This is a genomic window from Oligoflexus sp. (assembly GCF_035712445.1).
Lineage (GTDB): Bacteria > Bdellovibrionota_B > Oligoflexia > Oligoflexales > Oligoflexaceae > Oligoflexus.
In genome coordinates, this window is record NZ_DASTAT010000143.1 from 1 (window position 1) to 57671 (window position 57671).

Below are 57671 nucleotides of genomic sequence, written 5' to 3' on the forward strand. Positions count from 1 at the left end.
TGCTTTGTCGGATCTTTACAAGCTGGTACGAACTGTGCAAATTGCAGGGGGTCTTCGGACGATCCTACAATTTTTCGAAAGGGTGATACTATGAAACGTTCCGTCAGCATCTCCACTGCACTGCTGCTTTCCGTAGCTGCATTCGCCTGCACCAAGAAAAATACAGGCATGGAGGGCAACAACAATCAGGCTGAGCCCCAAACTCAGAGCGCTCCTGACACAACAACTCCAAGCGCGACAACCACCACACCTTCCGCCACAGACACAACTGGAACGACTGGCACAACCACCGCTCCAGGCACAACAACCGACACAACCACTGGCACTTCTTTGAATCAGCCAGCACCAACCACCAACTGTCCAGATCCCAGCAGTCCTGGCTATGACGCCAGCAAAGTGGATCCTGCCTGTGCAACCGGCGCTGCTGGCACACCTGGCACCACAACACCTACGACTCCTTCGGACGCAACCCGTCCTACCACAACTCCGTAACTTTCGGATGGCTGCCCTGCCTTGAGCAGGGTGGCTCTCTCCACACTTTCCGCTATACTCACTGTTCTTCATCCTGGAGGACAGACCATGACCGAACGCATGATTTCAAGCGGCAACGCCACCATCTGTACGGAATCCTTTGGCCAGCCTGATCGTCCTGCTCTGCTTCTGATCATGGGCGCCTGCTCGTCCATGCTGTGGTGGCCTCGGGCTTTCTGCGAACGTCTGGCGGACTCGGGTTTCCACGTCATTCGCTATGACAATCGCGACACGGGTCGCTCCACCTGCTATGAGCCCGGCACCATCAACTATATGCTGGATGTGATGATGGAGGACGCAGCTGCGGTTTTGGACGCCTATGGTCTGAAATCGGCAGCGATCGTGGGGGCGTCGTTGGGCGGAATGATAGGCCAGCTGCTGGCGCTCAAACATCCCGAACGGGTCCGGCAGTTGACCCTTATGATTTCAGGTCCTGTGGCGGTGGAACCGGATGTGAACCTGCCGCCTATCGACCAGAAAGTTTTGAATCATCACGCCCATGGCGGCGCGATTGATTGGGGGCATGAGGCCTCGGCGCTCGACTACATGGTGGGCGGCTGGGGCGTGTCGGCGGGAACGCGGCATCCCTTTCCTGACGATCTTTTACGGTCGATCGCTCGGGAGGAATTTCATCGCTCCACCTGCCTTGTCTGCATGTATAATCACGCGCTGCTCAGCGGCGGAGAATGGGCCATGGGACAGTTGGATCAGATCAAGGCCCCGACCCTTATCCTTCACGGAACCGATGATCCGGTGCTGCCCTTTCCCCACGCGGAATACCTGGCCCGCAAGATTCCCAAGGCGAAGCTGGTCGCACTGAAAGGGGCCGGGCATGAGCTGCATCCGGGTGATTGGGACCTTATGATCGACGAAATGAAGGCGATGATACTTTAAACCTTCGCGTTTCCACTGCTTAGTATTCTTTCATCCGATTTTCACTATTTTGGCTGGGGTTTCATCCCCAGCGTATGATGATCGGAGCAGTTAAAAACATGAAGATAGTGGAAAGGCTAAGAACAATCATCGTGACGACATTTACTCTTGGTTCCAGTCTTGGAGCGACTCATGCTCAAGCCACAGATATGCGATCGACCTTCAAATCCCCTTTAATCGTAGGCGCCAGCGTCAGTGGCGGCTATGCCGCGCCGGGTCCCGGCACGCTTCTGAGCGCGCGTTATACAGAACCCAAAAATGTGCGGACCATCGCCTATAATGGAACGCCCGGACATGTGGTGCTGAAAAACCTTGGACAAGGCAGTCTGAAGGATCATTCGATCATTATCGGCGTCGACCTTTTTTTCTGGGATTCCATCTACCCGACAGGAGCGGCCAGCGTCGCGGCCTTGCAGAGGCTGGTGCATGAGGCGGAAAGCGCGAAGGTTCCGCTGATCCTCGGGGACATTCCGGAACTCATTCCGGGCCTGCAAAGTCAAAGGACGCTTTTGAATCAGAAACTGCAGGACGCCTGCGCCCGTTATAGCCAATGCTATCTGGTGCCGCTGAGCGAAGTCTTCCAGCGGATTCAAAGGGACCGTTTCCTGGTCTATCAGTCGCAGCGCTATACGTTTCGCGAACTGCTGCCGGATGGTCTGCACCTTGGACCTGTTGCCAGCGCTTACATTGCGGATATGATCGAAACCATGATGCAAAAACGCGGCTGAGAACGTTATTTTCTGTCAATGGGGCGAGCCCGGTTGCGACCGGGCTTCAGCCCATGCTAAGTCCTCCGGCAGGCTTTCGCTTCCTGTAACGCCCGAGGACTTATGATCAGCACCCGCCTTCTGACCAAAAAATACTCCGAAACTGCGGCCATTCAGAATCTGAACCTGGATGTTCAGCCTGGAGCCATCTACGGCTTTTTGGGCACCAACGGGGCGGGCAAGACCACCACGATTAAAATTCTGATGGGACTTCTGGTTCCAACCTCGGGTTCAGCCACGATTGCGGGGCTTGATACCCGGAAGGATCGCCTGGCGATCAAGCGCAAGGTCGGCTATCTGCCGGATACTCCCCTTTTTCCCAGCTTTTTGAAGGGCCGCGAGATACTCGAAATGGCCGGTGAACTGCACGGACTTTCGCGGGCCGAGGCCAAAGGTCGGGCCGCGGAGCTTTTGGAGTGGCTTGGGCTTCACGATGCAGCCGAGGAATACAGTGAGCAGTATTCGATCGGCATGAAAAAACGTTTGGGACTTGGCTGCGCGACAGTTCATGATCCCGAGGTTTATCTTTTGGACGAACCCACCAATGGCCTGGACCCTTATGCCACGCGCCTTGTCGGTGAGTGGATTCAAAAGCAGTCGCAGGCGGGGAAAACCATCCTGCTCTCGACCCATCGCCTGGATATGGCGGAGCGGGTGTGTTCGCACCTGGGGATCATTCACAAGGGTCGCTTGATCACGCAGGGCGAACTTGCGACCATTCGCGGCCGAATGCACGCGGACGACCTGGAAGACATTTTCTTTGCCGTGACTGAGGGCGAGGCCGTGCACCATGCGTGAGACTCTGGCAACCAGTTCTGTGCTTTTGCGCTATGGCTGGCGTTCCACTTTGGGGGCTTTTCTCTCGAAACAGCAAAGCCTCACCTTGCGCGCGCTGATGGTCTTCTCCTTCAGTTATATGCCCCTCATGTATTTTTATCAGAACTATAAAACCCTGAAGAGTCTGGGGGACAGTGAATCCCTGCAAATCCTGCTCGTCGATTGGAAGCTTCCTCCGGCGGCTTTTGTCGCAACCTCCCAGGTCTGGTCGGGTCTGCCGCAGATGGTATGGCTCGGCATCTCTGTTATCCTCCTGGCTATCTTTTTCGTGAGCATACTCGCGGTTCACCTTACAGCTTATCGTAAAGAAGGCGACCCGGACCTTGAATGGATGCAGACCTTTCCGATCACCACGCGCTCGATCCTTTGGGGGCGCCTCCTGCAATCCACCATGCTTCAGCCTTATTTCTTTCTGCTTGTTCTGCCTATTCTTCTCTGCTTTGCCATCGTCCGTGGAGAAAATCTGGCCTTCAGCATCGTGACCGCATCACTGATCGGCTGGATGGTAATGCTGGGGACTTCGAGCCTGGGAATGATCTTCAACTGCTTCGTCAGCTTGCGCCTGACTGCGGGGAGGCAGCGGGACATCCGTTTTCTTGCCACCTTCCTTTTGATCGCAGCCTTCTTTTCGGTCTATTTCCCTTACATTTCGCATGAAGGCGTGTTCTGGCGAACGATTTTCTGGATGTCCCCCTTTCTTCAGGACAGCCTTGCCATTCACTTCATGGAACGGCTTCTGCGCAGCGACGCTTCGAGCATCATCCCGCTGTTATCCCTGCTTGCCGGCGTCCTGGTCCTGGCCCATGGCAGCGTTGTTATCAGCGCGGGAATCGTGGCCCGGGGTTCGGAAGCTCAAGACGAGCCGATCAAAAAGGAATCGCGTTTCCTTGCGAGCCTTTTGAATCTTTTTAATCCCATCGTTCGCCGTGAGCTTCGTACTCTCATCCGCGACAGGTCGCAGTGGGCGACCCTCATGACCGGACCTCTTTTGGCCCTTGCCTTCGTCATCTATAACAGCTTCGGCATCGAGAGTCTCCCGCACGGGCGGAGCTTTCTGACGCTATGCCTTATGCTGTATATTTTGATGATCGGCCTTTCCTTGCAGATGATCTTTCAGCGGGAAAGGCCCGGTCTTTGGTTTTACGCGGCGACGCCGGTGCTTTTGAGCGACGTCCTGCGCGCGCAGAGTAAGGTTGCCTCCGTTCTTTTCGGACTGGTCTATGCAGTGGCCTTTGTGGTTTTCGTCCCGTCAGGCTTCTGGCAGGATACGGATTCCCTCGTGCGTCTGCCCTTGGGTCTTTACTTTGCTTTGACTGCGGAAAAGCACTTCCGAACTGTGGCGCTCCTTTCCTATGCGCCGGCTCGCGAAAACACTGTGGTCAAGCCCCTTCATTTTATGATCTGGCTTGCTCTGACACCGGCTTTGACCTTTCTCGTTCTCAAGGGCGAGGTCTGGAGCGTGGGCGCTTTCCTGATTCTCTTCACGGGCCTTGCGCATACTTTTGAAAAGAAAGTCCTGGCTCTTGAACATGACCTTATAGATCCGAGTTACCCCATTCCCTGCAAGGCGGATCTTGCGCAGGGCTTCCTCGCGGCCTTGATCTATGTCTGCGCGCTGATGACGACCCATGGCATCGCTTCATTTTTCAACTTGAATCTTTCCGTTCAGTTCCTGACCGCGGCCGTTACCCTCTGGGGTCTTCATTGCTATTACAGTGCCTGCACTGCCGAAGACGTCCCCGTCTATTTCGCGGCTGTGCGCTTTCTCGATCTTCTCTTTCTTGGAATGGGGTGCGCGTTCATCCTGCGGACGGCAGGCCTATGGGATAGGGTGACGAGCGGTTCGGCTTTTCTGGAGCATATTTATAGTCTGAGCCACTATCCTGCAGCCCCGGCGACGGCCGTGCTGCTCTTTATTGTGATCGCACGGTCGGTGACTGAGGAACTTATTTTCCGTGGTCTTATTCAACGCGGCCTTGCGTCGCGGATGGCAATGCCTCTCGCACTGATCATCAGCGCGGGCCTGACAACCCTTTGCCATAAGCCCCAGGACTTCGGCCCGATCTTTCTTACATCGCTCGGTTCCGGGTTTCTTTATCACCGCACCAAGATTCTTTGGCCTGGAATAGCTCTGGCGATTGCCGTTCAGAGCTTAAGACTCTTTGGTTTTTAAATAGCGGCGGGTAAACGCTCGCGCTCCAATTCGAAGATCTCCTGACTCTCCTTCATGCCCCGCACAGAACGGGAACCCAGGGTTCGAACGGCATGATGCGGGAGATAGCGTACCGCACTCTGGCTCAAAAGGATCTGCCCCGGATTGGCCATGTTTTCAATGCGGGACGCAAGGTTTACGGCGTCCCCGATCACAGTATAATCCGAGCGCTTTTCACTCCCGAAACTGCCGACGATCGCCTCGCCCTGATTGATGCCGACGCGCAGTTCAAAACTGACCCCAAATTCCCGGAGCCAGATCGCATTTTTTTCGTCCATGGCCCGCACCAGATTCTGTGCACAGGCCACTGCCCTTTTCACCTGAGCCTCGGGCGTCAGATCCAAAGGCGCTCCAAAGAGCACCATCACGCAATCGCCCATGAATTTATCTATGGTGCCGTTTTCTGCAAAAACCACGTCGGTGGCCATATGCATCCACTGATTCAAAAGCCGCGCGATCCGATCCGTGCCCAGCTGCTCGGCCTTCGCTGTGAAATCGACCAGATCAGCGAAGAGGATCGTGACCACGCGTTTTTGGGGCTCTTCATCCAGTCGTGAACGTCCGAGGCGGATTTCCTCGACCAGGGCCGGCGGCAGAAAGCGGGAGAGAATACGGGTCTGCAGATACTGCTGAAGCTTTTGCATGCGCTGCGCCTGGATCTGCCGGCGCCAAAGATCAAAGATGATGAGACCCAGAAGCACAAGGAGCGCCGCGCTTCCATAAAACGTCAATTCGGATTGCTTCTGCGCCAGATCCAGTTCCATCCGGCTGATTTTGTTTTCAAGCCGGTTGCGATCGGATTCGGCGCGAGCGCGAGCCAGCTCCAATCCATCGACCGACTGGGCCATCCGCAGTTTATTCTGGGGACTGATCTTCAACTGATAGAAGTTCTGAAACTGCTTTAAAATAGCCATTTCAAGCGCGGAGGTCAGCGGCAGCTGCAGGATCTCGGCGGTCATATGCTGAATCACATCACCCTGGGTGGCGTCGGGAAGCTGGGCGCAGCGCTGAAGATTGGCCGCATTCCCGAGCCTTTGCCTCACGATTTCGGTATAGCATGCAAGAAAGCTGATACGCATGGCACTTTCCGCATACTTGGAAAAATCCAGAAGGTCCAGCTTTTCACGGGCATCCTTGCCCTGCCCCAGATGAGAAAGGGCAAGAGCCGAGAAAACCAGCGCGTCCTGGGCATAGAGCGTGCCCTTGTCCACGCGACTGAAATGCTCCAGGGCTTTTTGGTAATCCTGAAAAGCAAAAAGCTGGGCGACGCCCTGATTATAGGCCATATCACTGGCCTCGGCGGTCAGACCGCGCGCCCGCATGCGACTTTCATTTTCAGCATAGATGGCAAGACCCTGGCGGACGATGGCGGGACTGTTGCCTGGATCCACATAGAGCCTTGCGATCGCGCTTAAAAGAAGGGAACGCAAAAGCCAGGATTTCTCGGGCAGTCCAGCAATAGCCTTATGAACGAGGTTACTGGCCCGACCAAAATCAAAATGATCGGTCATGAGCCCCAGAGCATCGTAAGCGACCCAGCCGGCGATTTCACTTTCGGGCTCGGTTTTCTGGGCGAGTTCGAAGAAATTCTCCAGACGGCTGACCTTCGGCAGATAGTCAAGGCTGGTGTCATGCATCGTGAAGGTGGTGAGCAGAAGATAATCGTCAGCACGCGGCTGGAACTGCTTTTTCACCCTTTGGAAGGCTTCATGATCACCATATTCCGCAAAAAAAAGGAACTGGCGACGGGCCGCATAGAGCTGCTCATCGGAAAGGTCCTGGCGTTCCAGGTATTCCGCAAGCGCCTTCAGTTCCTGAGACCGCTCGGCCGAGGCCGGCAGATTCAGCTGAGGGCGTATGAACTTCTTATAGGGAATCTCATAGCGGCCGAGATCGGCCCATGCAGGCTTTGCAAAAAAGCCCATGACGAGCCATAAGAGAAAAAATCTCATGGGAATCACCAGACCTCCAACCTATAGCGGGAAGTCCAGTTTATCATGGTTTTTACCTAGTCACACGTCCTGACTTCCCAGTTGAAAGTTTATTGGCTTTCTGTTGGACTTCGTTCAGCTCAGAAAGCACGCCCCGGCATTTGCCCTTCTCGTCGAGCCCGGTTTCGATCAGGGGCACCAGAGCCGCGATAGGATTGACAAGTGTCCCTAGGGCGACGGCCAGTCCCGAACGGGTTAGAAGCTCCTCGCGCTGCAGGCTGACCTTGATATCATTGAGGGGCCCCTTCACTTCGATGGGGGAACGCAGGCTGCCGATGCTGAAGTCATGAACGTGGGCCTTCAGCTCAAAATCCACCTTGTTGGCCACCAGGTTCACCTCGCCTTTGCCGATGATGCTGGTATCCTTGGTCGCAATTAAAAATGTCCTGGTTTTGATAGCGCCGTCCCCGGCTTCAAAAGCCGTGAGCGCGCATTGGATATCATAGAGCGGATGCTTGTTGAACCAGTTGCTCAGGGTCTGCGTGACGTCGATGCCAAAGGCCTCGATCACGGTGCCGGAAAGTTTGCCATCCTCGATGGCCAGTTCGATCGGTCCACGGACGGAACGGGCCATTTCCATCGGCGTTTTGCCCTTCATCTTCAGATCCAGCTGTCCGGTCAGAAGCCCCTGGGCCATGTCCGAAGGCTTCATATCCATCACGGGCACCTCTTTCGCCAGGGGCCCGAGCAAGGTATTCAGGTTGATCCGCTTCGCCCCCAGTTCGATCTGCACATCCAGGGGCAGTTGACGGCCATCCACCAGAAAGCGGCCCCCGATATGACCCGACGCCACCGCGAATGTCACGGGATCAATCTTCAGATCGCCGTTATTCATTTTGATCGTCGCGTCCCAGGCGTGAATCGCGCGGCCGCTTTTTTCCCCGACATAGCGGTTCACGAGAAAACGCAGATCCACATCGGCCAGCTTCATGATGGAATTATCAATGACCTTATCCGAAAAATACTGCCCAGGAGCCTTCGGTGGTTCATTGGCCGGTTTGTAGCGCTGATCGGTTTTGAAGAGCCCATTGAAGTCCGCCTGGGTCAGGACCGGTGACTCCACTTTGCCCGTGATCTTCGGACGGCGCGAACGCAGGTCGACTTGAAGGTTGCCGTTCACTTCGCTCTTGCCGAGTTTGATGTCGATTTTATGGAATTTGAAGTATTTGTCTTCCACCCGCGAATCAAAGGCGATCTGATAAGCTGGCAGACGCCCTATGTTCAAACGGAAGAGTTTTTTGATCTGCTCGATATCGGGTCCTTTGGCTTTGACAGTGAAATCCCCAGTGCCCTCGGCAAAAGCCAGCGCGCCTTTTACGCTCAGATCCTGCTGCCCGAGGTCAGCCTTGAGCTGAAAGGGAAAGGGTTTGTCCTCGTCCTGAAAGGCTTCCAACGTTCCGGTCTGTCCTTCGATTTTCCAAGGAAGCTCATCGAACTTTCCCTCGCCCAGGAGCCTCGGCGTCGGATCATCCTTGGGCGCTTCGATTTGAAAGCGTTCGATGCTGACCTTCAATGGTTCTTTTTTCTCAAGGCTCTCATAGCGAAACTGGGCATCGGTGATGGACGCCAGGTTGATAAAAATTTTAGGCAGCCTGTCCAGGATCTCGGCAGCGCTCGTGTCGTCCTCCTGCGGCTCTTCCTTGGCCTGCTCTTTGACTTCCTTCAGGTTGAGGCGCACTTGATCCAGAGTCAGGCTCTGCACCAGGAGCTGATCCTTGAAGAGCAAGGGCCATGTGGCAATGCGCACCTGCGCCGGACCGGTGCTGAAGCTTTCCAGCGCGGCATCCTTGTCGGCCATGTGCATCTTGAGGCGAGCCACCTCCACTTCCATGGAGCGCCACAATTGAAGGCGAATGCCGTCAAGCTCATCAATGCGAACGCTTGTGTAACGTTCCGCATTGCGAATCAAAAAATCCCTATGCTTGTTCCAATCCACAAGATTGATCACGAGGAAGAGCGAGAGAACCAGCGTGACAAAGACGGCCACGATTCCTGCAATAATTTTAAGAAAGGTGCGCATGGTGGAGATCCTCAGCCGGGGAAAATCCCGTGGGAACCATCCTACAACGCTTACCGGAGACAGAAAATGCTGGTAAATTACGTCATTTCTGTCTCATTTTTCCTGCACCGCGAGCGGGCATGACGCATGACAGCCGCGCACAAAGCAGGCATGACGGTCGCGCACAAAACGGGCAAGGCTGACGTGCGCGGCGCATGGAGCGCAGGATCTTGACTGAATTATGATTTTTTCCGCTGAATTACCGATCTTCGTGGAATTTGCCGGAACGTATGAGCATTCTGAGCCCGCGGGGCAGGAACCACGGAGGACGTCATGAATAGGGAGCGTCGTGAGCCAGAGACCGCGTATTTCCCTCCGAAATCCTATCGTTTGAATGCCGACGATCACTTTGTTTGGTTCTCGCCTGAATGGAATCTTGAATTCCGGGATACCCTAGGTGAATCCTATGACGCAGAGGACTACCTCGGCCGCTCTTTTTATGAACTCCTCGATGGGGTCGAGATTCAATTGATCTACCGTTCCGTCTTCCGCAGCGTGAGGCGGACCCATGGACAAAGACTCAGCCTGACCTTGCGCTGTGACAGATTTCCGCTGAAGATCTTCATGAGGCAGGATTTGAGTGGTTATGATGATGGTTCCATTGGCGTTCAACTTTCCTATACCAAGCTGGAGATTGTATCCATGCCACAGCCAGCCCTCTCTCTTGATCAGAATCAACCATTAAAAATGTGCAGCTGGTGCCAGTCCATTTTCGATTCTGTAAAAGTCACATGGCTGCCACTTGAGAAGGCTCTCGGTTACTTTCCTCTCTTGCATGACCATGAGCTTCCTGTTATCACGCACGGGTGCTGCCCCGTTTGCTATCAAACTCTGCGAGGCAAATTACATGAATATTCTGGTGGTCGACGATGATGCTGTGATGGTGGAACTCCTTCAGTATTTTCTGGAAGAGATTGGGATGTCGGTGATAACGGCTCACAGTCCACCTGAAGCTCTGCCCTACCTTCAAAAACAGAAACTGGATCTTGTGCTCTCCGATGCTGTCATGCCCGGCGGTGGCTACGAACGCCTCCTGAGCGACATTCAGAACACGCAGCCGGATCTGCCGGTGATTCTTATGTCCGGCTATGGTGCCTTTGATTTGAACCTGCCCCCTGACCAAACCCGAGGTTTCTGGCGCAAAGGCGAAGGCATCGATCATCTGCTCGATCTGGTCAAGGCCGTGAATTGATTCCGTCCTGAGCAAACGGCTCCCGCTCCGCAACGCGTTGGATCGCGTGCGGCCCCACCTCGATATGCCTATACAAATGACGCTGCATTTCCCATGAAAACCCATAAATTTGTGGCAAATGTCTAAAATCATGAATCAATCAAAGAAAACTGAAAAATAAAGCTCAACCATTGCGGATGAGTTCACTATACTCGCTCATCGAAGGACAATTTATTCAGAAGGAAAGCAATGCGAATGCGATTTGCCTGGCTACTCTTGTTTTTTTGGTTCGGTCGTCCGCTTCTGGCTGTCGATGGCAGTCCACCCACTCAAACCCTTTCAGCAGGCGGTTATCACACCTGTGCCCTGCGCAATAGCCAGGTCTATTGCTGGGGCTACGGGCTCCTGGGCCAGCTGGGTCAAGGGCAGCATGAAAACGAATCCCATGCTTCGCTCGTCACAGGACTTGGCAGTGACGTAACTCAAATCGCTACCGGCGAGCTGCACACCTGCGCTGTAAAAAAAACGGGTGAGGTGTACTGCTGGGGCTTCAGTTACACCGGAGCCGTTGGCAATGGCCAATCACGGATGAACACGGGCTTCGGCTCTTACATGATTCCATCAGCCACGCTGCAGCCAACCCGAGTCCAAGGCCTGGATGGGATTCGAATCACTCAACTGGCTGCAAGCAACAACTCCACCTGTGGTCTGAGCGCGACGGGTGATGTGTACTGCTGGGGAGCTGGCTCTGATTTTCAGCTCGGTGATCAAAAATCAGGAATCATGAATCACTCGGGAATCGCCCGCAAGGCCACGTCCCTGCCGTCCAAGGCCGTTTCCATTCACGGTGCCGAAAATGGGTTCTGTGCGATCACGACGAATCAACAGCTCATGTGCTGGGGTTTCGTGGTGGCAGCCACCCAGAAGTCCTATCCCATGACCAACATGACCCCCAACCTTCTAACAGTGAAAAGCCTCGCCCTCGGGGATACGCATTCCTGCTTTGTCGATGCGAATCAGAAGCTTTATTGCATCGGTGATAACTGGTATCAGCAGACGGGTCTGCCCGATACGGCGGATGCCTGGACGCCAGTCGGCACCGAACGCTGGAAGAGCGTCGACACTTATAAAAAAACCAGCTGCGGCATCACTGCAGCCGGCGAAGTGAAATGCTGGGGACTTTGTCTTTATGGCCTTTGCGGGGATACGAGCAAGAGCGTACTGCCGTCGCCTGAGCAGGGTCAGGATGTGTTCCGCTTCAGTTCTGATAAACCGATGACCATTCCGGGCGTCAGCAACGCCCTTGAAATCGCGGTCGGGGCTCGGCACGCCTGTGCGATGCTGAGTACGGGTGCGATCAAATGCTGGGGCAGTGGTTTTTTGGGACAGTTGGGCCAGGGATCCAGTGAACAGACCGCGAATCCTGTCACCGTGAATTTTTTAAACGGGACAGACTCCGCGGCCTGGTGGAAAGGTCTTAAAGTCACACCGGGCCAGCTTCAGGAAGCCCTGAACGATCTGGCTGTTTGGACCCAGCAGGAAAGCCGTAAGTCGATCTATTATTCCAAGTCGCTGGTCGCTCTGCCGCTGGACAGCGGACTGCGTGCGATCAATAAGAACAACTACAACAACATCTATGGCTTCGGCTATTACCACTGGATCCTGCGGAAGTCCGCTAAGTTTCTGCAGCTTCTGTTCCCGGATCGCGCCGTCACCGTACTGCGCGTGAATACGAACTATCCATACTCCAACCCGCAGTCGCAAGAGGATGCGCATGATCACGGACTGGATGCCGACCTTGGCTATATCCTGGAAAATCCAGATGATCCGCGGTCTCCGATTGATCTCGAAGCTCAGTTCTGGTTCACTTATATGATGTATAGCGAAGCCGCGCAGGTGACCGGACACCGCTATTCAGGTTTTTCCTATATTCACGAGCTGGAATCCTATCTTTACAAAGCCAAGGACGAGGCGCTGGTCGACAGCCGTTTCACCTTTACCAAGATGATGGATCCCTGGGAGTTCTATCACGTCTCTCATTTTCACTTTGGTATCAACCCTTGTGCGGCAAGCATACAGATGACGTCGGAGGGGCCGCGCTGCCGTTAAAGAGGCCGGACTCCGGGACCTGGGCCGCTGCCGTTAATCGAGCCCAACTCAAGGCCCATGTTGCCTTTCATAACAAATCCCGCTTCTTGAGGGTGGCCATCAGGTCACCCTCTTTTCTTTCAGGACTTCGCTTCCGGAATGATGGAAATGCCGCCGTGCGTTTCCAGAACGGCAAACTTGATCTGATCCATGCGTTCCAAGCCGTGATGCTCCCGAGCTGAAGCCAGGATATCATCCACTTCGATGCGGGCGGCCGCCATGCGCTCTTTTACAGGCTTGCCGTTCTCCACGATCAGGACCGGCCGGCTGTTCATCAGATGATTGAAGCGCGGCACCCGATAGCCCACGACCGAAAGCAGGATGTCGAGCCCCACCAGAGTGATAATGATCAAAAAGGAATTGGTCAGGGAATTATCATTCTGATTCAAAGCACTCTGGACCGTTTCACTGATGATAAGAAGCAGCACGAAATCAAAGGTCGTCGTTTCCGCCAGGCTGCGTTTGCCCGCAATCCTAAAAATAAGCCACACGAAAAAATAAGTCACCGTACCACGAATGATGCTGTCCATAGTCCTCTCGCCATCTCAGGGATAGACGAACTGGCGAAAGACATAACCGTCTTCGCCATTCACGAAAATTTTTCCTTCCAAGATCCCGATTTTCTGTGGCTCCAGGCGGAACTGCACCTTCACAGGCTCCCCGGTGCCGGTGGCGGTGAACCAAAAGAGAATCTGATCTCCATGCGCACTCGATTCAGGATCTGGCTGAATTCTTTCGAGGCGAAAATTGTGCATGTAACCGTTCGAAAAGGCGATGGCCACAACGCCGGATTCACCAGTCTGCGGCGGGATTTCAATCTCAAGGCTGGTCAGGTCGCCGAAATGGAGGAAGCGATCGTACTTCATCTGAAACTGCTCGCTTCTTAGAACGGTTTCGCTTAAATATCCGTTCCCGAACAGACCCAGCATGGCCGCCACGACCACGAGGGCCATGAACACCCAGCCGGCTCTTTCAAAGATCTTTTCCGTACGAAGGAAGGCCGGGTCGGCAAGAAAATCAAAACTCGTCTTGTTTTCCGACATAGTTCACCACCTGCTCGCGGATGATGCATTTTTCATGCTAGTCGCACGCACGCTGGTTTTGTAGGATAGGCCGGGTTTTTGCCCGCAGCCGCTCGCCGAGCATTCAGACTGGGTGAAGGTTGCCTGTAGGCTGGAATCTGCAGGGGAATGACCCAGAAAGGGGGAATGGATTTGCCACGCCGCTCAGCCGATCTTCATGGAAATGCACCCCATGAATCCAAACAGGCCCTTGTGATTATTGATGCCATCAATGATCTGGAGTGGGAAGGCGCGGAACCTTTAAGGCGAACAGCCGTGAAGGTGGCCAAGGCCATCGCCCATCTAAAAGCCAGAGCCACCGCGGCCCGCGTGCCTTGCATCTATGTGAATGATAACTTCGGAATGTGGCGCTCGGATTTCCATGCGCAGGTGGATCACTGCGCCGAAAGTCCTTATGGTGGACCCGTCGTTGCGCTCTTGCGGCCGAACCCGGAGGATTACTATATCCTGAAAGCGAAGCATTCCGGCTTCTACGCGAGTCCTTTGCATCTGCTGCTCGATCACATCAAAGCCGAGGAACTCATACTCACGGGTTTTACCACCGATAGCTGCGTGCTCTTCACAGCCACGGATGCCTATCTGCGCGATTATCGCGTGACCATACCCGAGGACTGCGTAGCCTCATGCCATGCCAGGGATCATAAAAGGTCTTTGGAGCTGTTGGAGAGTTCGATCAAGGCCCGGATCGTGGCCTCGCGCGCGATACGTTTCAAGCGGCCTCATGCGTGAGCTGACGCTTGATTTCCAGTTCCACGGTGCTGCCGTGGCCAGAGGTGGATTCCAGATGAATATGTCCACCCAGTTCGCGAATCGCTTGAATCACGCCTTCCAGCCCCACGCCGCGGCCGGCTTCCATGCTGACTGATTTTTGGGTGCTATGCCCCCCACGGCTCACGACTTCAATCAGATCGACCCAGCTTAGGCGACTGATCGCAGCCGCTGGCTTGCCTGTAAGCTCCTGGGCGCGTTCTTCCCAATAACTCCGATCGAAGCCTCGTCCATCGTCCCGGATGACCAGACGCAAAGCCTCCGGGCTTTCACTGAATTCGACATGGATATGGGCTTTCGGATTCTTGCCGAGACGCTCGCGATCTTCATCGAGGCCATGCACGATGGCATTTCTGAGGATATGAACCAAAAACTCCAGAGCCATCTCTTCCTTATGGGAACGCACCCGCACCTCACCGCCGATGACCTGAATCGTGACGGGACGGTTCAGACGAAACGCGAGGCTCTGGGAACTGTCCACGATAGGCTGGACTATCATATGCACGGGTTTGGCGAGCACGTCCTGGATCCAGCCCCTTACGTCCTGCTGAAGCGTGGGCTCCTGGCGCTTATCGACCAGGTTTTCCAGCTGCTGCAGCTGAGTCAGCGTCACGCGTGTTTCGTGCTGGCTATTCGGGCCCCAGACTGTTTTCAGTATGGTGTCATGCGCCGACAGGAAATCCCGGAACATATTTTCCAGGGTTTGAAGGTCAGCGGCACTCAGCTGACGGCCTTCTTCAAGTCTGTGCAGGCGCTTTGCGATCGCCTGCAGTCCGAAGACCATGCTGTTGCCCTTGAGCGTATGAAGCAGGAAAGCCTGCTCCCTTGCATCCACAGAGGCCTTGAGGCGGCCGATGAAATCATAGCTGTGATGAATGAACTGGCGGAAGGCTTCGATGTCCTGCAGGATCTTAATCAGAATGCGATGGCGTCTGGCCTCGCGTTTTTGCTTTTTGAGTTCGGTGACATCCTGAATGGTGAAGAGAAGGTTTTTGATGCCCCCGGTTTCGTCCCTCAGGATCTTGCAGTCCAGGCGCAACGAGCGTCCGCCTTGTTTGATGGCTGAAGGGAGCTGAGCTAGGGAAACGCTGGCCGGCATCGTATCCTGAAAGATCTGCGACCAGGCCAGATCCCAGATTTTTTTGCGAAAGGGATCCAGTTCGAGCAGTTCGGAAAAACGCTGCCCCTCTTGCAGAATCCGACCCAAAAGCTGATGGCAGGATTGCGAGAAGCCTTTCACGATCGTCCCATTCGGTGCCACGATCACAAAACCGCTGGCCACGTTATCGAGGATGGTGCGAATGGTTTCGGTCCGTTCCGCGACGAGGCCTTCGACTTGAGCCAGATGATTCTGCAGCTCTTCATTGAGCCCGCGAATCAAGCGATTCGCCTGAGCCCTGATGAACTGCACGCGATGACCCACGGCGAGCGACATCAAAAGGCCCTGCATGACAAGGCCGATGAAGTTTCCATACTGAATCACATGCGGGGCGTGATAAATGCCAAGCAGGTTGAAGGTCAAAAAGATATTGGCCGCCAGGAAGGTGACCGAAGCCAGAAAATAATAAGCTGCCGGTTTGTAGCCCCGGATCATGGCCACGACACTGGTAATGATCATGCACAGCGAGCCAATCCCCACGGTGACGCTGACAATCCGGGTCAGCGTATTGAAGTCGATGAAAGGCGTCAGCAGGATGGGAGCCAGCGCAAAGAGCAGAAGGCCGCGAAAAAAATTCAGGAATCCGGGCGCGGTTTTTTTAAGGGAAAGAAAGTAGATGGTGAAAAGGATACCGGAAAAATTGGTCAAAGACCCCACGACGACATAGCCTTCATTTTCCAGCCAGGCGGATATCCGCGGCTGGACCAGATAGGGCCAAATGTTTTGCATCGCGATTTGCAGGAGGATCATGCAGAGCAGAAAGAGAGTGTAATAGGCATAAGTCCGGCTGCGCAGCGAAAGGGCCAGGAAGCTGTTATAGAAAAAGAGCGCGATCAAAAAGCCGAACAGCCCGCCAATGATCAGGGTATCGACGAAATGATGACCTTTGAAGGCGGCTTCGCGCCATAGATAGAGCGAAAGGATATTCGTGCCGCGAGACTCGGTGCGGAGGTAATAGACGTTGGTCCCGGGATAGGCTTTCACCGTAAAGGTCGGGCTGCGGAAAGGAAAGGGATCGGTGCGAAGCTCGTTGCGGTCCCCCTGGTGGTCCACCTGCATGCGGCCATCCGGATCTTTCTGATAGAAGCTGATGTGATCGGTCAGCGCATAACGGCTTTCAAGCATCAAAGACTGCGGGCTGGCTTCGGGATTATGAATGACAATCCGCAGCCACAGTTCACCCTTGATGAAGGTGGGGCCCGGAATATCCTTTGCGGAAGGCACAAAATTGCCATCATAGCGGCCTTCGAACACCTGGGAAGGATCGAGAGGTTCGCTTTGGTTTTCCCAAAAAGACAGCCGCGCCCCCAGGAATAGCCCTTGCTTAGCCTGAACGCGCGCCAGATCGATAACAGGAAGCTCAAGCGCAGCAAGCGCCACAGCCGGACCAAGGCCCAGCCAGAAGGCTATCCAAATTAAAAATCTGCGCATGAAGATTCCCCGTTCTGTGTTCCGCATCGGTACTCTGGGGAAAACATTAAGAGGGGAACGCCAGGACGCCCGAGTAGGAATCCACCTACATCTAGGCACTTTGTGGCAAATTTTCTATAAGCGAAAAGGGGGCGTGGTGCCTCCATGTTGCGAATGGGGCGGATCCATGAAGCGTTGGGTTAAAATTGTTGCCTTTCTCATGCTGGGTTTAGGCAGCCTGGAACTCGTTTGGGTCATTGCGGCCAATCGTTATCTTCAGAGCCAGGATTTTCAGGAGCTGCTTCAGAAGGGGGATCTGAAGATAAGCTTTGAGAAAGCCTCCAGCTCCTGGCCCGGCCAGGTGCATGTCAAATCCTTGACGCTGGAAAACGCCAGCACGCGGCTGGACATGCCCGAGGCCGATCTGCACCTCAGCCTTATGGGGCTGGCCGGCAGGCGCATCATCTTCTGGTCTGCGGCCGGGGAAGGAGGAAGCTTCGCTTTTGAACCCTCAGCACCGACGGCAGAAGGGGCATCGGGCACCCAGAACCATCGCGCTTCACCGCCTCCCGCGGGCGAGGACAGTCAAGAAAGCGATTGGAGCGTTCATTTTCAAAAGCTGCGCTTCAGGAATCTGCAGCAGTTGAAAGTCGGCTCATTTACGGCCAAAGGGGCGATGGATATCAGCGCCGAACTGCATATCGCAGACGAGGACAGGGTCCGCGTGCGCGACGGCCGCGTGCAGCTTACCGCCGTGGAAACGCAATGGAAGGATCGAAACCTGGCGATCCTGCAGACGCTGAAGGGTCGATTCGAACTCGATCCCTTCACCGAGAACGACGAGCTTCTGCGAAAACTCTCGCTCGATGTTCAGGGCGAAGCCGAGCTTGAGCAGGGCCGGGTCCTGCAGAATGTGATCGTCGATGCTCCCTGGCTGCATATCAAGGGCCTGAATCTAAAAAGCAGCGGCCGCATCGTTTTGAAACAGGGGCAGCTCATGGAACCCACGCGGCTGACGTTTCAATCGGATCGCATGGAACTGGAACTCTGGAAAGAAACAGTGGCCGGTCATGGCACGCTGACTCTGAACGTGGACAAGAATCTGGCCCTGGACTTTGCGATTCCCAAATTCACTGTTGATCATGAAGGCAAGGGCATGGTGGATGTCAGCGGCCGCGATTTGAGTTTGAAGCTGGCCACCGAGGACAGGGATCTTTTAAGTCGCGACCGGGTGTGGCAAGCGGCTCTGGTTCTGCCGGAAAGCACGATTCATGATCTGAAGTACTTCAATCACTTCATGCCGCAGGGCCTCGGCTTTCAATTCCGCTCAGGCCAGGGAACCTTCGCTCTTCATTTGGATTCGGCCAGCACGCAAGGAAACTTCATTCGCGTGGACGCTCCCGCCGCGGCCATAGCCTATGAAAAACAGGAGTTCTTCGGGCGCGTGCATCAGGATCTGTCGATCGGCGACATTGATTTCGTCCAGGAAGGATTCACGGTTCCCAAGGGTGAACTGACTCTGAACGTGCGGCCAGGCGGCAAGGACTCCAGGGAGCCTGAATGGGCGGGCCAGCTGAGCCTGAGCCAAGGACGGATCGAGGTTACGCCCTCGCGTTTTGAAGGCATAATCAAGCTTAAAGCTGCGGATCTTCGGCCCTTGCTCTGGATCTTCGATCCGCAATCCAAGCTGCCCGATTGGTCGCGTAAACTTTTTCACAAGGATCAACTGGCCGCTCAGTTTCAGCTGAAGGCGGATGAAAACAGCTATACGATCGACCAGTTCAAGGCCGAGACGGACGAACTGAAACTCGAAGCCTGGTATCAGGGCAGTCAGGACAAAAAACGCGGAAAACTCTTCATGCGCTATGGGGCCATCAGCGCGGGCATCGCGGTCCACGATGATGATTTCAAAGTGAAGCTGCTCAGCTCGCGCGAATGGTTTCAAAAACGTCAGTAACTCTTAGAGCTGGCTCCGCAACCAGGAGGCGGGGACCTCCAAAACCCGGCGATACCAGGGTCGATCCTTCCAATGGTCCCAGGTGACCAGCCGCGAACGCGCCTTGTCCTTTTCAAAGGCCTCGGTTTCCGTAGCGGCAAACTTTCGATCGAAGACATTCAGGTTGGCTTCATCGTTCAGCTGAAAGGACCGATTGTCAAAGTTGGTGGACCCGACCGTGACGAAGACATCATCCACGATCATGACCTTGGTGTGATACATGGTGGGCTGATAGAGATAAATCCTGACCCCGGCCTTCAGCAGATCACCCCAAAGAGCCTCGGACGCAAGACGGGTCAGCGGCTGATCGTTGTAGGGTCCTGGCATGATGACTTCAATGGAAACCCCGCGTTTTCGGGCTAAAATCATCTGTTCCATGGCCAGATCATCCGGGACGAAATAGGCGTTGGCAATACGCACGCTGCGCGTGGCCGAGGCGATGGCCAGAAGATACATGAGCCGTACCGATTCATCATTGCCGCCGGCGCTGCTGGTAAACATTTGCGCCTCGGCGTCGCCGACGTGGGGCAAAGGCGGAAAATATTCATCACCGTGCAGGAGTTCAGGGCTGACCTTCATCCAATTCAGCATGAACGCCCCCTGCATCTCGCCGACCACTGGCCCCTCGACCTTAAAGTGCGAATCCCGCCAGTGATCAGGGTCCTGGGCATCACCCTGCCATTCATCTCCGATCCCGACGCCGCCGGTGAATCCCACGCGGCCATCGACGACCAGAATGCGCCGATGGGTACGATTATTCAAACGATTCAGAGTATACCATTTCAAAGGACGATAGAACTGCACCTGGATGCCGGCTTTGTTCATCTGCTCGACATATCCATCATCAATATTGGACGAGCCCACCCAGTCGATCAGAATGTGGACCTTCACGCCTTCGCGGGCTTTCTGGCAAAGAGCTTCCGTGAAGATACGCCCAATCTCGCCTTTCCAGTAAATATAGATCTCAAAGTTGATGGATTCTTTGGCCCCGCGGATGGCCTCCAGCATGGCCGGAAAAATCTCGTTCCCGTTGTGCAGCGCCTGCACCCGATTGCCTTCCGTCACCGGATCGCCCAGGAGACGATTCAGAGAGCGTCTGAACGCAGGGCTGTCCACTTCGTAGAGAGGCTGAATCACGTGCTTGAGACGCGTATCACCGCTCGACCAATTGAGCGCCAGGAGTATGAAAAAACTTGTGACCAAAGCGGATACGATTGCAATACGCCAGCGTCGCAGCATCAGAGGGTCCTCCTCACTCGGTCCAGTGCATGGTTGATGCCAGAGCTCTTGATCCTGTCTTTCCGAAAAATTGATTGGCCTTGGACTCAGGGTCTGGCTAAGGTCGGGGCCAGGAATTCTTCATAGAAAAGAAAGGGACTCGCATTATGCGTCGATTGTTCGGTGTCGTGATCGCACTCGGCCTCTCTGTTTCCAGTAGTCTTTTGGCGTCGGGCATGACGCTGCATATCTGGATGGCGGAAAAGGCTGCGAATGAATACGTTCAGATTCCTGAACTGCGCGCCTTCCTTCAGGAACAGGCCGCCGCTTATAAAAACGGTTCGATCTTCCCCGATTCGGGCTACACCATCAATCATCCTTTCGGCGAATATGCCCACTGGCACAATTTTTTGAACGCCTACTATGATGAAATCAATGAACGCTGCCCCGAACTGAGCAGCGGGCCTTGTCGGAAGGCCTTTGCTCACATGCTCGGGTCCCTGGCCCATAGCCTGGGGGATGTGAATTTCGATCGGCACTTCGTCACAGCGGAAGCCGACCACGATCACGGCGGGGATATCGACAAGGCCCAGACCTTCACCGATCCAGGCTGCGATTTTCTGGCTATTTTGGAGCATAAGCGCGGTTTTAAAATCCCCGATCTCGATCTGCCAATGGATGAACTTATCGGGGCTTTCGCGCGCGGTGGTGAGGTCGCGGTCACAGCCGAGGAAATGAAAAAGGGTGCGGCCATTCAAAAACTGGCGTTGGTCGGCGAGCCTTTGGGCAGTCCCTTCACCTATCTCTATTACAAAAGCAGGATGCCCTGGGCGTCGAAAAACTATCTGGACGCTCGCGGCGGCGTGAATGATACCGCACGGCGCATAGCCTATGCCTGGGAACTTGTATGGATTCGCTATCATCGGCAGGAATCCACCGCGGATCTTTTCAACTCCGTCGGTGGCTGGCCCTTTGTCGATTTTTATATAGCCGATCAGCTGATGGAGGACTTTTAAAGCGTGGGATGACCCCGCCCCCATTCCCTTGCGGGATGCTGGCGAAGGTCGGCTTTTTCCAGCATCGCCGCATACACGGCGGCGCGTGAAGCAGCCCCCGTTTCATCGGGATAAAGCGCCCGGCGTTCTTCCAGCAGAAGCGCAGCCCAGGCGCTGATCTGCGGCGCGGCGAAGGAACTGCCGGATTCAAACGTTTCTGTCGAAGGGCTATAAATGCCTTCGGCGGGAACAGCGAGCGTCCGCTTCTGCACGGGAAGGTAGTCACCCGGAATGGTCGCCGTCAAAGCCAATTCCTCGGCAAAAAGTCCCAGATTCAGAGCGAAGAGTTCAAGGCCGGCAGCGGCTTCTTCCTGATAAAGTTCACGGATGAGCTTCAAATCATAAGCGGTCAGACTTGAAACAGGGCCAAGACCTTTTTCCACACGGGGACGTGTCAGTTGACCAAAGAGGTCACTGCCGGTATTGCCAAGGGCTTTGACCAAAATCCCCTGCCTTGTCCAGCGACGCAGCGCCTCTTCAAATACCTTATCCACTCCATGCGTGCGTGGATCCTCGGGAAACGCCCGGCTCAGATTGATGATATCAAGGTCCTGTCTCGCGGCCAGATGCTGCATGGCTGCAGCATAGGATTGGGCATCCGAGGCCACGGGAAGAATGCTGGCCTCAGGAGCAAGCTCCAGTATGACGTCAATCACCGTATTGCCATGGGAAAGCCCGACCGGACGGCCGAAAACCAGCGGTTTCTCAATAAAGGCTTTGGGATAACTCCGCCTTTGTTCATCGAGCTGTTCCATTTCAAAGACATCAAAGACCACGATGCGAATCCCCCGCCCTTGACGCGTGAGTTTCAAGGGACCAAGGCCCAGACCCGAAAATCCGGGATGAATCGCCCTAACATAATGGGTGATGGCCTTTTGAAAATCCGAAAGCAGGCCGCGGCTTGCAATGAATTCATCATGAAGGCGTGCCTGCTCCTCGGGGCTCATGCCTTCAAAAAGAATGGTCACAAGGCCCAGGAAATCCGCAAGACGCGACGGCCATTGGGCGATACGCTGTTCATCAAAGAGGCGACGAACGGTCCTCTGATCCGGAGCCCCAGGCAGCTTATAAAAAGCCGGAATAATCGCCTTGAGATCAGCCTCAGCTTCAAAGCCATGCATAGTTTCCAGGCGGTTCAGGGCGGCCGTCAACTCAGCCTCTCCGGCATATGCCCTGGGCAAAAGAAGGGTCCATGTCAGCAGTATCGCAGCCATCCATCGCTTCATCGTCGCGTGCTCCCATTCGATCAGGCCGCGGTCATAGCATGAATCCGTGGGAAAGGAAATGGCGATGCCGTGCGCCCCTGGCCTCGACGGCCTCGCTGAAAACGCTTAATATACAAAAGGATTTCACCGGAGTTGATTGCATGCGTCGTCTTCTGAATCCTTTCGCTTTGGTCCTCACCACTCTCCTGGCCGCTGGCTATTCGTATCTGGCTCTGCGCCTGTTCGAAAGCACCGCAGCGCGCCTTCTTCTGGCCTTGCCCGTGATCTGTATCTGGATCATTCCGGTTTTCTTCTGGAGCCGTAACAAGGAAGTCCATACCGAACGCGACGAAATCCTGCAGGGCGTGGCCTATGTTTGCATGGGCTGGCTGAATTTCCTGATGGTGCTGACGTTGATGCGTGATGCCGCCTGGCTTTTGAGCCACTGGTTTTTGCCGGGTGAATGGGCCGTGCGGCTTATGAATCCGGGGTCCATCATCGTGGTCATCGCGTCCTTAGTGGCTTTGATCCTTGGCATGCTGATCGCCTTCGGGGGACCGCGCGTTGTGGAGATCGATGTTCCGGTCGATAACTTGGATCCTGCCTTTGATGGCTTTCGCATCGCGCAAATCAGCGATCTGCATGTCAGCTTCATCATTCGCCGTCCCTATGTGCAGAGCGTGGTGGATAAGGTCAACGCTTTAAAAGCCGACCTCGTGGTCCTGACCGGCGACATCGTCGATGGCAGCGTGCAGAAACTAAAAACCTATGTGGAGCCCCTCGCCTCGCTGGCCCCGGCCGCGCAGCGTTATCTGATCCTTGGCAATCATGAATACTATGCCGGCGTTCGATCATGGATCGATCACTTCAGGACTCTGGGGCTCAATGTTCTCCTGAACGAATATCAGACCATTCATCATAATGGTTCCACCCTCCATCTGGGAGGCGTCGTCGATCCCGCCGGCACTGCGATGGGTGAAGGGCCCAGCCCGGAAAAAGCCCTCGGTCCCGACGGTCTGCGCATCCTCCTGGCCCACAATCCCAAACTCGCGGGAGCCTCGGCGCCTTTGGGTTACGATCTGATGCTGTCCGGTCACACGCACGCCGGGCAGTTCTATCCCTGGAACCTCGCTGTTCGCCTCGTGCATGCTCCGCATGTCGTCGGCCTTTCGCGTGAAGGGAAAATGTGGGTGTATGTGAATCCCGGCACGGGCAGCTGGGGACCACCGATTCGCCTGGGAACAAGACCTGAATTAACTCTGATCCGTCTTGTGAGGGCCCGGCCCGCATGAAAAACTATCGAATGTGGTTTCTCGTCTTTCTGCTCGGCTGTCGCACAGGTTCGTATGAAGGTCCGACCTCGGATCATTTCGATGGCGAGCGTTTTTTTCAGCCCGGTGTCACCTCGCACAAAAGTTTTCTCGATCTCCTTCGCTGGCGTTTGACCGGCGATCGCGCGGAGTGGCCCGAATGGGTTCCCAATACCGAGGAACCCAATCTGCCCGCCGAGGTCATGCCGGGTGAGATCGTCGTCACCTTCGTCAATCACGCCACGCTTCTGATTCAACTGCCAGGACTCAATATCCTCACCGATCCCAGCTGGTCAGAGCGCGCCAGCCCGGTAAGCTGGGCAGGACCCAAGCGTGTGCGGGCCCCCGGCCTGCCGTTTGAAAAGCTGCCTAAGATTCATGCCGTCCTGGTCTCGCACAATCATTATGATCATCTGGATGTTCCCACCTTGCAGCGGCTTGCCGTTGAGCATGAGGCTGCGATCTTTGTCCCGCTTGGAGACAAAGGCTGGCTTGAAAACGAAGGCGTCACGCGCGTGCAGGAAATGGACTGGGGTCAGTCCATCCCTTTAGGTCCTGCCGTCCAGGCCTTCTTCACACCAAGTCAGCACTGGTCCGCGCGCGGACTCTTTGATCGCAACCGCAGCCTTTGGGGATCGTGGCTTTTGCAATTCGGCGAGCACCGCCTCTATTTTGCGGGTGATACGGGCTACGGCCCGCATTTTGAAAAGATAAAAAAAGACTACGGCAAAGTCTGGCTTGCTCTTCTGCCTATCGGTGCGTATGAGCCTCGTTGGTTCATGAAGGATGCGCACATCAATCCCGCGGAAGCCGTGCAGGCCCATCAGGATCTCGGGGCCACGCGAAGTCTCGGCATGCATTACGGCTGCTGGCAGCTGACGGATGAAGCCATAGATCGGCCGGTTCAGGATTTGCATGAGGCCCTGCGTGCTGCGCAAATTCCAAGCGCGGATTTTGAAGCGGCCGTGGTCGGAAGAACTTATCGGTTTCGTCCCGACTCTCCGTAAAAGCGAAGGAGAAAACATGCGGGCCCTGGCTATCCTCATTTTCGCAGCGTCTGCCACATCCTGTGCCACTCACCCCTGCACCTGGTCGGATGTTTATGAAAAATCCTCTCACTGCGAGAATGATGTGTGTGCTCCGCCTCCACCGGAGCACGGGCCTGGATCAGCCAATTCCCCTCACGCATCCGTTCAGCGCCTTGTTCTTGGCAAGGATGCCTCCGATCCTTTGCATACTGTTATCTATATTCCTGCCGCACCGCAGCCTACCACAGCGCCCGTTGTTCTTTTTTTGCATGGATATTTCGATGCCGAGCCGGAACCTTATGAGGTCATGCTGCAGCATATCGCCCGCAAAGGTTTCATTGTCATCTATCCGAGCTATGGACATCCCCTGAAGCCTCAGGAATGGGCCCAGAATGCACGCGATGCGATGCAGAAGGCTCTCAGCACTCTGGAGCAGGAAACCGCGGTCAAAGCCGATCGCAACCGCGTGGCCTTTATCGGGCATTCGATTGGTGGCATCCTCGCTCTGCACCTTGCGCAAAAAAACCAAAGCGATCCTGCATTCGCTCTGCCCCAGCCCCGTCTGATTATTACGCTCGACGCAGCAGGCAGCACATCCCTCGCCTATCCGTTTATATCTATAGATAAGGATAGTCTCAGTCGTTTACCCAAGGAGACCTGGCTTCTTCTGGTTATGGCAGAGGAAACTTATCAATACCGAGAGAAGGATCCCGAAAAATGCGCGGATCAAACCAAACCGCCCACGGAAAACTGCAGCTCGTTCGCTCTCAATCGTTTAGCGTTTCTCAAAAGTGATAAAATTCCGCTCGCGCATAAATCAGCTTTGATGATTCCGAGCGATCAGGAAGGTGACGTTCAGCTCCGCTCCGAGCATAACGCTGTCCAGGGTGATTGCGGCTTCTTCGCGAAGCCCATTGATGCCGTCGATACCTGGGGCTACTGGAAGCTCACCGTCGGGGCTCTATCGCATGTCCTGCTGCAAGATCCTCGTGATTATGCCTTTGCTGAAAGCGAAAACCGACGCGCCTTCGGCACCTGGAGCAACGGCCGCAAAGCCCGTCCGATCACTTCACTCCGATCCTGTTTTCTGCAAGGCGACTGCCCACCCTGACTCGCGCCTTTGGATGAGTATGTACATAAAGTTCGGTATTGCCCCACTTGAGTTTCCTTGTGGTATGTTAATGGGCCTCGAACAGACAGCAATGTGGGACTCCTTTCCAAAGCCACCCGACTTGTCGCCTGTCACATAACGCAGACAGCACCAAGCCTTCTTCGCATAAGAATTTTTTTCAATCCGCCGTAATCAGCCGCAGCAAAGACTTGTCGCCGTGAGTTCAGAAAAAGTTAACTGAATTCCTGCCAGGAAGCTTTTATACCCGTGGTTAGCCGATAACTGAATTTTTTTAGCAAAACAGAGAACGTGCATGCAAACTCCAGCCTCACGCGGAGCGTCGCTGTGCCACGCGAGAATTGAAGGTGGTCTATCCTATGATATCTCCTGCTATCGTTGGCGTGTCTCCTTTTGAAACTCCGGATGTTGGATTGGTGGAAAGCCTAGGCAAAGCAGGCGCGATCGCGATTCTCGATTTGGGTCGGGACAGCGCAAACGGACGAAACGCTCTGGCTGCCTTGCAAAGGAACCGCATGCCCGCCTTCGGTGTGCGCATCAGCCGCCTTGAGTCTTTCACGCCCGCGGATTTGAGTGATCGCGTCACGATCTTGATCCTCGATGCGGCCGATCTTTTGATCCAGAAAAACCCGGAGGAAACTTTGGATGCCTGGCGCACAAACACGCGCAGCATCTGGGTCCAGGTCTGTTCACTTGAGGAAGCACGAAAGCTGCTTGCCCAAGCGAAGCCCGATGGCTTGATTGCCAAAGGTGCGGAAAGCGGCGGGCGCGTCGGCACTTCGTCGAGTTTGATTCTGATGCAGGAGCTTCGTCAGCTCGATCTTCCCTTCTGGGTCCAGGGCGGCATCGGCGTTCATGCGGCAGCGGCCGCTTTCGCAGCAGGGGCCCGCGCGGTCGTGCTCGATTCACAGCTCGCACTTTTGAAAGAGGCCGCGCTGCCGGATGCTCTCAAGAAAATCATTCGTCACTTTGAAGGCACAGAAACGCGCATCCTTCATCAGCATCAGGTGGTGAGTCGGCCCGATCTCAAAGTTCCGCAGGAAAACGAAGTCACGCGTGAGCGTTTCCTCGATCATCTCGGCTGGCAGGGCGCGACACCCATACTCCCGGCGGGTCAGGATCTTTATCTCGCTCGCGTGTTTGCGGAACGCTTTGGCAATGTCTCGGCCATGGTGCAGGGCATGAAGCGAAGCGTGCGGGGTCATCTCCGTCAGGCCAAGGCTCTCGACTTTTTGAAGCCGCAAGGACCCCTCGCACAGTCCTATCGCACCCGCTATCCTCTGGCTCAGGGACCGATGACCCGCGTCAGTGATCGTGCTGATTTTATCAAAGCGGTTTCTGATAATGGAGCCCTGCCCTTCGTTGCGCTCTCGCTCATGGGAAAAACAGCCTGTCGCGAGCTGCTCGAAGAAACGGAGAGAAAATTAGGGACACAGCCCTGGGGCGTCGGCATCCTGGGTTTTGTTTCGGAAGACTTGCGTCAGGAGCAGCTTGAGGTCTTGAAGGATTTCCGCCCCTCCGCGGTTTTGATCGCAGGCGGGCGGCCAGCGCAAGCCGATTTTTTTGAAAAGAAAGGCATCCGCTGCTTTCTGCATGTGCCCTCGCCCGGACTTTTGCAGCAGTTTTTAAAGGATGGCGCCCGCCGCTTTATTTTCGAGGGGCGCGAATGCGGTGGTCACGTCGGTCCACGCTATAGTTTTGTGCTATGGGAAACGCAGATCGAAATCCTCCTTCAATCCCACTGCGTGGACGAGCTGGAACTATTCTTTGCCGGCGGCCTTCATGATGCGCTTTCGGGAGCGATGCTCGCGGCCATGACCGCCCCGCTCGCCGCACGCGGTGCGAAGATCGGTGCCCTTCTCGGTTCGGCCTATCTCTTCACAGAAGAGGCCGTGCAAACCGGAGCCATCCTGCAAAAATTCCAGGATGAAGCCCTGCGCTGCCGTGAAACTTCGCTCCTGGAGACAGCGCCGGGACATGCGGTGCGCTGTGCGGATACGCGTTTTGTGGAAACCTTCAACACCCTTAAAAATGAACTGCGGGGACTCAAAGATCCGAAACAGGTCTGGGCCGAACTCGAAGAATTGAATGTCGGTCGTCTGCGGATCGCATCAAAGGGCCTGGAACGCAAGGGTGATGCGCTGGTCAGTGTCGATGCGCAGCGGCAGGCGGACGAGGGTCTTTATATGCTGGGCCAGGTCGCTCAGCTGCGGCACGAGGTCTGCACCATGCAGGCGCTGCATGAGGATATCACCAGCGGCGCGTCGCGGATTCTGGCCGACATCAATCTTGACGAAGCGCCCAGACGCGAGCCCTCGGATATTGCCATCATCGGGATGGCCTGTATTTTCCCGGGTGCGAAGGATCTCGAAAGCTACTGGCGCAACATCCTGACCGGCGCGGATCTGATTTCCGAAGTGCCCGAGAGTCGTTGGAATCCACGTACCTATTACGACCCTAGCGGACAGGATGCGAACAAATCCATTTCCAAATGGGGCGGTTTCATCGATGAAACGGAATTTGATCCCTTGGAATTCGGGATTCCGCCCAATTCGATGGGCGCCATCGAACCGACCCAGCTTTTAAGCCTTAAGGTTGCCAAACGCGCTTTGGAAGATGCCGGCTATCAAAACCGGAGCTTTGATCGCGAACGCACCTCCGTCATATTCGGAGCCGAGGCCGGCACGGATCTTTCCTCCGCCTATGGCTTCCGCGCTCAATTCCCGATGTTTGCCGGCCCCATACCGGCGGAACTCGATGCGCACCTTCCCAGCCTGACCGAGGATTCTTTCCCCGGCGTCCTGGCCAACGTCATCTCCGGGCGGATTGCCAATCGCCTCGATCTGGGCGGATCCAATTACACGGTCGATGCTGCCTGCGCTTCATCACTTGCGGCCTTGGACCTTGCGATCAAGGAACTCACCGAAGGCGAAAGTGAAATGGTCCTTTGCGGAGGCGCGGACCTTCATAACAGCATCAACGACTACCTCATGTTTTCCAGTGTCAAAGCGCTGTCGCGCAGTGGGAAATCCCATCCCTTCGCCGCGGACGGTGATGGCATCGTGATTGCTGAAGGTGTCGCTGTCGTGGTTCTCAAGCGCCTGCCTGATGCCATCCGCGATGGGGATCGCATCTATTCGGTGGTGAAGGCCATCGGTTCATCCAGTGACGGTAAAAGCCTTGGTCTGACCGCGCCGCGCAAAGAGGGTCAGATGCGGGCTCTGAATCGCGCATACGAACGCGCGGGTCTGAATCCGACCGATATCGAATTGGTCGAGGCTCACGGCACCGGCACAGTGGTGGGTGATCGCACCGAACTCGAAACCTTGAGTACCGTGTTCTTTGAAGCCGGCGCCCTGAATCGACAGTGTGCGCTGGGATCGGTGAAGTCACAGATCGGTCACACCAAATGTGCCGCGGGCCTTGCCGGTGTGATTAAAACGAGTCTCGCGCTTTACCACGGGATTCTGCCTCCAACCCTGCATGTGCAGGAACCCAATCCGTCCTATCGTCCGTCCGCGAATCCCTTTTATTTCAGTTCCGTGGCCCTGCCCTGGGTCCGTAAGGACAGAAAAGCGGCGGTGAGTGCTTTTGGTTTTGGTGGCACGAATTTCCATACGGTGCTGACGTCATACAGCGAACCTGACTCCACGCTGCCGGCACCTCAGGGTCGCGCAGCTGAACTCTTTGTCTTTGCCCATAAGGACGAGATGCGGCAGCTCAAGGAGATTCTGCAGAATCACCCCGAGCTGCTTTTTTCGCGTCTGGCCTATACCCAGGCGCAAAGAGCCGCCGGAAAAATTGCGCTGGCTCTGGTCGCGCGAAACAGTGCGGACCTACTGCAGAAGATCGAGCATGCGCTCAGCAGCAACGAATCAACGCCGGTCCAAGGCATCTTTGTGCGGAAAAACGAGGTTTTTCAGGGCAAAATCGCCATTCTCTTTTCAGGTCAGGGCAGCCAGTCTTTGAATATGGGCGCGGAACTCTTCACAAGCTTCCCGCAGCTGCGGCCTTATTTGGAGCTGGGAAGTCCGTGGCTCGCGCGCATCTTCCCCAAAGGCATCGTGCCCCAATCGGAAGAGCTTTTGAAACAGACCAGCTGTGCTCAGCCCGCACTCGGACTTGTGGAAATGGCCTTTCATGATCTCTTAAGATCCATGGGTCTATCCGCGGATATGTTTGCGGGTCATAGTTACGGTGAGCTGACCGCTCTTCATGCTGCCGGCTCCCTTTCCGCGGCAGACCTTATTATTTTGAGCCAGGCGCGCGCGGAAGCGATAGAAACAGCCGCTCAAGGACAAAAAGGTTCGATGGCTGCCGTGTCGGCGAATCTGAGCACCGTGACCCAGGCCATTCATGGTTTGAATGTCTGGATTGCCAATCATAATGCACCGCAGCAGGTGGTGATCGCCGGCCTGGATGGTGATATCGAGGCCGCTTTGATTTCACTCAAGGCCCAGGGACTCGCCGCGAAAAAAATCCCTGTGGCCTGCGCCTTCCATAGTCCCCTGCTCGCACGGGCTGAAGAGCTTTTTGCCAAGGCCTTGAAAGACGTTCGCCTGGAACAACCGCAAAAGCCGATTTACGCCAACACCACGGCCGCGCCGCATGATTTCGAACTTCTGCGCCAGACCTATGCGCAGCAGATCGTAAAACCCGTGCAGTTCGTTCAGCAGATCGAACGCATGCACGAGGATGGTGCGCGGCTTTTCCTGGAAGTCGGTCCGGGCTCTGTGCTGAAGGATCTGGTCGGCCGCATTCTGGGTGATCGGCCGCATCTGGCCCGTTCGATGGGACAGAAAGGCAATAGCCTGGAGCAGTTTTTAAAACTGGTCGCGGAACTTTTAAGCCTCGGACTGCCGCTGCAAACCGAAATCCTCTTCGAAGGCCGTCAGCTGCAGGCCTACGATTTCGATCTTTGGCTGCAGAAAAAACCGAGCCCCACGCTCTGGTTGGTGAACGGCCATCTGGCCCGCCCACGCCTGGGCGTCATTCCCAAAGGTGCTCTGAAGCCAGGTGAATTCCAATTGAATCTTTCCAGCATGTATCAGGGAGCCGACATGAATCACGATAGTGCGAAATCCGAGACCCGCGAAAGTCTTGTCAAAGAATATCTCCACTCCATGCGGCAGCTCGTGGAAAGTCAAAAGCAGGTGATGCTGCAGTACCTCGGCGCGGATATGCAGCCGGTTCTGCGAATGGCCGAGCCTCAACCCATGCGGGATGCGCAGGCGGCTTTGAAGGTTGTGAGCAGTCCTGCGCCCGCTCCGGTCACGGCGCGTCCTCTTGTGGAAATCAAGGTGCGGGATACCAAGGAAACCGTTCTTGAAGTCGTGAGCCAGAAAACCGGCTATCCGAGTGAGATGCTGGATCTCGATCAGGATCTGGAAGCGGACCTCAGTATTGATTCGATCAAACGTTTTGAAATCATCGCCGACCTTGGTGATATCCTCGGTCATGCCCGCGAACAGCTGGAAAAGCTGGCCAGCATGAAGACTCTGCGGCAGATGATTCAGGCGCTTGAAGGTCAGCAGAAAACTGCGCCCGCCACCACACCGGCAGCCGTCCCGGAAGCGAAATCACCTGTCGATCAGAATGTCCGGCAGTATTTAATCCGCGTGGAAGAGGCACCGCTCCCCTTGAAAGTCGATGCAGAGCAGAAGCTCAATAATCGACGGATTGCCATACTCCGCGATAGCAAGGGGATTGCCGAAGCTTTGGCCGGTTTTCTGACGGAAGCGGGAGCCCAGGTGAAACTCGTGTCCATCGGTGAAGACGCACCGTCGGATGCAGACGCTTTTGATGGACTCGTCCTGCTTTCCCTTCTCGATGAATGGGGTTCCAATCCTACGGAAGTCTTTAAAACTTTGCAGCAGGCCTGCCGGCGTAACATTCATACCATCATCGGCGTCACAGGTCGGGGCGGTGCCTTTGGTCACGATAGCCAGGCCGAACATGGACCACAGGGCAAGGGCATGTCGGGACTTTTCAAAAGTCTCGCCAAGGAATTCGCCGATAAAATGGTCAAGGTCATCGACTTTGATCCCCGTGAAGCGGTGGCCCTGATCGCACGGAACATCTTCCAGGAGATTCTGGTGGCTGACCCTCTGGTGGAAGTCGGCTACGTGGGCGAAGTCCGGCGTCAGCTCGTTTGCGTTCCCCTCCTCACCGAACTCGGAACAGAGACCCTCTCGCTCGATAAAAATTCCGTGATCCTGATGCTCGGTGGTGCGCGAGGAATCGCCGCGCAGGTGGCTTTGAAATTCGCGGAGCAGTATGGCTGCCGCTTTGAAATCGTCGGTCGCTCGCCGCTGCCTGACGAGGAAAGCCCCGAGACAGCCTCGATCCCGGACCTTCATGGTTTGAAGGCTTATTTCGTGCAAAAGAAGACCTTTAAAAAACCTGCGGAGATTGAAAGCGCCTGCCGCAGGATCCTTCAGAACCGGGAAATGCAGGCCACCCTGAATAAATTGAACAAGCTGGGTTCCGGTGTCCGCTATCACTGTTTTGATGTGCGGGACAAAGGCCGTCTGGAAGAACTGATGGATCGCCTTTATGCCGAGGGCCGGATTGATGGTGTGATTCACGCAGCCGGTGTTCTGAGTGATTCTCTGATCCTCGATAAGACGCCCGAAGCCTTCAAACGCGTCTTTGAAACCAAGGTCAATCCCGCGGAAGTGCTGGAAGCCAAATTGCAGAATGACGTAAAATTCGTCGCGCTCTTTTCCAGTGTCTCGGGTTGCTTCGGCAATCGCGGGCAGACCGATTATGCGGCGGCCAACAGCGCCTTGGATCATGTCGCTCGAAGTCTGGGCCGCCGCGTCAAGGGCCGCACTCTTTCCATCAACTGGGGCCCCTGGGCGGGCACCGGCATGGTCACGGCGGACCTTGAAAATGAATACCGCCGCCGCGGTATCGGTCTTATTCCCCCGCAGGTCGGCACGCAGCGTTTCCTGGATGAGCTTCGTTTCGGACGCCATGAAACCCGGCAGGTCGTTATCATGAACGGTTCGCCAGAAAGCTTTGGTCTCTCATGAGCATGCAGGACGTTTTGCTGCTGGCAGCGGACGATACAAAAATGCTGATGGAAGGACTCCGTGAAGGACTATCCTTGACCGTCGGGCGCGGTATGATGCGCCTGGCGGTCGTTCACCCCACGGCCGAGCGCCTGGAACGCGCGCGAAAGCTTGTGGAAAAGGGTAAAGCCAGTCGCGGAATCCAGGATATGTGGTTTGTGCCGGAAGGTCTGCTTCATGAAGGCGGCAAACTTGCCTTCATGTATCCGGGCATAGATTCGCAGACGCCGCCCGATACGCGGGACGTCGCCGGGCACTTTCAACTGCCTCCGGTCAGGATGCAGGGAAAAGGATCACTGGAAGATCGCGGCAGTGAGGTTTTTTTCACCTCGGATCTTTACACCAGCGTTCTGAAAAAAATGCGTCTGGAGCCCGATGTCCTTCTGGGTCATAGCATCGGCGAATGGACCGCGATGGTAGCGGCCGGGTATACCGGCGATCAGTCGGTGGACGAGGTCGCCGCTGCACTGCAGCCGGGAATGCTGCCTGTGCCAGGTGTCGTCTTTGTCGCGTTGAGCTGCGGAGTGGATAAGGCCCGCGCTGCCATCCAGGGTCTGCCCGAGCTGGAAATCTCGCATGATAATTGTCCGCATCAATCCATAATCTGCGGTATAGAATCCAGCGCCGACATTGCGATCGCCCGTCTTCGTGATGAACGGGTCATCTGTCAGAAACTGGATTTTCGCTCGGGCTTTCACACCTCCCTTTTCAAAAATTTTACGGGTGTGATCGAACGCAGTTTTCGGGCGTTAAAGCTCAATGAACCTATCAAATCCCTTTGGTCGGCCACGACCTGCCGTCCCTACCCGAAGGATCATGAGGCCCTGCAAAAGCTTATGATCCAGCATCTGGTGGAACCTGTTCGCTTCCGCGAACTCACCGACGCACTTTATGCCGAGGGGGTGCGGGTCTTTTTACAGGTCGGCGCAGGCAGTCTGCCCGGTTTTGTCGATGATACCCTGCGTGGCCGTCCGCATCTGGCCTTGAGCACGATCGCGTCACAGCGTTCCGCACTGGCTCAGCTGCAGCGTTTCGGAGCGGCACTCTTCGCAGAAGGCGCGAATTTCGATGTGACCACCTTGCAGGCGCATAAGCCCGTGGCCCCAGCCATGCCAGCCCTCAAACCGAAAACATTGACCCTGGCCACAGACCTCGTCCAGGATATGGAACTTTGCTTTGCCGCCATGCAGGATGCCATGCGTGAGGTCACAGCCGCACTTCATATCACAGAACCCTTCCGCTTTAAAATCCAGCATAGCCTTAGCCTGAAGGATCGGCCCGAGCTGATGGATCACTGCATTTATCGGCAGAAAAAAGGCTGGAAGAATACCAATGACCTCTTCCCGGTCATGCCGATGACGGCCACGATTGAACTCGTGCGGCAGCTCGCCGAGTCTCATGTGGACCAAAGGGTCGTGATTGCGATCGAAGATATTTCGGCCACCAAATGGCTGGCTGTGGAATCCGTGAAAGACCTCGACATCGAACTCAGCTATGACGGCCGCAGCCGTTTGAAAGTCGACATTATCGGTCACTTCACGGCCACTGCTGTCATGGCCACCGCCTATCCCCCGGCACCGCCCTGCTCGCTCGCTCCTTTGAAAAATCCGGAAGCGAGCACGATTCCTCTGGCCACCGTCTATGATGATGGCTGGCTCTTTCATGGGCCGCGCTATCAATGTCTCGCTGCCTTTGATGGAGTCGGAGACGACGGTATTGATGGTAAAATCCGCGCGACATCAACCCCCGGTGCTCTTTTGGATAACGTCGGGCAGCTCGCCGGTCTTTGGATCATGCAAAGGCTGCCGATCGACCGCTATGCGATGCCGATCCGCATCAAACGCATCCGCTTCCATGGACCTCAGCCCGCTCTCGGTGTTTTGGACTGCCGCATTCGCAATCGCCGGATCCGTAGCCGCGATATCATGTTCGATATGGAAGTGAGTGCCGAAGGCAAAGTCTGGGCCTCTATCGAAGCCTGGGAAAAATGGCGTTTTGAATGCGATGACAAGCTCTGGCAGTTCCTTATCAAGCCAGGCCGCAGCCTGCTCGCCGAACAAAGGGAAGGCTTCAGCTGCTTCGAACCCGAGCAGCTGAGCGATGGCATTGCGCATGAATTATCCCGCCGCTATCTGCGCGAGGACGAACGCAAAATCTATCAGACTCTCGGCAGCAAACAAAAAGATTGGATCTGCGGCCGCGTGGCCGCCAAGGATGCCGTCAGGCATTACCTTTGGTCGCAGGGCTATCCGCATGATATCTATCCGGCCGAGATCTGGATTCAAAACGATGCGAACGGCAAGCCCTGCATCACCGAAATGCCCGGCTCCTGGCTGCTGCATGTCTCCATCTCGCATAAGGATCATCGGGGTGTGGCCCTGGTCAGTGAGCGGGCCTTCCCCGGCATTGATATCGAAAAGATTGAGCAGCGCCAGGATTCTTTCATCCACACGGTTTTTACCCGTGATGAATGGGAACTGCTGCCGGCCGAGGATCGTGCGGAATGGGTCACCCGCTTTTGGAGCGCGAAAGAAGCCTTTGCCAAGTCCACAGGCCTTGGACTTCAGGGTGATCCGAAAAAATTTGTAATTGAAAGATGGGAAAAGGACCGGATTCGCATTCAAAAATCCTGGGTCGAGTCCACTAAACTCGGGTCCTTTATTGTGAGTAAATTTGGAGGTTTGAACTAATGTTCGAGGCGCACAAGGAACAGAGAATTTTGGAAGACGTCCGCACCATGATCGCGGGCATCATCGGCCAGGACGTGGATCTGAATGATCGCGAGATCGCGCTCGACACCTCCTTCAATCGTGATCTGGAGCTGGAAAGCATTGAATTCGTCGTGCTCTCCGAGCAGCTGCAGAACCGCTACGGAAGAGAGATCGACTTCGCTGGCTGGCTCGCCGGCAAGGAGCTTCAGGATATCATCAATCTTCGCGTCGGAGACGTGGTCAGGTTTATCGAACAATGCCATTGATGACGATCAACGGAACAGAAATTCATTTTCAGCGCATGGGCCAGGGGCCGGCTGTGGTCATGATCCATGGCCTGCTCCTTGGAAACATGGCCAGCTGGTATTTCAGCGTCGCGTCCCAGCTCGCTGCGCGTCATGAGGTTTTGCTCTACGATCTGCGCGGGCATGGGCTGAGTGAACTCAGTCCGACCGGCTATGACCTGGAAACGATGGTCGATGATCTGGAGATCCTCCTTGATTCCCAGGGTTTCGATCAGGTCGCCCTTGTCGGCCACAGCTATGGTGCAATGATAGCCCTGCAGTTCGCTCTGCGGCATCCCGATCGCGTGAGCCGCCTCGTCTGTATCGAAGCGCCGATGCCCCTGGCTCGCGGACTCGAAATGGATGAATTCCGCAATGCCGACCCGGAAACCATGCTCGCGGCATTGCCGATCGAGCTGCAAAATTCCTTGGGCACCGGCAGTCGACAGGGACGCAAGCTGATGGCGCGTTTAAATTTTCTTTTGAATGAAACCAATCTGCTCGCTCAGCTGCGTCGTGAGCCCAATCCCGCTCCGACGCATAGCGGATCCTATCAAAACCCGGCACTTTTGATTTACGGGACACGCTCGAAGCTGGTGGATGTCCCGCAAAAAATTCAGAGACTTCTGCCTCAGGCCCGCCTCAGCTGGCTTCCGGGCGGACACTATCTGCCGTCGGAAATGCCTCAGGAATTGGGGCGAACCATAGGGGAGTTTTTCTCATGAGTTTTCTCAGTGTGGATGGGTTGCATCTTCACTACCAGGTGCTGGAGCCTATGTATCCGAAACCCGGTGTGACGGTCGTTTTCTTGCACGGTCTTGTGATGGACAATCTTTCCAGCTGGTTCTTCACGGTCGCGAACCAGGCCGCGCAGGAAGCCCGGGTTTTGCTCTATGATCTGCGCGGTCATGGGATGAGCGATCGCCCCAAAAAGGGTTATGGGATCACGCAGCATCTGCAGGATCTGCAAAAACTCCTCGATCACGTCGCGGCGGACGATCAGGTGATCCTGGTCGGCAATAGTTTCGGCGGGCTTTTGGCGCTGAATTTCGCGCGTTTTTTTCCAGAGCGAACCGCCGGACTTATCCTCATTGATGCCCAGATCAACGACCAGGCCTGGCGCGACGATATGATGAAGTCCCTTCGTTTGGAAGGGGATGCCCGCAATGAAAAAATTGCTGAAAACTTTCAGAACTGGCTGGGCCGGCACAGCGCGCGCAAAAGCAATCGCCTTGCTAAAAACGCCCACGAACTGGTGCATGAAACCACTCTGCTCGATGAACTCTATGCCTCGATCAGCATGCAGGACAGCGACCTTGCCACCATCAAGGTCCCGGTCCTGGCCATCTACGGCGAGAATTCCGATATCGCGCATAATGCCGATCGCATGCGCGGGAATCTTCCGAATGGTCGCGTTCAGATCTTTGCGGGCTGCACGCATTCCGTACTTTGGGAACAGACTGAAGCCCTGCGCGATGTGATCCTCGAAGCCCTTCAGCAGCAGATGACGGAACTTCCCCCCGCGCCGTGGACGTCTCAAGCGGAAAGGCGGGTATTCTGAAGTGTCGCGCATCATGCTCGTCGTGCCGCCTCTGGCCGGCCACATCAATCCTTCGATAGCCATCGGTCGTGGTCTTCAGGCCCGCGGGCATACGGTGACCTGGGTCGGCTGTGGCCGCCGGGTCCGTGCGCTTCTGCCTCATGATCTGCCGCTGATTCCGATCACGGAAACAGCAGCCGAAGATGTGAACGAAAGCTGGATGGCCAAGGCCCAGAAAGTCACGGGCCTGGAATCCTTTCAGTTCTTCTATGAAGAATTTCTGGTTCCCCTGGCCGATGCCATGATGCCTGGCGTTCTGAAAGCCATGGGCAGTTTTGAGCCTGACCTTATCCTCTGTGATCAGCAGGCTCTGGCCGGTGCGCTGGCTGCGCGTTTAAAGGGAATACCCTGGGCCACGCTCGCCACCACGTCGGCAGCCGTCTTCAATCCCATCGTACAGATGCCGAAGGTCAAGGAATGGATGGTGGATATTCTCGGGCGGGTGCAGGATCGCTATGCGCTGGAGCGTTGGGAGCGACCCGACCTTTCTCCCGATCTCGTCCTTATTCTTTCCGTCCGGGACCTGATCGCGCCTGAAGAAACTATTCCCCCGCATTTTCACTTCATCGGTCCTTCCCTGCGCATGGAACAGAACACTGACGATTTCCCCTGGCATCTTCTGGATTCCACGCGCAGGAAAATTTATCTGTCACTCGGCACGGTGAATGCAGAGCGTTCACAGAAATTTTACGCCAAGGTGAAGGAAGCGTTTTCCGATCATGAATTCCAGCTTATTCTCGCCGCGCCGGCCGAGATGCTGGGCGACATTCCCGCGAATTTCATTGTGCAGCGATTTGTTCCGCAGCTGGCTCTTTTGAAAAGGGTCGATGCCGTGATTTTCCATGGGGGGCATAATACCTTCTGTGAAACGCTGCTGCATGGTCTGCCTGCGGTCGTGGCGCCGATCAAAGATGATCAGCCCGTGATCGCTGAGCAGCTGATCCGCTCGGGAGCGGGTCTTCGCGTGCACTTCGATCGGGTGAAAGCCATGGATCTTCGCACGGTCACCGAGCGTGTGGTGAACGAAGCCGCTTTCCGCGCCGCCGCCCAGCGCCTGCAAACAATCATGGAGGCCCATGGCGGAGCCGCCGCGGCCATCGAACTCCTGGAGGGTCAGATTTCATGAACAGCTGCGATCACTGCCCTTTCTGTCCTGATAGCGGCGATTATCAGAAGGCCAAGGACAAGGCCCAAATTCCCGCCATCGTACGCGCCTTCCAGCATCAGACCTTTACCGTCTGGCGCTGCGAAAGCTGTGGCTCGCTTCATTCCAAAGAGGATGTGAACCTTCCGCTTTATTATGAAGGCTATCCCTTCGCCCAGCACAAGCTGGATTTTTGGAGCCGCGTCGCGTATCGGAAAAGAACCCGTGATCTTGTGAAACAGGGCATTCAGAAGCATCATAAAATCCTGGATTACGGCTGTGGCGCCGGCGTCTTCGTTCAGTATCTGCGGGATCAGGGCTACGTGCATGCTGTCGGCTATGATCCCTATGTCGCTGCCTTCGCGGAAGCGGCAAGGCTGAAGGAACAGTATGATGCCGTGCTCGCCCAGGATGTGATCGAACATGCTGATGATCCGCGCGTCATGCTCCAGGAGATCCTGAGCTGCCTGAAACCCGACGGGCTTCTCTACCTGGGCACACCCTTGGCCAATCGCATTCGTTTGAAGCAGCACGAGCGTTTTGCCATGAGTCTCCATCAGCCCTATCATCGGCACATTTTTTCCTTAAAAGCCCTTCTCGATCTGACCCGTTCCTATGGACTCCGCGCCACGGGTTTATCCGAGCGTCACTGCACGGACACTCTTACCCCCACGGTGAATACCCGCTTTCTGCACGAATTCATTCGCGCCGGCGGCAATGTCGTGGATGTTGGATTCGAGCCGCCTCCCCCGGATCTTTTCAAGCGTCATCCGAGGCTTCTGCTCTTCGCTTTCTTTGGTTATTTCTTTTCGCAGCGTTCTGAACTCAGCGGTTACTTTCGCCGCTCGCTGGCAGGAACCTGATACTCTGTGAGGATCACGTATGGCCTTTTGGATTTTCCTTTCTGCACTCATGGCTGTCGTCTGGCTGCTTGATGGCCTGCGGCTGCGTAAACGCTCCAAGGCTCTGCCGCTTCTTCCCCGCGCTGAACCGGAAGCCGCCCCTGATATGCACTTTATTTTAAGGCCGGGCGTCATCCTCGATGAATCCACGCGCCGCGCGGCAGCCGCTTATGCACAGGTTCATGATCTGAACGTCCTCGTCCTCCTTCCCGCGGGACTGCCGGCTGCCGAAGCCCTGCTCAACTGCCAGGCCGTCAACCCCGAAGATTTTCGTCGCGAAAGGATCGCCTCCGCTCGTTGCTCGGGTGAAGCGATCCTCGTCCGCTCGACGGTTCTGGAGCGTCTGGAGGAGGACTATTCTCCCCCTCAAACGGCTGTGGACTTCGCAAGGCTCGCCGATCATCTGAAAAAATTCGCCGGCACCAGCATGGATCTCGTGATCGTTCCCTGGCTCAAGGCCTCGCCGCGTGGCCCGCGTGAACTGGGCGCTTTGATGGAATTCGTATTCGGTGGCCTCGCGCGACCTGTGATGATCATGCAGCTTCTGCTTGTGAGCCTTGGTCTTGTCTTGATCCCCATCGCAGGCCCTCTGGCTTTCCTTAGCTATCATCTGCAGCCGCTGCTGGCTTTGGGAGGCACTCCTGTCCAAAGTCGCGGTCTACTTCGTTTCAGCATCTTCCGGATTTTTTATGACCTGCACAGCTTTTTCCATGCGCGCAAGGATCAGACGGCCGATCGAAAAAAAATACTGGAAGAAAGCCGCGTCCAATATCAGCAGCTCCTCGCCGCGGGCACGGCCCCTTTTTTCGAAGCGGCACGGCCTGATTGCCCGATATGCGGCTCAAAACGCTTGAAAACAGCCATTTCCAGTCGTGATTGGATTCAGTTCAAGCCGGGCGTCTTTAAGCTGTCGCGCTGTCTGGATTGCGCGCATCTCTTCCAAAACCCACGGCTGTCGATTGCCGGACTGAATTTTTATTACAAGGATTTTTATGATGGTCTGGGCAAGGAGCGCACCGACACGATCTTCGGTCGCGGCAAAGGTCCCTATGTGGCCCGTGCGCACATGCTGAAGGGCCAGGCCCAGCCACGCCGCTGGCTTGATGTCGGAGCCGGGCATGGACACTTCTGCTGCATAGCCCGCGATCAGTGGCCCGGTGTCTCCTTCGATGGTCTGGATTTGAATCAGGGCGTCCTGGATGCGGCGAAGTTCGGTTGGATCGATCGGGCCTTCTGCGGACTCTTTCCCGACCTTGCCGAAAGCCTGGCGAAGGAAGGAGCCTACGATGTCATCAGTATGAGTCATTACCTGGAACATACGCGCGATCCGGAAAACGAAATCGCCGCCGCTGCGAAAATACTGCCGGCCGGCGGGCATCTCATGATCGAACTGCCCGATCCCGAATCACGCTTCGGCCGCTGGTTCGGTTCCTTCTGGATGCCCTGGTTTCAGCCCCAGCATCAGCACATGCTATCGGCCAGGAACCTTGAACAACTTCTGCGCAAGCATTCGTTTGAAACTCTCACATGGCATCGCGGTGAAGCCCACCATCCTGTGGACTTCGTTTTTTCCCTGGGTCTCATTCTGAATGCACTGGCTCCTCCACCGGACATGCCCTGGCGTAAACCGGCGAATCTGATCCAGCGTCTTTGGAACAAGCTGCTCATTCCGCTTTGTTTGCCTTTGATACTTCTAGCGAGAATTCTGGATAAGATCCTGGCTCCGCTCTGCAGAAGGCCAGGTTGGGCGAACAGTTATCGCGTGCTCGCCCGGCGTGTGGCTTAATCCTTTGCGGTCTTTAGACTCTCGATCACCGCATCCAGCGAGTGGCTGAGCGAGGGACTGCTCTGCCGCGTGCCGACGAAGGACAGGGCCGCATAACCTTCCTGCACGGCGGTCACATCCTGCGACGGATCGCCGCGATTCACCCTTACGCTGCCGCCCATCATGAAAACATCAGGCTCGACGGTGATGATCTGCGGCACGTGCATGTTGTAGCCTGCACAGGCAGCCTGCACCACACCGCGCACTTCCACTCCGGGATGATTGATATTCAGGATTTCGTGCGTGGTCCAGACGAGTTCTTCATGCCTTGCCACGATTTTACAGGTCAGCTGCGCCGCTCGATCGAAGGCATCCTGCTGCAGGGCCAGGGCGGTTCCCGGCCGCAGATCCACGCTGACGGCGATCGCTTTGAAACCCAGCAAAGCCGCTTCCGTCGCAGCTCCGACAGTTCCGCTGTAATTCACGTCCCAGCCGACGTTCAATCCATGATTGATGCCGCTGATGACAAGCTCGGGTGGATTCGATTTCAGAAAATGATGAAGCGCGAGCGCTGCGCAATCCCCAGGCGTTCCCTGCACGGCCCAGGTGGTGTCATCGACGCGGCGTGTGGGAATCCGGCGGAAGAAGGTCATCGCATGCGACTGTCCGCTGCGTTCCTCGCTCGGGGCCACCACAAAAACTTCATGCTGCTGCTCGCGCAGGTGGCGGGCCAGGGTCAATATGCCAAGGGCTTCGAAGCCATCATCATTACAAAGCAAAATACGCATGGGTCTTCCCTAAAACTAAGGCGCGGAACAGCGCCAGCGCCGCATCTTAGCAAAGCCGGGGCTTCGGGACGACGAAAAATCGGCCCCGGCGTTTCAGGCAAGGCCGTCGGTTTCAGGTTCAACCTGCCGCGTTCGGATTGCAATTGCGGAAGTCGTCCGCTTCAAATCCCTGACGGAATGCGGCCATGCGCTGCCGTGATGAACCATGCGTGAAGGAATCGGGAACCACATATCCCTGACTGGCCTGCTGCAGCGCGTCATCGCCCACCGCCGATGCGGCGTTCAGAGCCTCTTCCACATCGCCCTGGTCCAAGGTCTGTTTCATGCTTTGGGTGGCGTGCGCCCAATAACCTGCAAGGCAATCGGCCTGCAGTTCAGTCGCGACGCTCGAACCTTTGCTGAGCAGCCCGAGTTGGTTTTGTACATGATGTCCGATTTCATGCGCGATCACATAGGCCTGGGCGAAGTCGCCTTTCGCGCCGAGTTTTCCAGACAATTGATTGAAAAAACTGGTGTCCAGATAAAGCTGCTGATCACCCGGGCAATAGAACGGCCCGACCGCAGCAGTGGCTGTTCCGCAGGCCGACTGCACGCGACCACTGAACAGGACGAGATTCGGCTCGGCATAGCTCCGCCCCGCGGCCTGGAACGCGCGATTCCAGACATCTTCGGTATCAGCCAAAACCACCCTTAAAAAGCGTGTCTGATCGTCATTTGAGGAAACCGTCGCCGTCTCGCGACTGGAATTGAGAATAGCGCTGGGATCACCGCCCAGCAGCGCATAGATGATCGCCAGGATGATCCCGCCACCACCAAGCGCGCCCGCGGTTTTCACACCGCGACGGTCCACAACGTTCCCACTCTCTCGTCTGCCTCGCCACTGCATTGGAAATACCTCCTTAAACGGAAAAAACTGCATAATTTAAAGCAAGTTTCAGACCACGTCCATGGCATAAGGCTTGCTGGGTTTTTTTCGGGTCAATTGGGCAGCAAGGAGGAAGCATGCCGCATTTGCAGAAAAAGCCGAACATGGAACCCGTTATCAATGCCATTCAGCTCCTCAGGCAGCAGCATCGGGAATTGGAGGCGCTTCTCGCCGAACTTGAGACCACCACTCCCAAACTCATCAAAAAACGCGAGGATCTCGTCAGACAGCTGGTCATTTCTTTGGAGGCGCATACCTGGATCGAGGAAAAAATCCTCTATCCCGCGGGTCTGGAGGTCGACCCTGCGATGACCTTCGAAGCCTTCGAAGAACATAGCCTCATTCAATTCATGCTGCATAAGATCGTGGACACGGAAGCCGAAGATGAAGCCTTCCTGCCTCGGGTCAAGGTCCTGAAAGAAATCGTGGAGCATCATGTAAGAGAGGAAGAGGAGGAATATTTCGCTCGTCTGCAGAATAAACTCAGTCCACGGCGGCTGGCCGATATCGGCATCGAAATGCACGACGAGTTTGCGAGCCGAACGAAACGTTTGCGGGTGGTCGTTTAAAACAACCCGCTCTGGATTCCCAAAGCCGAGGCATCTTGCGAGACGCCATCTCTTCAAAAAGCCGAGGTGGACAGCTCAACCCGAGCTGCACCTCGCTGGCTTTCTTAGAATCTCCAGCCGATATCCAGACCGATACGATCCAGATTTTCGGTTTGACCGGCGCCCAGGAATGCCGACCAGGTCCGTGTTTCACGGCCCAAACGCAGTTCTGCGCCCGCGTCATCCAGGGTGTCATCAGAAATATCGCTTTGTACCGCACCAACCAGACCGCGAACACCGGCGATCAGACCGTTGGAAGCCTGGTAACCGACCATAGGTGCAAAGTGAACAGAAGACATCTCCTGCTCTTCGCCCTTCATGTAGACGTTACCGATAGCGCCGATTTCAACGCGCAGGTTCTGAACGCCAGTTTGGGGAACGTAGGCGATGTCGAGACCTGGGGCGAAGTAATCGTCTTTGTCTTCCACGCGGGTGTGGTCCATACCAGCCCGTGGACCCACGCGCCAGTTGCCGCCGATGGGCTGAGTGGCCGTCGCGGTCACTTCAGGAGTGGCAGCCGATGCGGTCAGCTCTTCACGTACCACGGTTTCTTCTGCAACAGCTTGGGATTCCTGAGTTGGAGCTTCCACAATGATGCGAGCAATCAGGCCGTTCTGCGGAATTTCGCCAACGCCGCGAGCTTCAACTTTCAGCTCAGGCACGCGCTGCACGAGAGCGGCTTTCAAGTTGTTCGCGCGTCTTTCGGAAAGACGTTGGTTGTATTGCGTTGGACCTTCAGGTGTAGCCGAACCAACGATCTGCAGTGGCTCTTGAGTGGCTGCTTGCAGACGCAGGGTGTTGACGCAATCGTCAACCGCGCGACCGTTTACTTTTGCGCTATCCCATTTGAAGGGGACAGTGCACTCACGAGCTGTCTCTTGACTGTAGGAAATTCCATCCATAGTCAAAATACCCAAGACCAAACCGCTAGCCAACTTCATGTTCATACAAATCCTCCAGCCTACTATTAGTTTACTGCTGGTCTCACACAAACCCTGAGTCCCTGTCCATCAGAGAAAATCCCAGGTCGTGGGGAACCAGCATACCTCGGCTCAACGAAATGCAAGGATCGCACCGCTGAACTCCTGGTAAATGAATTAGTTAATATGACCGATCTCAATCACCCTGCAGCGCTGTCCTGTAAAGGGACCGACGCTGCCAGTCGCAGGGCTCCTCTGGTTTCTTTGAGCCGCGCTGACCTTTGTATCATATGTGCCAGTGAACTCAGACCAAAAAGAACGGCTGCGGCAAGCAAGGCTCCACCAGCCCCGGTCCTGTGGGTTTTGCCAAAAACACTCTGGCCTTGGGGTGAGCTGCGAAGGATATGCCCCTCGCTACGCGGCACAGACTGCGCCTTTTTGAAGTAATGATCCAGGCCCCATTTCATTAAGAAGGTACTGAAGGCAGGAGTCAGTGCGTAGCCCAGTCGTGCCAGATTCACGGGCCAACCGACGATGCGGCGGTCTTTGGGTTCCTGGGCCAAATGCACGACAGCACGCGCAATCTTCCATGGGCTTAAAACGGGAGACGCGGGCTTCAGCATATGGCCGGTATAGTTCGCGGCATGCTCGAATCCGGGAGTATTCACAAAGCTGGCGAAAACATCGCAGACATGAATGCCATCGAAGTCTCTCAGCTCCGCTCGCAAGGCTTCGGAAAATCCACGCAATCCAAATTTGCTGGCGCTGTAGGCCACGGCATAGGCGGTAGGGAGCCATGCTCCGGCAGAATTCATATTGATCAAAACACCGGAGTTCTGTCGCTTGAAGTAAGGCACGGCTGCGTAAGCTCCGTGCAGGCAGCCAAGCAGATTGATGCGAATCACTTCTTCATGCACCGCCAGCGGCACATCCGTGAAAGATCCGACCGCTCCGACACCGGCGTTGTTAAACCAGACATCAATACGGCCATTGAAATGATCGGCCGCCGTCTGCGCGAGTCGCTCCACCGCTGCAGGATCTGTCACATCCGTGGGAACAGCGAGTGCGCAGCCCCCTTTCTTTTCGATTTCCTGAACCACATGATCGAGGGCACGGGCGCGCCTCGCGGCGACCACCACGTTCGCGCCTTCTGCTGCGAAGGCCAATGCCGTGGCTTTACCGATGCCGCTTGAAGCTCCGGTGACAACGACCGTGCTTCCTTTCAATTGACGCTTGTGCATGGTTTTGCTCCTTGTCGCGAGGACTCGGTGCGAAAGCTTGCAACAAGCAGACCAGCTTCACTGCTGCACAATTCCCCAACCCACCGCAACGCCCTGGGGAAAAATATCATCGGGAAAATAGACGTCCTGCACGGTACCCTGATTCTCCTGATAGGCGCAGGGCACATTGCTGCCGGCGAATTCCCAGTCCCCTAAACGAAGGCAATTCACAGCGTTCAAAAGATAACGCTGCTGTCCGTCGGCTGTGAGCGTCAGCGAAAGACTTTGCAGTTTTCCATCGCCAAACTGGGGAACGAGCCCGTATGTATACGGTGGAATAGTTTGCTGCTCGCCGCCTTCGGCCGACGGATCAAAGGCGATGTTGCATCGAAATTGTTCAACGCCGAATTTGGGAACGCGGCGATAGCAGGAAAGTCCCGGCTGGTGCGTGGCCAGGATGCGGCTCAAAGGAGCATACGGATAATGCAGGTCGATTTTCTGATGCGGCGCGTAATAGTAATAAATCTTCTGCGCGATCGGTCCATAGATCCCGATGATGAATGGGGACGCCTCACGGTAAGCCTCGGCCGTCACGGGGGCCAAGGGTTCCAGGGGCTTGATCTGAACCTGCGGCCCACCGCCGTCATCAGCGGGAGGCTGTGAGGCGGACAAAGGCAGGGACAGAAGGCCGAGGCCAAGCAAAGGAGACAGGATGGTCAGTCGTTTCATGGCGCGATCCTTGGGCTAAAGGTAAGAACAGCAGCTTTCTGAATACGGGACTTTACCCTTTTGGGTAAAGCGTTCAGTCGGTATGTGCACAGGAACTGTTTTCCAATTGCGAACAGCAGGACCCCGGTATAGGAATGTCAAAAAAACATGACAACGGAAAATTTGACTCTACTCATCATCAACGCGCGATCCAGCAAAGAGGCTCTGCAGCAAGTTTTCGCCTGGCGTAAAGCCCTGGACTCCCGCTTCTCCCTGGCCTATATTGCCCGCCGTCTCGGTCTGAAATCCCGGGGGACGCTTTCTTTGATGCTGCGGGGGGAACGGCCGATTCCCAGTCGCATCCGCCGGCCGCTCTTTCAGGTGCTGACCCGTGATGAGCCGCTGACCGATTATCTGGAGCTGATGCTGGCGCGTGAGGAAGCGGCCTCGGACAACGTGCGGCAGGACGCCGAAGCGAAACTGAAGGCTCTGCATTTTTTCCTGCGGGATCGTTTCACTTCGATTCACCTGCAGCATGGAATGAATCTTCTGGCCTCGGATATACTCTGCGCCTTCGATCTTTTCCAAGGCCGTCCGACCGAGCGGCAGCTGATTGAATTCTTCGGCAAGGCGCGTTTTCCCGAAGTGCAGACCGCGATCGGTTCTTTGCTTTTGAACGGGCTGATCGAAAAAAATGATGGGCATCTGAAGCGAACCGACAAGACCCAGCGTTTTCTCACGATTCAGGGCAGGGAGCAGGATTCCATGCTTACGTATTTAAAGGAATCCATTCACGACGCCTGGCTCAATGTTGGCCAATGGCAGGGGGATACCACCATGTCCTGCTTTGGTTCGACCACGATGAGCGTCAGGCGGGAAATTTACATGGAAGTGATCAAGCGTTTGAAAAAAGATATGTTCCGCTATTTTTCAGAGCTGGAGACGGATGAAGGCGATACGCTGATCCGCTTCAATATGCAGATCTTCCCCTTACAGCCGCCAGGATGAATGCGCATGCACGCCCGCCCCGAAATCAGCGTCGCGCCCATGGAAGGCGTCACCACCTTTCCGATGCGCCTTTGGCTGCAGATGATCGCGCAGCCGCGTGCCATGACCAGCCCTTTTTTAAGGGTCACGCGGGCCTTTCCCGACGACGCCCTGCCCGAGAGTTTCATTCCTGAACTCACGCTGCTGCGGGGTGCTCTGCCGTATGGTTTGATCCCTCAATTCATCACCGGCGAGCCTGAACAGTTTTTACGTGCGGCGGAATTCATTCCCGACGCCATCGCACCTGTGATTGAACTCAACTGCGGCTGTCCTTCCCCCAATTCCCTGGGCCGCATGGCGGGCAGCGGCATGCTGCGCGAGCCTGAATTCTTTGCGCGTTCTCTTGAAAAACTGGCCGCGGAATTGGGGCCCGGACGCCTGGCCGTGAAGATGCGCCTCGGCATCGAAGCTGATGCGGAATTCCCTGCGCTGCTCGACGCTGTGCGTTCGCTGCCGCTGGCGCGCCTCACTGTGCATGCCCGCACCCGGGCCGATGGTTACCGGGGTCACGCCCGCTGGGAGGCCGTGCAGAAGGCTGCCGGGGCCACCCGCACGCCTGTGCTTGCCTCGGGTGATGTCTGGGGGCTTGCCAGCTTTGAAAAACTCAAAGCCACCGCACCGGATATTCAGGGCGTTATGATCGGAAGGGGTCTGCTCAGAAATCCCTGGATCTTTCGTGAACTCGACTCGGGCGAACCCACGCGGATGGATGGTCACAGCTTTATCCTGGCCCTTTTTTGTTATGCCCTTCTGCAGGAAATCTTTCTGCGAGATCCCGGCAGACTTTATCAAAAAGTGGCGAAGGGGCGCCTGGGTTTTGCCTGTGGCATCGACTTCGCAGCCTGGGAAAAGGTCACGGTGGAGCTGACCACTCTTGTCTTCGGCGTGCCCTTTCTTCTGCTGCCCAAAAGCGGCCTCGGCACCCGGACCCTTTCGCCCGTGGCCTTCAGTCGCCTGCGTTTTCTTTGGAGCTATCTGCGTTCGAGTCTGCCGGAACCTTATGCGGCTCCGGCGCTGATGCGCTGCAAAAAAGCTGAGGATTTTTTTGAAGCGCTCGGGACTCAGCTGGAAGAAACCGATCACGCGCCTTTGGATATCGGGCATCAGGAAAGCTGGGACCCGCATTTCGCAGGCCAGCGCGGTTAACTCTGCAAAAATCCGATGGCGCCGTTCAGAAGAGGAATGGTCATAAGCCCCATGGCGAAGCGCGATGACCAGATCCGATTTTTCGCCGATGCCCCCTCTTTCAGTTCCATGATCACAGACGTCAGCATCGCACCACCGGCTGTTGCCAGAAGGAAGGGCAGAAGAGTCTCACTGCCATTTAAAAGAACCCCAGCGCCCATGCCGCCGAAGAGTTCAATCACGCCCGAACCGATGCCACCGGCAAAGGCCCAGACTGGGCCGACACCAAGCGCCCGCAGACAGGCCACCATCAAAAGACCTTCAGGAATATTTTGCAGAGCAATGGAACTCAAAACCGTGCGTGCCTGCACAGAATCAAGACCCACAAGAGCCGCGCCTGATGCGAGGCCTTCCGGAAAATTGTGAACCATGAGAACGAAGGCTAAAAGAAGCTGTCCCTGCTGTCCCTTCGCACCTTCAAAGCGGTGCATAAGCCGATGCAGGGCCACGATCATCAACACGCCTGCGTAAAGGCCAAAACCAATGGGAGCAAAGCGCTGCCAATCACCAAAGGCCGCGACCGCAGCGGGACCAACCAGGGAAAACGCAACAGCGGAAATCATCAGACCCAAAGCAAAGTCGATGGGCAGACGCCAGGGTTCAAAACGCTGCCCCGGCAGCCGCAGCATGGCCAGAGCCGAACCGAACGCGGTCGAACCGAAGGAAATCAGACCACCGACGGTGGCAAGCATGAAGGGCGTCATATTCCATTCCTTTCCAGCCGGCTGTGTCCTCAGTCCCGGCCTACTTGAATAGAATCGTCGATCCATCCATAGAAATAAAATATCTTCAATCAATCACGTCATAGTTTTTGACTATAGTCCTAAGTCCTCAAATACTTTGCCGTAAAGCTGCCTTTGACGGACGCCACGGCCTCGGGCGTGCCCTGAGCGATCACTTTTCCGCCCTCATCTCCGGCTCCCGGTCCCATATCAATGATCCAATCGCTGCGGCGAATGACATCCATATCATGCTCGACCGTGATCACGGTATGACCGGCATCCACCAGCCGATCGAGCTGAATCAGAAGACGTTCGACATCCGAGGGATGCAGACCCGTGGTCGGTTCATCCAGCACATAAAGCGTGGCGCCTCGCGTGGCTCGCTGCAATTCACTCGCCAGCTTAATCCGCTGCGCCTCGCCTCCAGACAGCTCCGTCGCCGGCTGGCCGAGTCTTAAATAACCCAGGCCCACTTCCCGCAGGATTTCAAGCGGCCGATGCACAGCGGGATCATCCGCAAAAAATTCCGCGGCCTTGTCCACCGTCATGTTCAAAACATCGGCTATGCTTTGATCGCGGTATTTGACTTCCAAAGTCTTCGCATTATAGCGGGCGCCGTGACAGGTCGGACAGGGAGCATAGACACTGGGAAGGAAGAGCAGCTCAACCATCACAAAGCCCTCCCCTTCGCAGTTTTCGCAGCGGCCTTTGGCAACATTGAAGGAAAACCGCCCCGCATCATAGCGTCGGGATTTGGCCAGGGGCGTGTTCGCATAAATTTTACGGATGGGATCAAAGAGTCCCGTATAGGTTGCAAGGTTCGAGCGCGGCGTGCGGCCGATCGGTTTTTGATCCACGCGGACAAGGCGTTTGATGCCGCCCAGGCCGCCTTTGATTTCGCCGCCCTGCGTTTGCACTTCGGTGCGTTCGAGCTCTTCGCCTTCCTCGTCCGTTTTCACGGGATCAAGACCCAGAGCCGCGGTGACGAGTTCCACCAGCACCTGACTCACAAGACTGGATTTACCGGAGCCGGAGATTCCTGTGACACTGGTGAGGACGCCCAAGGGCAGATCCACATTCACCCTGTTTAAGTTGTTGCGTGTCACGCCCACAAGGTGCAGCCAGCCCTTCACCGGCCGCGGGGCGCGCGGCGCAGGAGGATCCACATGAAAAAGATGCCGGCGGGTTTGCGAGGCTTCCACCTTCGCCAGATCTTTCAAGGGACCGCTGTAAAGAATCTGGCCCCCGTGCTGACCGGCCGCGGGTCCGACATCCACGATCCAATCCGCTTTGCGGATGATTTCCAGTTCATGCTCGACGACAAAGATCGAATTGCCGGCCGCCTTGAGGCGCGACAAGGCTCGGAGCAAAGCCTCGGTATCCGCAGGATGCAAACCCGCGGAAGGTTCGTCCAGGACGTACACGACTCCAAAAAGATTCGAATGCACCTGGGTGGCAAGGCGAAGACGCTGAAGCTCACCGGGAGAAAGCGTGGGCGTGCTCCGATCCAAGGCCAGGTATCCAAGGCCCAAATCCAAAAGCACCTGCAGCCGCCCCAGGATATCGGCGGCAATGCGTTCGGTGACCATCGCAATCTCGGGATGTTCACGCCGCAGTTTCTCCAGGCGCGGCGCCTCCCCCTTTGCATAAGGCTCCAGAATCTTTCCCAGCGCCTTCATCGGCAGAAGGGAAAGCTCGGCAATGTCGCGTCCTTCAAATTTTACTGACAGCGATTCCTTACGGAGCCGTTTGCCATCGCAGGTCGGGCATTCGCGGCTGATCATATACTGCGCGACCCGTTTTTTCATCAGCTGGCTCTGCGTGGTGGCAAAGGTATGAAGGACATAGCGCTGCGCACTGGAAAAATTGCCGATATAACTCGGCTCGTCTTTGCGCTTCAGCGCGCGTTTCACTTCATGCGCTTCAAAGCCCGCATAAACGGGAACGGAGGGCTGTTCGTCGGTGAAGAGGATCCAATCCCGGTCTTTTTTCGGCAGCTTCTTCCAGGGCGTATCAATATCATAGCCGAGGGTCACGAGCATATCCCTCAGGTTCTGCCCGTGCCATGCGGGAGGCCAGGCCGCGATCGCGCGTTCGCGTATGCTCAAATTCGGATCCGGCACCATCGACTCTTCGGTGGCATCATAAATGCGGCCGAGTCCATGGCACTTGGGGCAGGCCCCTTCGGGAGTATGCGGGGAAAAACCTTCGGCATAGATGATCGGCTGCTTCGGAGGATAACTTCCCGCGCGCGAGTAAAGCATACGCAGAAGATTCGAGAGCGTGGTGACCGTTCCCACCGACGACCGCGTGGTGGGCGAACCTCTTTGCTGCTGCAGTGCGACCGCAGGCGGCAGACCATTTATCGACTCCACTTCAGGCACCGACATCTGATTGAAGAGCCGCCGCGCATAGGGGGAAACAGATTCCAGGTAACGCCTCTGCGCTTCCGCATAGAGCGTCCCAAACGCCAAAGACGATTTTCCCGAACCTGAGACCCCAGTGAACACGACCAGGGCATCCCTTGGAATATCGACATCAACATTTTTCAAATTGTGTTCCCGCGCACCGCGAACGCGAACAAAGCCTTGTTCTTTTTGCTGGGCATCCGTCATCATCCGTCCCCCTTCACGCCAGGGATCTTAGCATGAAGGACCGGGATGATGTACTCTTCGCTTGGACTATTCATTCTCCGCTGGAATGGACATGAAGGTTCCAGCCTGCAGTGCCTTAAGGGTACTTGCTGGTCAGGATCGAGGCCTTGATCTCGTCCAGGACTTTGGAGTTCTCGCGGAGCCAGCGATTGAAGCTTTCTATGACCTTCGGGTAGCGAATCGTGGCGAGGCAGTAGTCAAATTCCTCCGAAAATTTTTCATGAAAATAAAAGTGGACGGGAGCGCGGCCTTCACTGTTCACGCGTATCCATTCCCGCGCCGCATCATAATGCAGATAAATCAAATCCGTGCGCCGGGAAGCCAGGACTTTCATGGCACTGCTCACATCGTTCACATAGCTGATCTTCACGCCATGAAAAGGACTTTTGGAATCAGTCAGGAAGGAAATCGTATAACCGGCGATCGTTGTCACCTGTTTGATCTGGGCCGGATCAAGCTCAGGCTTAAGACCAATGAAACCGGCCCGGCTCTTCATAAAAGGGTCGGAATAGATGACGGGCACTGATGAGCTTCCTTCCGCCCACGCGCGATTGGAAGGGGCGAGAAAGTCCAGCCGGCCTTCCTTGAATTCGACGTAGTATCGGCGAATCGGCTGCGCTTTCAACTGCCAGTGGATTCCAGTATCGGCTGAAAAGCGCTGCAGGACGCGCGGCAGATAACCGTCGACCTTGCCTGATAGATTCCAGTACTGCGGATAAAGCTGAGTGTCGGGAAGACCCACGACATAGGACGGAGACTTGAGGGCCTGCAGAAGAGGCAGCAAAAACACCAGAAAACCGGCTCGTAGGAATGACTTCATGTCCTGGCTCATCCAAAAAGAATACTCTTCGCTTTTCGAATTCTAGATGAGTACCAGGCAAAATCAACGCATTAAAATGCCATACACATTTGACCGCTACGCGGCTGGACACGATGCAGGCGCATGCTCGCATCCACAGCCAGAAGCTCGCCAAAATCGAGCGGATGCCAGACATTTTCACCCAGCATCGGTTCACTGGCGAGCATGAAGTGAGTCACCTGTCCGTCTCGACTGGGATTCTCACAGGACGGAATCCAGTACGGGCATTCCTGGCGCTTCTTGCAGCGTTTTTTATAGGTGCTGAGGTGAAGCTCCTTGCCACCTTGATGAGCCACCATGGTATCGCCGTCGGTCAGGATAAAGGTTAGAAACGTGCTTTCATCAAAAGCCTCATCCCCGCGACTCATGCCCCCGGTGATGGCGCACAGCTCCTGCACCGCGCTCTGCACGCCCTCCAGGATCTCGTGCAGAGGCTGGTTTTTCTGCTGAAGTTGAACCCTTTGGGACAGATGAGTCAGGATCAGGAAAAAGATGCATTCCGAATCCGTCTCCCCTTGGATGTTCGCACGAAATTCGGGAGCGATTTTGGCCAGAATCTTCGGCCTCACACGATCAAAACGTCCGATCTTCCCATTGTGCGCGAAGACCCAGCGTCCATACTGAAAGGGATGCGTGTTTAAAAAATCAGCTTCGCCCGCGGTCGCTTTCCGAATATGCGCGAGCACCGTACGGGAGTGGACGAGCGAGGAAACGCGGCGATAAAGATCATCATCGCAGGCTGTGCTCGCTGATTTCACGATATGCGGAGAATCCGCGCGATAATAGGCGACACCCCAGCCGTCACGATGATGTTCACTCTGCCTCAGCAAAGCGTTTTCCGCGTGAACGAGACTCTGATGAACCTGACTCTGGTTAACGGCCCGAAAACCAAACAGACGGCACATGCCTTTAAAACCTCATGAAGGCTCGATGCAAATCAGAAAATTGTTTTGGGGGAACAGGTGTATTATGCCGAACGGCAACAGAGGCAGGCCAAGGAACAGGCTTGGAACCAGGCTGCTTTTTTGAAGGAGTATGGAATCAGGATCGAAGTCATAGTTACGCTTATCCCATATGCGGAATCAGGTCTCATGCTCATCCTAACGAGTGCCGCAGTCGTCGTCTGCAATTTTCTTTCTATAAGCTTATGCCGATTCCCCATAAGCCACGGGACGGACGCCCTGTCAATCCAGCCAGACTCATCCATGACCCTGATATGACCGGGATATTCGTAGTTTTTCAAGTCCCACAACCCCTTTCCCGATAAGAATACAGAACCACCGCGCGAGGATATCAGCATGCGACGATTCATACCGTGCGTCTTATTTATAGCTCTTGCCACCTGGTCCTGTTCGAAGGGCGAGGTGGGACCGGCTTTGCCCCAGGCCTCATTCACAAGTGCGTCGCAAGGCTGTGACGGCCAGGCGTCCTGTGATGCGATCCCGACGGAAAGCCATTCCGATAATGTGGTCGCGGAGCCGATGCCCGACACAGTTGCGGAGGTCCCGGCACCTCCCGCACCGATGCCGACGCCCACGCCGACTCTGACGCCGATACCGAAGGCTCCCGCCCCGACACTCGTGACCTATAATTTTCAGGTCGACATCGCTTCCGGTTCGCTGACGGGCAAAAGTTATAGAGGTTCGTTCACCTATGATCCCAAACTTGCAACCGGAGCTGATCCGCAGACAGTGACCGCGATGGACTTTAAATTCGATTATCTGATCGGGGCGGAACTCGTCGTCGACGCGCCTGCAAAGATCACTCTGGTCGGTGGCAAGGCCACGCAGCTGACAGTGGTTGGAGGACCTGCGGGAAAACGCTTTGGCATCAATCTGGGTTTTGACCGGAATCAGTTCGGTCTGCCTACCGAAGCTTTCGTGCGCAATGGCGAGCAGTATTTTGGCTATTTGAACGCCAACGCTATCGTCGATGGCGCTGGCCGGGTGAGCTATACACTGGTACCCGCAGGGCCGTGATCGGCCCGCAGATCCCGTGCCCTCAAAAGCTGGTATTCACCAGCTTTCTGGCATAAGCCGCTGTGCTTTCCACGGTTTCAAAATTCAATAGACCGCCTACATACCAGGTGTTGTTCTGACCCTGGATCGCCTTCAGCTTGCGATAAAATCCATCCCGCAGAGCTGCGCTGTCGGCGTAAGGGAAATAATTCCACTGCACGCGCTGATAAATCTCGCCCACCTGTCCGCCCAGCAGGGCCAGATCTTCACGCAGAATTTCAGTACTCTCATCAAGCGACATGTCCCAGGTCATAATCTGACCCGCAGTCCATACCTGCCTTGCTCTGGGGCGGTTGACGAAGGCCGTCACATGGCCTTTGGTATCGGCGGTGCCGAAGGCATCGAGAAAAACCATGGTCCCGTCCTTATAAGGCAGTCCCGAGGCTTCGAAAAGATGAATCACATACGGATAGGAATGGACCTGCGCGAAAAGCTCGGCTTCTTCAGCGGTCGCGTCGAGGAATTTAAGCGCGGTCTTTGGATCGGCCGACACTATCAAGGCATCGTAAGTTTCCGTCTGTCCCTGGGCCGTGATGTCGATTTCCATGCCGCCTGCTGTTCGACGGCGCTGCACCTGAGTGACTTCCGCCCCGGTGCGAACGTTTCCAAGATCCCGAGCGAGGCGCGTCCACACCTCCTGATAGCCTTCAGGCGCGCGGCGCAGTCCATTGCCGCTGCCGCCACCGAAGGGCAGGATGGCTTTCAGAAAATCACCGAAGCCGATATCGAGTGAACCCAGCATGAGTTTCAGCACGTAAATCGCCGGGGTTTCCTCGTAGTATCCATAGCCACAGCCGATCCAGAACGGACGGAAGCCCTGGGCAAACACTTCAATCTTGTATTTTTTGATGAATTCAGCGAAGGGCAAAGCCAAATCGGGATCGTCTTTCTGAAAAAATCCATCCGGCTCTTTCAGATAGGCGAACTTCTTTTGAACCTTCTGCCATTGAAAAAAGCCCGACGCCAGTTCCCAGGGTTTGAAGGCCTTTTGCAAATATTCCGTCAGCTCATACTCACGGCCGTCTTCCAGTCGAACTTTGAAGGCAAGCTCTTCTTTCTGAAATTCAACCTGATAGGTCTTCGCGAGTTCATCGACCACCGCATAGCCCTCGCCCGCCCAGAACGCGCCGACTTCGAAGGTCTGCCCGGCCTCGGCCACGGAATAAACCTTGCCGCCGACTCGATCATCTTTTTCGTAGACGGTGATAGTGTTGTAGCCTTTTTTGCGAAGGGTATGCGCCGCTGTGAGCCCCGACGCGCCCGCGCCGATGACAGCGATGCGCGCATCCTTGGCGAGCGGAGTCTGAGCGTTCAGAGGCAAGGCGAGAAGAAGAGTAGCGAGAAAAAAGAGAAGGCTCTCTTTGAGTGTTTTTACCATGGTCTTTCCCTTGGTGATGAAGTCCTGTCCATACAAGACAAGCTGATAGCACTTTGCGCTCAGGGCGACAAGGACTCAAGATCACCAAGGGAGTTCGTTTGCGAAACAAAGAAAATGGAACGCGCTAGTCACGCACGCAGGCATTGACGCCAAATTTGGCGACTGCGTTCGGATAGCTGTCGCTATAGAAGATGCCGTCCAATCCCGCGCGGAATTGCGCGTTAAAGTCACCCATGGCCGGTGCGTCCCAGTCGGTGCACCAGACGCCCGTCGCTTCATTGTTACTCAGAATGAAAGCCGGCGTCGGCGACACATCAGGATTCGCACCGATAATTTGCTCAAGCTCCTCGTCACTGGCATTCAGCATCTTCACAATGCTGGCCGCGAAGCCGCTGATGTTCCTGTCCACATAACGGGTGAAGTAAACAACCTCGTCACAACCGGCGTTGCGAAGCACAAGAGTGGGACTCAAATCAATCCATCCGCCTATCGAATAGCGGCCTTCATCCACAGGGCGAATATCGGAAAGGCTTGGTTCTGCCGGCGAAACCGAAATTATATCCTGCCAGGAGCGGGTGCCCAGGCTTTCGAAACGCTGGGTGCGCGTATCGGTGTAGCCGCGCTCATTCTCTTGAATGCGGGCCAGATCCGCCTCACGACCAAAGTAGCCCATTTTGATGTCACTGAACTGCGGTTTGAACTCATAAGCCTCGCCGCGGCGATAGCTTTCATGAGCGGCTTTATAGATGGCCACGTTTGCTGCGCCCATCAGAATGGAAGTGGACGCCAGGGCCATCATGCCTTTACCGATAGGATCCTGAATGCGATGGGGACCAGCGACATCAGCGATATTGGCTTTTCGATAGTCCGCGATCAGGGCCGTAAAATCTTTTTGGCAAGCCAGGACTTCGGAATGATTCCAATCCTTGCCGGCCAGAGCTGGAGCGCACTGCTGCAGCACGGCATCCATGTCACGCAGGGGATAATACGAACCATAGCCCGCATAGAAATCAGCGATGCGCCCCATACGCCTTCCGAGTTCCGGCCAGTTGATGAAGCCTGGAAAAAAGAAAATGCTGGTATCGGCCGCCTTCCAGCTGCCGAAGTTTTTCAGGTTTCGCTGCAGCTCCTCCAGATGGAAGGGAATG

43 protein-coding genes (1 of these 43 running past the window's edge) are annotated in these 57671 nt (G+C 55.6%); 25 read left to right on the top strand and 18 right to left on the bottom strand.

Features of this window, described 5'->3' with window-relative positions:
- Window positions 1-579 precede the first annotated feature (579 nt).
- The 4 genes from VFO10_RS30210 to VFO10_RS30225 all read left to right on the top strand — a co-directional run bounded on the left by VFO10_RS30210 (window position 580) and on the right by VFO10_RS30225 (window position 5241).
- Complete coding sequence (locus tag VFO10_RS30210; protein WP_325145759.1) at window positions 580-1425, top strand: alpha/beta hydrolase; 846 nt, start codon at window positions 580-582, stop codon at window positions 1423-1425.
- 98 nt (window positions 1426-1523) lie between these two features.
- Entirely contained in the window at window positions 1524-2192 is a 669-nt protein-coding gene (locus tag VFO10_RS30215; RefSeq protein WP_325145760.1) for a hypothetical protein, read from the top strand.
- A 102-nt stretch (window positions 2193-2294) separates the two neighbouring features.
- On the top strand, window positions 2295-3029 hold the full coding sequence (locus VFO10_RS30220) for an ABC transporter ATP-binding protein (RefSeq protein WP_325145761.1): 735 nt from the start codon (window positions 2295-2297) through the stop codon (window positions 3027-3029).
- Window positions 3022-5241 (top strand): CPBP family intramembrane glutamic endopeptidase, encoded by a 2220-nt coding sequence (locus VFO10_RS30225; protein ID WP_325145762.1) that lies wholly within the window; start codon window positions 3022-3024, stop codon window positions 5239-5241. The genes VFO10_RS30220 and VFO10_RS30225 overlap by 8 nt, the downstream gene beginning before the upstream one ends.
- Here the strand turns inward: VFO10_RS30225 and VFO10_RS30230 are convergent.
- Together VFO10_RS30230 and VFO10_RS30235 are read right to left on the bottom strand one after the other, a co-directional pair.
- On the bottom strand, window positions 5238-7232 hold the full coding sequence (locus tag VFO10_RS30230) for an adenylate/guanylate cyclase domain-containing protein (protein ID WP_325145763.1): 1995 nt from the start codon (window positions 7230-7232) through the stop codon (window positions 5238-5240). The two genes, VFO10_RS30225 and VFO10_RS30230, sit on opposite strands and share 4 nt — an antisense overlap.
- Window positions 7233-7284: 52 nt before the next feature.
- Window positions 7285-9291 (bottom strand): AsmA family protein, encoded by a 2007-nt coding sequence (locus VFO10_RS30235; protein ID WP_325145764.1) that lies wholly within the window; start codon window positions 9289-9291, stop codon window positions 7285-7287.
- 312 nt (window positions 9292-9603) lie between these two features.
- Here VFO10_RS30235 and VFO10_RS30240 point away from each other — a divergent pair, with 312 nt between their 5' ends.
- The 3 genes from VFO10_RS30240 to VFO10_RS30250 all read left to right on the top strand — a co-directional run bounded on the left by VFO10_RS30240 (window position 9604) and on the right by VFO10_RS30250 (window position 12610).
- The gene (locus VFO10_RS30240) at window positions 9604-10203 is read left to right on the top strand and encodes a hypothetical protein (protein WP_325145765.1); all 600 of its coding nucleotides are present in this window, start codon (window positions 9604-9606) and stop codon (window positions 10201-10203) included.
- Complete coding sequence (locus VFO10_RS30245) at window positions 10178-10522, top strand: response regulator (protein ID WP_325145766.1); 345 nt, start codon at window positions 10178-10180, stop codon at window positions 10520-10522. Before VFO10_RS30240 ends, VFO10_RS30245 begins: the two co-directional genes overlap by 26 nt.
- Before the next feature lie 228 nt (window positions 10523-10750).
- Complete coding sequence (locus tag VFO10_RS30250; protein ID WP_325145767.1) at window positions 10751-12610, top strand: hypothetical protein; 1860 nt, start codon at window positions 10751-10753, stop codon at window positions 12608-12610.
- A gap of 119 nt (window positions 12611-12729) precedes the next feature.
- Here the strand turns inward: VFO10_RS30250 and VFO10_RS30255 are convergent, their stop codons facing one another.
- A complete protein-coding gene (locus VFO10_RS30255; RefSeq protein ID WP_325145768.1) occupies window positions 12730-13179 on the bottom strand; it encodes a DUF421 domain-containing protein in 450 nt (149 codons plus the stop codon).
- A gap of 15 nt (window positions 13180-13194) precedes the next feature.
- Complete coding sequence (locus tag VFO10_RS30260; protein ID WP_325145769.1) at window positions 13195-13692, bottom strand: hypothetical protein; 498 nt, start codon at window positions 13690-13692, stop codon at window positions 13195-13197.
- 171 nt (window positions 13693-13863) lie between these two features.
- Between VFO10_RS30260 and VFO10_RS30265 the strand changes: the two genes are divergently transcribed.
- Window positions 13864-14460, top strand: coding sequence for an isochorismatase family cysteine hydrolase (locus tag VFO10_RS30265; RefSeq protein ID WP_325145770.1), 597 nt, complete (start codon window positions 13864-13866; stop codon window positions 14458-14460).
- Here VFO10_RS30265 and VFO10_RS30270 read toward each other — a convergent pair.
- Window positions 14441-17089 (bottom strand): 7TM diverse intracellular signaling domain-containing protein, encoded by a 2649-nt coding sequence (locus tag VFO10_RS30270; protein WP_325145771.1) that lies wholly within the window; start codon window positions 17087-17089, stop codon window positions 14441-14443. The two genes, VFO10_RS30265 and VFO10_RS30270, sit on opposite strands and share 20 nt — an antisense overlap.
- A 166-nt stretch (window positions 17090-17255) precedes the next feature.
- On the opposite strand from VFO10_RS30270, the gene VFO10_RS30275 reads away from it, so the two are divergent.
- Window positions 17256-19025 carry a hypothetical protein gene (locus VFO10_RS30275; RefSeq protein ID WP_325145772.1) on the top strand — a complete coding sequence of 590 codons (1770 nt, stop codon included), beginning with the start codon at window positions 17256-17258 and terminating at the stop codon, window positions 19023-19025.
- Between the two features lie 3 nt (window positions 19026-19028).
- Here the strand turns inward: VFO10_RS30275 and VFO10_RS30280 are convergent, their stop codons facing one another.
- A complete protein-coding gene (locus VFO10_RS30280; protein ID WP_325145773.1) occupies window positions 19029-20303 on the bottom strand; it encodes a phospholipase D-like domain-containing protein in 1275 nt (424 codons plus the stop codon).
- 146 nt (window positions 20304-20449) lie between these two features.
- On the opposite strand from VFO10_RS30280, the gene VFO10_RS30285 reads away from it, so the two are divergent.
- A complete protein-coding gene (locus VFO10_RS30285; protein ID WP_325145774.1) occupies window positions 20450-21298 on the top strand; it encodes a zinc dependent phospholipase C family protein in 849 nt (282 codons plus the stop codon).
- Here VFO10_RS30285 and VFO10_RS30290 read toward each other — a convergent pair.
- Complete coding sequence (locus VFO10_RS30290) at window positions 21295-22563, bottom strand: S8/S53 family peptidase (protein WP_325145775.1); 1269 nt, start codon at window positions 22561-22563, stop codon at window positions 21295-21297. The two genes, VFO10_RS30285 and VFO10_RS30290, sit on opposite strands and share 4 nt — an antisense overlap.
- 140 nt (window positions 22564-22703) lie before the next feature.
- Between VFO10_RS30290 and VFO10_RS30295 the strand changes: the two genes are divergently transcribed.
- From VFO10_RS30295 to VFO10_RS30345, 11 genes are all read left to right on the top strand, one after another.
- Window positions 22704-23834, top strand: a complete 1131-nt coding sequence (locus VFO10_RS30295; RefSeq protein WP_325145776.1) for a metallophosphoesterase — start codon at window positions 22704-22706, stop codon at window positions 23832-23834.
- Window positions 23831-24859 carry an MBL fold metallo-hydrolase gene (locus VFO10_RS30300; RefSeq protein WP_325145777.1) on the top strand — a complete coding sequence of 343 codons (1029 nt, stop codon included), beginning with the start codon at window positions 23831-23833 and terminating at the stop codon, window positions 24857-24859. The genes VFO10_RS30295 and VFO10_RS30300 overlap by 4 nt, the downstream gene beginning before the upstream one ends.
- 16 nt (window positions 24860-24875) lie before the next feature.
- Window positions 24876-25991: an alpha/beta hydrolase gene (locus VFO10_RS30305; protein ID WP_325145778.1), complete on the top strand. Its 1116-nt coding sequence runs from the start codon at window positions 24876-24878 to the stop codon at window positions 25989-25991.
- Window positions 25992-26368: 377 nt separating this feature from the next.
- A complete protein-coding gene (locus tag VFO10_RS30310; protein ID WP_325145779.1) occupies window positions 26369-33046 on the top strand; it encodes an SDR family NAD(P)-dependent oxidoreductase in 6678 nt (2225 codons plus the stop codon).
- Window positions 33043-35775 (top strand): 4'-phosphopantetheinyl transferase superfamily protein, encoded by a 2733-nt coding sequence (locus tag VFO10_RS30315; protein WP_325145780.1) that lies wholly within the window; start codon window positions 33043-33045, stop codon window positions 35773-35775. Before VFO10_RS30310 ends, VFO10_RS30315 begins: the two co-directional genes overlap by 4 nt.
- Entirely contained in the window at window positions 35775-36062 is a 288-nt protein-coding gene (locus VFO10_RS30320) for an acyl carrier protein (RefSeq protein ID WP_325145781.1), read from the top strand. Before VFO10_RS30315 ends, VFO10_RS30320 begins: the two co-directional genes overlap by 1 nt.
- On the top strand, window positions 36053-36805 hold the full coding sequence (locus VFO10_RS30325; RefSeq protein WP_325145782.1) for an alpha/beta hydrolase: 753 nt from the start codon (window positions 36053-36055) through the stop codon (window positions 36803-36805). Before VFO10_RS30320 ends, VFO10_RS30325 begins: the two co-directional genes overlap by 10 nt.
- Window positions 36802-37641, top strand: a complete 840-nt coding sequence (locus VFO10_RS30330) for an alpha/beta hydrolase (protein WP_325145783.1) — start codon at window positions 36802-36804, stop codon at window positions 37639-37641. Before VFO10_RS30325 ends, VFO10_RS30330 begins: the two co-directional genes overlap by 4 nt.
- Before the next feature lies 1 nt (window position 37642).
- On the top strand, window positions 37643-38806 hold the full coding sequence (locus tag VFO10_RS30335; protein ID WP_325145784.1) for a nucleotide disphospho-sugar-binding domain-containing protein: 1164 nt from the start codon (window positions 37643-37645) through the stop codon (window positions 38804-38806).
- The gene (locus tag VFO10_RS30340; protein WP_325145785.1) at window positions 38803-39687 is read left to right on the top strand and encodes a class I SAM-dependent methyltransferase; all 885 of its coding nucleotides are present in this window, start codon (window positions 38803-38805) and stop codon (window positions 39685-39687) included. Before VFO10_RS30335 ends, VFO10_RS30340 begins: the two co-directional genes overlap by 4 nt.
- Before the next feature lie 19 nt (window positions 39688-39706).
- Complete coding sequence (locus VFO10_RS30345) at window positions 39707-41512, top strand: class I SAM-dependent methyltransferase (RefSeq protein WP_325145786.1); 1806 nt, start codon at window positions 39707-39709, stop codon at window positions 41510-41512.
- Here the strand turns inward: VFO10_RS30345 and surE are convergent.
- Window positions 41509-42279, bottom strand: a complete 771-nt coding sequence (gene surE, locus VFO10_RS30350; RefSeq protein ID WP_325145787.1) for a 5'/3'-nucleotidase SurE — start codon at window positions 42277-42279, stop codon at window positions 41509-41511. The two genes, VFO10_RS30345 and surE, sit on opposite strands and share 4 nt — an antisense overlap.
- 118 nt (window positions 42280-42397) lie before the next feature.
- Entirely contained in the window at window positions 42398-43165 is a 768-nt protein-coding gene (ypfJ, locus tag VFO10_RS30355) for a KPN_02809 family neutral zinc metallopeptidase (protein ID WP_325145788.1), read from the bottom strand.
- A 116-nt stretch (window positions 43166-43281) separates the two neighbouring features.
- On the opposite strand from ypfJ, the gene VFO10_RS30360 reads away from it, so the two are divergent.
- Window positions 43282-43773, top strand: a complete 492-nt coding sequence (locus tag VFO10_RS30360; protein WP_325145789.1) for a hemerythrin domain-containing protein — start codon at window positions 43282-43284, stop codon at window positions 43771-43773.
- A 104-nt stretch (window positions 43774-43877) separates the two neighbouring features.
- Here VFO10_RS30360 and VFO10_RS30365 read toward each other — a convergent pair whose 3' ends face one another.
- The 3 genes from VFO10_RS30365 to VFO10_RS30375 form a co-directional block, all read right to left on the bottom strand.
- On the bottom strand, window positions 43878-44759 hold the full coding sequence (locus VFO10_RS30365) for a hypothetical protein (protein WP_325145790.1): 882 nt from the start codon (window positions 44757-44759) through the stop codon (window positions 43878-43880).
- A gap of 173 nt (window positions 44760-44932) precedes the next feature.
- Window positions 44933-45973: an SDR family oxidoreductase gene (locus VFO10_RS30370; RefSeq protein WP_325145791.1), complete on the bottom strand. Its 1041-nt coding sequence runs from the start codon at window positions 45971-45973 to the stop codon at window positions 44933-44935.
- 57 nt (window positions 45974-46030) lie between these two features.
- Window positions 46031-46681 carry a hypothetical protein gene (locus VFO10_RS30375; protein ID WP_325145792.1) on the bottom strand — a complete coding sequence of 217 codons (651 nt, stop codon included), beginning with the start codon at window positions 46679-46681 and terminating at the stop codon, window positions 46031-46033.
- Window positions 46682-46828: 147 nt separating this feature from the next.
- On the opposite strand from VFO10_RS30375, the gene VFO10_RS30380 reads away from it, so the two are divergent.
- Together VFO10_RS30380 and VFO10_RS30385 are read left to right on the top strand one after the other, a co-directional pair.
- A complete protein-coding gene (locus VFO10_RS30380; RefSeq protein WP_325145793.1) occupies window positions 46829-47668 on the top strand; it encodes a TIGR02147 family protein in 840 nt (279 codons plus the stop codon).
- Between the two features lie 6 nt (window positions 47669-47674).
- On the top strand, window positions 47675-48853 hold the full coding sequence (locus VFO10_RS30385) for a tRNA-dihydrouridine synthase family protein (protein ID WP_325145794.1): 1179 nt from the start codon (window positions 47675-47677) through the stop codon (window positions 48851-48853).
- Here the strand turns inward: VFO10_RS30385 and VFO10_RS30390 are convergent.
- The 4 genes from VFO10_RS30390 to VFO10_RS30405 form a co-directional block, all read right to left on the bottom strand.
- The gene (locus VFO10_RS30390; RefSeq protein WP_325145795.1) at window positions 48850-49596 is read right to left on the bottom strand and encodes a hypothetical protein; all 747 of its coding nucleotides are present in this window, start codon (window positions 49594-49596) and stop codon (window positions 48850-48852) included. The genes VFO10_RS30385 and VFO10_RS30390 overlap by 4 nt on opposite strands.
- Before the next feature lie 119 nt (window positions 49597-49715).
- On the bottom strand, window positions 49716-52232 hold the full coding sequence (gene uvrA, locus VFO10_RS30395) for an excinuclease ABC subunit UvrA (protein WP_325145796.1): 2517 nt from the start codon (window positions 52230-52232) through the stop codon (window positions 49716-49718).
- 112 nt (window positions 52233-52344) lie between these two features.
- On the bottom strand, window positions 52345-53088 hold the full coding sequence (locus VFO10_RS30400) for a hypothetical protein (RefSeq protein ID WP_325145797.1): 744 nt from the start codon (window positions 53086-53088) through the stop codon (window positions 52345-52347).
- A gap of 71 nt (window positions 53089-53159) precedes the next feature.
- The gene (locus VFO10_RS30405; protein ID WP_325145798.1) at window positions 53160-54032 is read right to left on the bottom strand and encodes a class II glutamine amidotransferase; all 873 of its coding nucleotides are present in this window, start codon (window positions 54030-54032) and stop codon (window positions 53160-53162) included.
- 393 nt (window positions 54033-54425) lie between these two features.
- Between VFO10_RS30405 and VFO10_RS30410 the strand changes: the two genes are divergently transcribed.
- Window positions 54426-55106 (top strand): hypothetical protein, encoded by a 681-nt coding sequence (locus tag VFO10_RS30410; RefSeq protein WP_325145799.1) that lies wholly within the window; start codon window positions 54426-54428, stop codon window positions 55104-55106.
- Window positions 55107-55128: 22 nt separating this feature from the next.
- Here VFO10_RS30410 and VFO10_RS30415 read toward each other — a convergent pair whose 3' ends face one another.
- Both VFO10_RS30415 and VFO10_RS30420 read right to left on the bottom strand, forming a co-directional pair.
- On the bottom strand, window positions 55129-56523 hold the full coding sequence (locus VFO10_RS30415) for a flavin monoamine oxidase family protein (protein WP_325145800.1): 1395 nt from the start codon (window positions 56521-56523) through the stop codon (window positions 55129-55131).
- A 124-nt stretch (window positions 56524-56647) separates the two neighbouring features.
- Window positions 56648-57671 carry the 3' portion of a hypothetical protein gene (locus tag VFO10_RS30420; RefSeq protein WP_325145801.1) on the bottom strand. Its footprint extends 545 nt past the window's final position, so only the last 1024 of its 1569 coding nucleotides appear in the window; its start codon lies beyond the right edge, outside the window; its stop codon occupies window positions 56648-56650.

Coding starts and splice junctions, on each gene's coding strand:
- VFO10_RS30210 (WP_325145759.1), top strand. CDS start 580: ATGACCGAACGCATGATTTCAAGCGGCAACGCCACCATCTGTACGGAA.
- VFO10_RS30215 (WP_325145760.1), top strand. CDS start 1,524: ATGAAGATAGTGGAAAGGCTAAGAACAATCATCGTGACGACATTTACT.
- VFO10_RS30220 (WP_325145761.1), top strand. CDS start 2,295: ATGATCAGCACCCGCCTTCTGACCAAAAAATACTCCGAAACTGCGGCC.
- VFO10_RS30225 (WP_325145762.1), top strand. CDS start 3,022: ATGCGTGAGACTCTGGCAACCAGTTCTGTGCTTTTGCGCTATGGCTGG.
- VFO10_RS30230 (WP_325145763.1), bottom strand. CDS start 7,232: ATGAGATTTTTTCTCTTATGGCTCGTCATGGGCTTTTTTGCAAAGCCT.
- VFO10_RS30235 (WP_325145764.1), bottom strand. CDS start 9,291: ATGCGCACCTTTCTTAAAATTATTGCAGGAATCGTGGCCGTCTTTGTC.
- VFO10_RS30240 (WP_325145765.1), top strand. CDS start 9,604: ATGAATAGGGAGCGTCGTGAGCCAGAGACCGCGTATTTCCCTCCGAAA.
- VFO10_RS30245 (WP_325145766.1), top strand. CDS start 10,178: ATGAATATTCTGGTGGTCGACGATGATGCTGTGATGGTGGAACTCCTT.
- VFO10_RS30250 (WP_325145767.1), top strand. CDS start 10,751: ATGCGAATGCGATTTGCCTGGCTACTCTTGTTTTTTTGGTTCGGTCGT.
- VFO10_RS30255 (WP_325145768.1), bottom strand. CDS start 13,179: ATGGACAGCATCATTCGTGGTACGGTGACTTATTTTTTCGTGTGGCTT.
- VFO10_RS30260 (WP_325145769.1), bottom strand. CDS start 13,692: ATGTCGGAAAACAAGACGAGTTTTGATTTTCTTGCCGACCCGGCCTTC.
- VFO10_RS30270 (WP_325145771.1), bottom strand. CDS start 17,089: ATGCGCAGATTTTTAATTTGGATAGCCTTCTGGCTGGGCCTTGGTCCG.
- VFO10_RS30275 (WP_325145772.1), top strand. CDS start 17,256: ATGAAGCGTTGGGTTAAAATTGTTGCCTTTCTCATGCTGGGTTTAGGC.
- VFO10_RS30280 (WP_325145773.1), bottom strand. CDS start 20,303: ATGCTGCGACGCTGGCGTATTGCAATCGTATCCGCTTTGGTCACAAGT.
- VFO10_RS30285 (WP_325145774.1), top strand. CDS start 20,450: ATGCGTCGATTGTTCGGTGTCGTGATCGCACTCGGCCTCTCTGTTTCC.
- VFO10_RS30290 (WP_325145775.1), bottom strand. CDS start 22,563: ATGAAGCGATGGATGGCTGCGATACTGCTGACATGGACCCTTCTTTTG.
- VFO10_RS30295 (WP_325145776.1), top strand. CDS start 22,704: ATGCGTCGTCTTCTGAATCCTTTCGCTTTGGTCCTCACCACTCTCCTG.
- VFO10_RS30300 (WP_325145777.1), top strand. CDS start 23,831: ATGAAAAACTATCGAATGTGGTTTCTCGTCTTTCTGCTCGGCTGTCGC.
- VFO10_RS30305 (WP_325145778.1), top strand. CDS start 24,876: ATGCGGGCCCTGGCTATCCTCATTTTCGCAGCGTCTGCCACATCCTGT.
- VFO10_RS30310 (WP_325145779.1), top strand. CDS start 26,369: ATGATATCTCCTGCTATCGTTGGCGTGTCTCCTTTTGAAACTCCGGAT.
- VFO10_RS30315 (WP_325145780.1), top strand. CDS start 33,043: ATGAGCATGCAGGACGTTTTGCTGCTGGCAGCGGACGATACAAAAATG.
- VFO10_RS30320 (WP_325145781.1), top strand. CDS start 35,775: ATGTTCGAGGCGCACAAGGAACAGAGAATTTTGGAAGACGTCCGCACC.
- VFO10_RS30325 (WP_325145782.1), top strand. CDS start 36,053: ATGCCATTGATGACGATCAACGGAACAGAAATTCATTTTCAGCGCATG.
- VFO10_RS30330 (WP_325145783.1), top strand. CDS start 36,802: ATGAGTTTTCTCAGTGTGGATGGGTTGCATCTTCACTACCAGGTGCTG.
- VFO10_RS30340 (WP_325145785.1), top strand. CDS start 38,803: ATGAACAGCTGCGATCACTGCCCTTTCTGTCCTGATAGCGGCGATTAT.
- VFO10_RS30345 (WP_325145786.1), top strand. CDS start 39,707: ATGGCCTTTTGGATTTTCCTTTCTGCACTCATGGCTGTCGTCTGGCTG.
- surE (WP_325145787.1), bottom strand. CDS start 42,279: ATGCGTATTTTGCTTTGTAATGATGATGGCTTCGAAGCCCTTGGCATA.
- ypfJ (WP_325145788.1), bottom strand. CDS start 43,165: ATGCAGTGGCGAGGCAGACGAGAGAGTGGGAACGTTGTGGACCGTCGC.
- VFO10_RS30360 (WP_325145789.1), top strand. CDS start 43,282: ATGCCGCATTTGCAGAAAAAGCCGAACATGGAACCCGTTATCAATGCC.
- VFO10_RS30365 (WP_325145790.1), bottom strand. CDS start 44,759: ATGAACATGAAGTTGGCTAGCGGTTTGGTCTTGGGTATTTTGACTATG.
- VFO10_RS30370 (WP_325145791.1), bottom strand. CDS start 45,973: ATGCACAAGCGTCAATTGAAAGGAAGCACGGTCGTTGTCACCGGAGCT.
- VFO10_RS30375 (WP_325145792.1), bottom strand. CDS start 46,681: ATGAAACGACTGACCATCCTGTCTCCTTTGCTTGGCCTCGGCCTTCTG.
- VFO10_RS30380 (WP_325145793.1), top strand. CDS start 46,829: ATGACAACGGAAAATTTGACTCTACTCATCATCAACGCGCGATCCAGC.
- VFO10_RS30385 (WP_325145794.1), top strand. CDS start 47,675: ATGCACGCCCGCCCCGAAATCAGCGTCGCGCCCATGGAAGGCGTCACC.
- VFO10_RS30390 (WP_325145795.1), bottom strand. CDS start 49,596: ATGACGCCCTTCATGCTTGCCACCGTCGGTGGTCTGATTTCCTTCGGT.
- uvrA (WP_325145796.1), bottom strand. CDS start 52,232: ATGATGACGGATGCCCAGCAAAAAGAACAAGGCTTTGTTCGCGTTCGC.
- VFO10_RS30400 (WP_325145797.1), bottom strand. CDS start 53,088: ATGAAGTCATTCCTACGAGCCGGTTTTCTGGTGTTTTTGCTGCCTCTT.
- VFO10_RS30405 (WP_325145798.1), bottom strand. CDS start 54,032: ATGTGCCGTCTGTTTGGTTTTCGGGCCGTTAACCAGAGTCAGGTTCAT.
- VFO10_RS30410 (WP_325145799.1), top strand. CDS start 54,426: ATGCGACGATTCATACCGTGCGTCTTATTTATAGCTCTTGCCACCTGG.
- VFO10_RS30415 (WP_325145800.1), bottom strand. CDS start 56,523: ATGGTAAAAACACTCAAAGAGAGCCTTCTCTTTTTTCTCGCTACTCTT.